This window comes from Psychrobacter sp. GW64-MNA-CIBAN-0177, from assembly GCF_040309585.1.
GTDB classification, from domain to species: domain Bacteria; phylum Pseudomonadota; class Gammaproteobacteria; order Pseudomonadales; family Moraxellaceae; genus Psychrobacter; species Psychrobacter okhotskensis.
Genome location: NZ_JBEOOY010000001.1, coordinates 57,672 through 115,342, shown reverse-complemented (window position 1 = coordinate 115,342; position 57,671 = coordinate 57,672). Strand labels below are relative to the sequence as shown.

45 protein-coding genes (2 of these 45 cut by a window edge) are annotated in these 57,671 nt (G+C 43.7%); 23 read left to right on the top strand and 22 right to left on the bottom strand.

The genetic code is table 11. The features are described from left to right. A protein-coding gene (locus AAEY79_RS00450) for a 3'-5' exonuclease (protein ID WP_201565866.1) crosses the window boundary here: on the bottom strand, nucleotides 1–629 show its 5' portion. The gene continues 196 nt to the left of window position 1, outside the view; only the first 629 of its 825 coding nucleotides appear in the window; the start codon lies at nucleotides 627–629; the stop codon falls past the left edge of the window. A 24-nt stretch (nucleotides 630–653) separates the two neighbouring features. Beyond that, nucleotides 654–1,613, bottom strand: a complete 960-nt coding sequence (cysM, locus tag AAEY79_RS00445; protein ID WP_407074162.1) for a cysteine synthase CysM — start codon at nucleotides 1,611–1,613, stop codon at nucleotides 654–656. A gap of 501 nt (nucleotides 1,614–2,114) precedes the next feature. Between cysM and AAEY79_RS00440 the strand changes: the two genes are divergently transcribed. The 10 genes from AAEY79_RS00440 to tsf all read left to right on the top strand — a co-directional run bounded on the left by AAEY79_RS00440 (nucleotide 2,115) and on the right by tsf (nucleotide 15,566). Further along, nucleotides 2,115–5,594 (top strand): ATP-binding protein, encoded by a 3,480-nt coding sequence (locus AAEY79_RS00440; RefSeq protein WP_201576665.1) that lies wholly within the window; start codon nucleotides 2,115–2,117, stop codon nucleotides 5,592–5,594. Between the two features lie 205 nt (nucleotides 5,595–5,799). Continuing rightward, nucleotides 5,800–6,612: a crotonase/enoyl-CoA hydratase family protein gene (locus AAEY79_RS00435; RefSeq protein WP_201631563.1), complete on the top strand. Its 813-nt coding sequence runs from the start codon at nucleotides 5,800–5,802 to the stop codon at nucleotides 6,610–6,612. 267 nt (nucleotides 6,613–6,879) lie between these two features. Continuing rightward, nucleotides 6,880–8,139: a multidrug effflux MFS transporter gene (locus AAEY79_RS00430; RefSeq protein ID WP_101211810.1), complete on the top strand. Its 1,260-nt coding sequence runs from the start codon at nucleotides 6,880–6,882 to the stop codon at nucleotides 8,137–8,139. A 423-nt stretch (nucleotides 8,140–8,562) separates the two neighbouring features. After that, a complete protein-coding gene (locus AAEY79_RS00425; protein WP_101211811.1) occupies nucleotides 8,563–9,438 on the top strand; it encodes an ABC transporter substrate-binding protein in 876 nt (291 codons plus the stop codon). Nucleotides 9,439–9,451: 13 nt separating this feature from the next. Next, entirely contained in the window at nucleotides 9,452–11,671 is a 2,220-nt protein-coding gene (locus tag AAEY79_RS00420; protein ID WP_352286766.1) for an ATP-binding protein, read from the top strand. A gap of 20 nt (nucleotides 11,672–11,691) precedes the next feature. Then, nucleotides 11,692–12,054, top strand: coding sequence for a response regulator (locus AAEY79_RS00415; protein WP_101211813.1), 363 nt, complete (start codon nucleotides 11,692–11,694; stop codon nucleotides 12,052–12,054). Nucleotides 12,055–12,084: 30 nt separating this feature from the next. Then, nucleotides 12,085–12,534 carry a chemotaxis protein CheX gene (locus tag AAEY79_RS00410; RefSeq protein WP_101211814.1) on the top strand — a complete coding sequence of 150 codons (450 nt, stop codon included), beginning with the start codon at nucleotides 12,085–12,087 and terminating at the stop codon, nucleotides 12,532–12,534. Nucleotides 12,535–12,582: 48 nt separating this feature from the next. Continuing rightward, the gene (locus tag AAEY79_RS00405; protein WP_101211815.1) at nucleotides 12,583–13,032 is read left to right on the top strand and encodes a chemotaxis protein CheX; all 450 of its coding nucleotides are present in this window, start codon (nucleotides 12,583–12,585) and stop codon (nucleotides 13,030–13,032) included. Nucleotides 13,033–13,479: 447 nt separating this feature from the next. Next, a complete protein-coding gene (rpsB, locus tag AAEY79_RS00400) occupies nucleotides 13,480–14,289 on the top strand; it encodes a 30S ribosomal protein S2 (RefSeq protein WP_025650922.1) in 810 nt (269 codons plus the stop codon). Nucleotides 14,290–14,681: 392 nt separating this feature from the next. Further along, nucleotides 14,682–15,566: a translation elongation factor Ts gene (gene tsf, locus AAEY79_RS00395; RefSeq protein WP_025650923.1), complete on the top strand. Its 885-nt coding sequence runs from the start codon at nucleotides 14,682–14,684 to the stop codon at nucleotides 15,564–15,566. Nucleotides 15,567–15,858: 292 nt separating this feature from the next. Here tsf and AAEY79_RS00390 read toward each other — a convergent pair whose 3' ends face one another. From AAEY79_RS00390 to hflX, 4 genes are all read right to left on the bottom strand, one after another. Beyond that, the gene (locus tag AAEY79_RS00390; protein WP_025650924.1) at nucleotides 15,859–16,680 is read right to left on the bottom strand and encodes a lytic transglycosylase domain-containing protein; all 822 of its coding nucleotides are present in this window, start codon (nucleotides 16,678–16,680) and stop codon (nucleotides 15,859–15,861) included. A gap of 407 nt (nucleotides 16,681–17,087) precedes the next feature. Further along, nucleotides 17,088–17,777 carry an LrgB family protein gene (locus tag AAEY79_RS00385; protein ID WP_025650925.1) on the bottom strand — a complete coding sequence of 230 codons (690 nt, stop codon included), beginning with the start codon at nucleotides 17,775–17,777 and terminating at the stop codon, nucleotides 17,088–17,090. A 22-nt stretch (nucleotides 17,778–17,799) separates the two neighbouring features. Further along, nucleotides 17,800–18,228 (bottom strand): CidA/LrgA family protein, encoded by a 429-nt coding sequence (locus tag AAEY79_RS00380; protein ID WP_101211818.1) that lies wholly within the window; start codon nucleotides 18,226–18,228, stop codon nucleotides 17,800–17,802. A gap of 433 nt (nucleotides 18,229–18,661) precedes the next feature. Beyond that, nucleotides 18,662–20,128, bottom strand: a complete 1,467-nt coding sequence (hflX, locus tag AAEY79_RS00375) for a ribosome rescue GTPase HflX (protein WP_352286762.1) — start codon at nucleotides 20,126–20,128, stop codon at nucleotides 18,662–18,664. Between the two features lie 317 nt (nucleotides 20,129–20,445). Between hflX and AAEY79_RS00370 the strand changes: the two genes are divergently transcribed. Beyond that, nucleotides 20,446–21,246 (top strand): lysophospholipid acyltransferase family protein, encoded by an 801-nt coding sequence (locus tag AAEY79_RS00370; protein ID WP_352286759.1) that lies wholly within the window; start codon nucleotides 20,446–20,448, stop codon nucleotides 21,244–21,246. A 226-nt stretch (nucleotides 21,247–21,472) separates the two neighbouring features. Here AAEY79_RS00370 and AAEY79_RS00365 read toward each other — a convergent pair whose 3' ends face one another. Both AAEY79_RS00365 and AAEY79_RS00360 read right to left on the bottom strand, forming a co-directional pair. Further along, nucleotides 21,473–22,513 carry an aldo/keto reductase gene (locus AAEY79_RS00365; RefSeq protein WP_352286757.1) on the bottom strand — a complete coding sequence of 347 codons (1,041 nt, stop codon included), beginning with the start codon at nucleotides 22,511–22,513 and terminating at the stop codon, nucleotides 21,473–21,475. 56 nt (nucleotides 22,514–22,569) lie between these two features. Next, nucleotides 22,570–23,067, bottom strand: coding sequence for a peptidylprolyl isomerase (locus AAEY79_RS00360; protein ID WP_101211820.1), 498 nt, complete (start codon nucleotides 23,065–23,067; stop codon nucleotides 22,570–22,572). A 166-nt stretch (nucleotides 23,068–23,233) separates the two neighbouring features. Here AAEY79_RS00360 and AAEY79_RS00355 point away from each other — a divergent pair, with 166 nt between their 5' ends. Genes AAEY79_RS00355 through AAEY79_RS00345 form a run of 3 tightly spaced genes read left to right on the top strand, consistent with a single transcriptional unit; the run spans nucleotide 23,234 to nucleotide 25,530 of the window. Further along, nucleotides 23,234–23,905, top strand: coding sequence for a DUF1294 domain-containing protein (locus tag AAEY79_RS00355; protein ID WP_352286753.1), 672 nt, complete (start codon nucleotides 23,234–23,236; stop codon nucleotides 23,903–23,905). Nucleotides 23,906–23,925: 20 nt separating this feature from the next. Further along, entirely contained in the window at nucleotides 23,926–24,720 is a 795-nt protein-coding gene (locus AAEY79_RS00350; RefSeq protein ID WP_352286750.1) for a hypothetical protein, read from the top strand. A gap of 12 nt (nucleotides 24,721–24,732) precedes the next feature. Further along, complete coding sequence (locus AAEY79_RS00345; RefSeq protein WP_352286747.1) at nucleotides 24,733–25,530, top strand: hypothetical protein; 798 nt, start codon at nucleotides 24,733–24,735, stop codon at nucleotides 25,528–25,530. Nucleotides 25,531–25,834: 304 nt separating this feature from the next. On the opposite strand, the gene lspA is transcribed toward AAEY79_RS00345, so the two are convergent. The 4 genes from lspA to AAEY79_RS00325 all read right to left on the bottom strand — a co-directional run bounded on the left by lspA (nucleotide 25,835) and on the right by AAEY79_RS00325 (nucleotide 32,227). After that, a complete protein-coding gene (gene lspA / locus AAEY79_RS00340; RefSeq protein WP_025650932.1) occupies nucleotides 25,835–26,452 on the bottom strand; it encodes a signal peptidase II in 618 nt (205 codons plus the stop codon). Next, nucleotides 26,445–29,306 (bottom strand): isoleucine--tRNA ligase, encoded by a 2,862-nt coding sequence (ileS, locus tag AAEY79_RS00335; RefSeq protein WP_352286744.1) that lies wholly within the window; start codon nucleotides 29,304–29,306, stop codon nucleotides 26,445–26,447. The genes lspA and ileS overlap by 8 nt, the downstream gene beginning before the upstream one ends. A 421-nt stretch (nucleotides 29,307–29,727) precedes the next feature. Next, nucleotides 29,728–30,279 carry a protein disulfide oxidoreductase gene (locus AAEY79_RS00330; protein WP_025650934.1) on the bottom strand — a complete coding sequence of 184 codons (552 nt, stop codon included), beginning with the start codon at nucleotides 30,277–30,279 and terminating at the stop codon, nucleotides 29,728–29,730. A 310-nt stretch (nucleotides 30,280–30,589) separates the two neighbouring features. After that, the gene (locus AAEY79_RS00325; RefSeq protein WP_025650935.1) at nucleotides 30,590–32,227 is read right to left on the bottom strand and encodes a carbon-nitrogen hydrolase family protein; all 1,638 of its coding nucleotides are present in this window, start codon (nucleotides 32,225–32,227) and stop codon (nucleotides 30,590–30,592) included. A gap of 548 nt (nucleotides 32,228–32,775) precedes the next feature. Here AAEY79_RS00325 and AAEY79_RS00320 point away from each other — a divergent pair. Beyond that, a complete protein-coding gene (locus AAEY79_RS00320) occupies nucleotides 32,776–33,405 on the top strand; it encodes a BLUF domain-containing protein (protein WP_201565906.1) in 630 nt (209 codons plus the stop codon). A gap of 160 nt (nucleotides 33,406–33,565) precedes the next feature. Here AAEY79_RS00320 and AAEY79_RS00315 read toward each other — a convergent pair whose 3' ends face one another. Next, complete coding sequence (locus tag AAEY79_RS00315; RefSeq protein WP_352286741.1) at nucleotides 33,566–35,014, bottom strand: FAD-binding oxidoreductase; 1,449 nt, start codon at nucleotides 35,012–35,014, stop codon at nucleotides 33,566–33,568. Between the two features lie 490 nt (nucleotides 35,015–35,504). Between AAEY79_RS00315 and serA the strand changes: the two genes are divergently transcribed. Continuing rightward, nucleotides 35,505–36,731, top strand: a complete 1,227-nt coding sequence (serA, locus tag AAEY79_RS00310) for a phosphoglycerate dehydrogenase (protein WP_025650938.1) — start codon at nucleotides 35,505–35,507, stop codon at nucleotides 36,729–36,731. Nucleotides 36,732–37,102: 371 nt separating this feature from the next. Next, nucleotides 37,103–37,636: a DUF488 family protein gene (locus AAEY79_RS00305; RefSeq protein WP_025650939.1), complete on the top strand. Its 534-nt coding sequence runs from the start codon at nucleotides 37,103–37,105 to the stop codon at nucleotides 37,634–37,636. Between the two features lie 106 nt (nucleotides 37,637–37,742). On the opposite strand, the gene AAEY79_RS00300 is transcribed toward AAEY79_RS00305, so the two are convergent. Then, nucleotides 37,743–38,807 carry a rhodanese-related sulfurtransferase gene (locus tag AAEY79_RS00300; RefSeq protein ID WP_025650940.1) on the bottom strand — a complete coding sequence of 355 codons (1,065 nt, stop codon included), beginning with the start codon at nucleotides 38,805–38,807 and terminating at the stop codon, nucleotides 37,743–37,745. A gap of 401 nt (nucleotides 38,808–39,208) precedes the next feature. On the opposite strand from AAEY79_RS00300, the gene AAEY79_RS00295 reads away from it, so the two are divergent. After that, nucleotides 39,209–42,397, top strand: coding sequence for an Eco57I restriction-modification methylase domain-containing protein (locus tag AAEY79_RS00295; RefSeq protein WP_025650941.1), 3,189 nt, complete (start codon nucleotides 39,209–39,211; stop codon nucleotides 42,395–42,397). An 87-nt stretch (nucleotides 42,398–42,484) separates the two neighbouring features. Here the strand turns inward: AAEY79_RS00295 and AAEY79_RS00290 are convergent, their stop codons facing one another. From AAEY79_RS00290 to AAEY79_RS00280, 3 genes are all read right to left on the bottom strand, one after another. Next, nucleotides 42,485–43,066, bottom strand: coding sequence for a tetratricopeptide repeat protein (locus AAEY79_RS00290; protein ID WP_101210612.1), 582 nt, complete (start codon nucleotides 43,064–43,066; stop codon nucleotides 42,485–42,487). Nucleotides 43,067–43,477: 411 nt separating this feature from the next. Next, nucleotides 43,478–44,098 carry a methionine biosynthesis protein MetW gene (gene metW / locus AAEY79_RS00285; protein ID WP_025650943.1) on the bottom strand — a complete coding sequence of 207 codons (621 nt, stop codon included), beginning with the start codon at nucleotides 44,096–44,098 and terminating at the stop codon, nucleotides 43,478–43,480. Continuing rightward, complete coding sequence (locus AAEY79_RS00280) at nucleotides 44,095–45,567, bottom strand: homoserine O-acetyltransferase (protein WP_201565955.1); 1,473 nt, start codon at nucleotides 45,565–45,567, stop codon at nucleotides 44,095–44,097. The genes metW and AAEY79_RS00280 overlap by 4 nt, the downstream gene beginning before the upstream one ends. 330 nt (nucleotides 45,568–45,897) lie before the next feature. Here AAEY79_RS00280 and hemH point away from each other — a divergent pair, with 330 nt between their 5' ends. Then, nucleotides 45,898–46,917, top strand: coding sequence for a ferrochelatase (gene hemH / locus AAEY79_RS00275; RefSeq protein WP_025650945.1), 1,020 nt, complete (start codon nucleotides 45,898–45,900; stop codon nucleotides 46,915–46,917). 72 nt (nucleotides 46,918–46,989) lie between these two features. Here hemH and AAEY79_RS00270 read toward each other — a convergent pair whose 3' ends face one another. Further along, nucleotides 46,990–47,322 carry a hypothetical protein gene (locus tag AAEY79_RS00270; protein ID WP_173239191.1) on the bottom strand — a complete coding sequence of 111 codons (333 nt, stop codon included), beginning with the start codon at nucleotides 47,320–47,322 and terminating at the stop codon, nucleotides 46,990–46,992. Nucleotides 47,323–47,485: 163 nt separating this feature from the next. Between AAEY79_RS00270 and AAEY79_RS00265 the strand changes: the two genes are divergently transcribed. After that, nucleotides 47,486–48,790 (top strand): right-handed parallel beta-helix repeat-containing protein, encoded by a 1,305-nt coding sequence (locus AAEY79_RS00265; RefSeq protein ID WP_201616441.1) that lies wholly within the window; start codon nucleotides 47,486–47,488, stop codon nucleotides 48,788–48,790. Nucleotides 48,791–48,857: 67 nt separating this feature from the next. Here the strand turns inward: AAEY79_RS00265 and AAEY79_RS00260 are convergent, their stop codons facing one another. From AAEY79_RS00260 to AAEY79_RS00245, 4 genes are all read right to left on the bottom strand, one after another. Then, complete coding sequence (locus AAEY79_RS00260) at nucleotides 48,858–49,646, bottom strand: SDR family NAD(P)-dependent oxidoreductase (RefSeq protein ID WP_101210607.1); 789 nt, start codon at nucleotides 49,644–49,646, stop codon at nucleotides 48,858–48,860. Nucleotides 49,647–49,899: 253 nt separating this feature from the next. Continuing rightward, nucleotides 49,900–50,436 carry a hypothetical protein gene (locus AAEY79_RS00255; protein ID WP_025650950.1) on the bottom strand — a complete coding sequence of 179 codons (537 nt, stop codon included), beginning with the start codon at nucleotides 50,434–50,436 and terminating at the stop codon, nucleotides 49,900–49,902. Nucleotides 50,437–50,614: 178 nt separating this feature from the next. Beyond that, nucleotides 50,615–53,569 (bottom strand): DNA polymerase I, encoded by a 2,955-nt coding sequence (gene polA / locus AAEY79_RS00250; RefSeq protein ID WP_350587804.1) that lies wholly within the window; start codon nucleotides 53,567–53,569, stop codon nucleotides 50,615–50,617. A gap of 351 nt (nucleotides 53,570–53,920) precedes the next feature. Then, the gene (locus AAEY79_RS00245) at nucleotides 53,921–54,334 is read right to left on the bottom strand and encodes an organic hydroperoxide resistance protein (RefSeq protein ID WP_101210606.1); all 414 of its coding nucleotides are present in this window, start codon (nucleotides 54,332–54,334) and stop codon (nucleotides 53,921–53,923) included. 294 nt (nucleotides 54,335–54,628) lie between these two features. On the opposite strand from AAEY79_RS00245, the gene AAEY79_RS00240 reads away from it, so the two are divergent. The 3 genes from AAEY79_RS00240 to AAEY79_RS00230 form a co-directional block, all read left to right on the top strand. Beyond that, nucleotides 54,629–55,534: a hypothetical protein gene (locus AAEY79_RS00240; RefSeq protein ID WP_101210605.1), complete on the top strand. Its 906-nt coding sequence runs from the start codon at nucleotides 54,629–54,631 to the stop codon at nucleotides 55,532–55,534. 218 nt (nucleotides 55,535–55,752) lie between these two features. After that, on the top strand, nucleotides 55,753–57,348 hold the full coding sequence (locus AAEY79_RS00235) for a peptide chain release factor 3 (RefSeq protein WP_025650955.1): 1,596 nt from the start codon (nucleotides 55,753–55,755) through the stop codon (nucleotides 57,346–57,348). A gap of 275 nt (nucleotides 57,349–57,623) precedes the next feature. Further along, a protein-coding gene (locus tag AAEY79_RS00230; RefSeq protein WP_227523162.1) for an RsiV family protein crosses the window boundary here: on the top strand, nucleotides 57,624–57,671 show its start. 798 nt of this gene lie beyond the right edge of the window; 48 of the gene's 846 nt are visible here — the first part of the coding sequence; the start codon lies at nucleotides 57,624–57,626; the stop codon falls past the right edge of the window.

The window sequence follows — 57,671 nt, the reverse complement described above, 5'->3', positions numbered from 1 at the left end:
ATAGACAGTGTCTGCCAGTCCTCATTGCTCACGAGATCACCAACCATGCTGCCATCGACGCTGGTTTTGCCCGGCAGTCCGTAGAGGCTGGCGACGATATCCATCGCTTCACGGCGACTGGCACCATATTGGCTAAATCTGTCCATCAAATCAAGGTGACGAGTATGAAAACGATTGACATAATTATCAAAGCGCATGTTTTTGATGCGTTCGCCCTCTTCAAACAGCCAAGGCGCTGACAGATCATATTGCATGGCGCGGTAAATCAATACCGGAAGATCAAAACCTGAGCCATTCCAACTGATGAGCTGTGGTAATTTTTCAATGTTACTAAAGGCTCGAAAGAATTTAACGAGAATGTCTTTTTCGCTAAACTTATCTGCGGTCAACGAAAATAACGATAACTTGCCGTCCTTGATATATAACGCCGAAATACAAACAATACGTTGCAACGGCAAGCGCATAAAGTCATGCCCAGCTTCTTGTATACGTAACGCTGTCAATGCGCTCAGGGCATCCGCATCATTGAGATTCGCCAATTGTGGATAAATACGGCGAGCCGCCGCTGTATCCGCAACGGTTTCAATATCAAAGACCAATATAGGGTCAGAGGGTAGGGCATGTGACATAGATAAACCTAATTAATTTTGAAATTATGGTGCTGCATGGTCTATGCTGTCATCAACGTTATATAAGCCTGTCGATAGATAGCGATCACCACGATCGCAGACAATAAAGGCGATAACGGCATCAGGGTTTTCTTTAGCCACTTGTACGGCAGCCCATGCAGCGGCACCTGAAGATACGCCCGCGAAGATACCTTCGGTTTTGGCCAGTTTGCGCATATATACTTCAGCGATATGTTGGTCAATATCCATCACTTCATCAACCAAATCTGCATCAAAAATACCCGGCATATAAGCGGTAGGCCAACGGCGGATACCCGCAATAGAAGCTTCCTCGTCAGGCTGCAATCCGATAATTTTAATCGCTGGGTTTTGCTCTTTTAAGTATTGTGAGACACCGGTAATAGTACCAGTCGTACCCATCGAGCTAATAAAGTGGGTAATTTTACCGTCAGTTTGCGCCCATAGCTCAGGCCCAGTCGTTAGATAATGCGCTTGTCTGTTATCAGGATTATTAAACTGATCTAAGACGATACCTTTGCCATCGGCTTGCATCTGCAATGCCAAATCACGTGCCGCTTCCATACCTTCGTCCACTTCGATCAACGTCGCGCCATAAGCCATCATGGCGTCTTTGCGCTCTTGGGTCGAGTTGGTTGGCATCAATAGCGTCATTGGATAACCACGCATCGCTGCGACCATAGCCAAGGCAATGCCAGTATTGCCGCTGGTTGCTTCAATCAGCATATCACCAGGCTTGATATCACCGCGCTGTTCTGCCTGATAAATCATATTAAAGGCCGGACGGTCTTTGACAGAACCAGCAGGGTTATTGCCCTCAAGTTTGGCGAGCAGTACGGCACCGTTAGTAATATGTTCTTGCTCAGGCAGACGATGCAATTTGACTAAAGGCGTCTGACCTACGCAGTCGGCAAGATCCGTTACTTGAGTGATAAAGTTGGCGTTTGCCATGGCCGTAGTGGACATAAGGTATCCTTATTGGTTTTTTAGAGGACAATTTATTTAATAATGTGTGCTTTTTAGCCCATTTAGATGACTATCGAGTTAATTGAAGACAGGCCCTAATTAATACACTATTTTTATCGTTTAATAAAAGCTTGAGACCATCAGCGTAAATTCTGAAACCGTCATGATAAATCTTGTCCTATGACAAGGTATTGATGGTGACAGATAAAAAGTTGCGTCATTATATCATTTTGTTTTCAGCCGCGCTGATGACATCAGATATTATTGGTAAATGTCTTGCTAACAAAATGAATCGTTTAAACCTTGCAGACGTCAGTGTTATCAATGAGCGATGTTTCTCTTATAAGCGTTATGAAGGTTAAGATAAGCGCTATGAATGTTTAACAGCCATTCATAAAATCCTGTTAAGATAATCTCGAGCGTCAGTGATAGGCTGCGGCGTAATAAGTGAAAACAGCATACGTATTTATTGTAAAAATATCAGTGGAGAGTCAACCCAGCATGGCATACAAAAAACGTTTTGATACCAGTAGCGCCTATGGCCAGCTGATTATATTGGTGTTTTTACCGATCTGTTTATTAGCAGCGGTTGGCGGTACTCTGGTATTTTATGAGACGATGCGTGCCAGCAACTCAGAGCAAGAAGCATTGGCAGAGGCGGTGCTCATCCGCTATACACCCACGATTGCTGAGCGTATTCCTGAATTATTGGAGCAGCGCCAACAAGCAGCCAGTAAGGTCAATGCTGGCAATGCAGATCAAGCATCGCAAAGAGCTGCCACTACGCTCGGTGGTATCCAAGAGAGGCTTGGGCGTATACAGTCTGAGCAGCATGTCCAGCGTATTGCTATTATTAATCAGGACAATCAAGTACTCGCAACGGTAGGTTATGGCGTTGAAGAAGCGTGGCCTATGATCGAAACGACCGGCAAGTTTTTATCGCAAAAGCCAACACCTATCGGTAACGCCTATGGCAGTATGCTTGGGGATTTTGACGGTCAGCAACTCTGGCTAATGATTGATATGGACAATGAGCCGCTTTATATTGCTCGGTATCGTATTGCCATGGCGCTAGTCATCACGGGCTTGTTCACTATTTTGATATTACTGCTGAGTTTGAATATTTACTCAAAACGTTGGATTGCACCGATTTATGAGTTGCGCTTGCAGTTACAACGTACCCATGTTGACAATCTCTACCAACCTATTCCGGTTGAGTCAAATGGCGAGCTGAATTTGTTGCAACAGGATTTAGTCAGGACGTTGCGCCGCTTACATGGTAGCTTTCAAGAGCTTAAAGACCACGCCGAGCAGACCGAAGATGACTTGCGTTTGGCGTTTGATGAGATGGAAATGCAAAACATCTCTATAAGAAACGCACGTGATGCCGCTATTTCAACCAGCCAAGCCAAATCTGCGTTTTTGGCCAATATCAGCCATGAGTTACGCACGCCGCTCAACAGTATTGACGGCTTTATTAATTTGCTGGCGCGTCATGGTGAGCTCAATCCTGAACAAGACTTATATGTGCAAACCATACGCAAATCGTCGGCACACTTGCTCGCTTTAGTGAACGATGTGTTAGATTTTTCTAAAATCGAAGCGGGCAAATTGGTGCTCGATCGCCATGAGTTTGACTTGTATGACACCATCTATGATGTGGTCGACATGCTGTCACCGGTATCCTCAGAAAAGGGGCTACGCATGGCGGTGCTGTTTTATAATGATGTGCCGATGCGCGTCAATGGCGATGCCTTGCGGCTCAAACAAGTATTGACCAATATCGTCGGCAATGCCATTAAGTTTACGGACAGTGGTGATGTGGTGGTGCGCGTCAGCTTGGATGACCATCGCGACAATTACTTGATGATTAGCGTGCAAGATAGCGGCAAAGGTATTTCTTTAGCTGATCAAAAAATGCTGTTCCAAAGCTTTAGTCAAGGCGATCCGTCAATCACTCGCCAGTATGGTGGTACAGGGCTGGGTTTGGTTATCTCCAAGCAATTAACCCGTTTGATGGGCGGCGATATTGGTTTTTATGATAATGCACAAGAAAACATCGCCAATCAAGGCGCGACGTTCTGGTTTCGGATGCCAGCTCATGTCGATGTGCTAGAAGCTGCTACTGGTCAGACGATTGCGCTACCCGTGTTAGCGCCGCTGGCAAGTGCCACAGATGAGTTTAATGTGTTGGTATGGATCAATCATACGGCGTCCATCCAAGTGCTCAAAGCCAGCTTGCAATACCTACCAATTAAGCTGACCCAAGCCAACTCATTACCCGGTGTACTTGAGTCGTTAAAAGAGCGCGGTAACTATTGGGATTGGGTCATCGTCGATGATGACACCCAAGACGATATGATGGCATTACTCAAACAGATCCGCCTCCATTACCAAGGTAAGCTGGCGGTATTTGGCTATCAAGTTGCCGCTGATCAAGCGCTACTCAACCGCTATCATGCCAATATATTGTATGAGCCATTAGACAAGCGCCAGCTCTATGCCATGCTCGATACGCAAAAACGCAGGGCACCTAAAGACATGCAAGAGCCGCGCTGGAAGGGCGTGACCGTGCTGGCAGTCGATGATCATTTGCCCAACCTGCTGGTGCTCGATGCCTTGCTCAGCGAGCTTGGCATTCAGGTGATTACGGCCAATAGTGGTTTTGAAGCCATAGAGCTCATCAGCAAACAACAAACCAAAAATATCAAAACAGCCAAAGCTGATAAGCAAAGTTTATCCAAAAAGACCCAAATCTCAAAAGCCGAAACCCGTGACGAAGTGGGTAAAGCCACGAGCAGTTCTGGGTATTCTGAAGAGGCTAATGAAGACAAAGGCAGCAATCAGGATAAAACCAATAATCAGGATAAAAACAGTATTGACTTGATATTTATGGACATACAAATGCCACGGATGTCAGGGCATGAAGCGGCTCGACAAATTCGTAATATCGAAAATGCTGATAATCGTATTCCTATTATTGCCTTGACCGCCCATGGCTTGGCTGACGAGCGTGACAAGCTGATGGCGAGCGGTATCAATGATTATGTGGGTAAGCCTATTAGCCAACCACAGTTGCTACAAGTGCTGCAAAAGTGGCTAGGACGCACGACGACCGTGCCGCAATTAACCGCTATGCCAGAAGCCCATGCACAACAAGGTACTGATGCTCAAGATTTTAATTCGCAAGATTTTGATGCGCGAAATCATCCTTTAGGCTTGCTGCCAGATGATATATCGCCTGCTTATCCGCTAGTTAAGGGTAATGACGATAATCGTGATCAGGCGTCCGAGGGTATCAATCAGCAAAAAATTACTCGCCCTTTATCATTGAAAAAAATCCGTGATGACTACTTACGAGACAGCCAGCCTCGTGATGACTATAGACGAGAAACGCTGCGCGAAACTCAGCCACGTTATGCAAGTTTGCGCTATCAACAACAACGCCAAGCGTCGTTATTGTATCCTCCTTACCAAGTGTCAAGCGACACAGATGAAGAGATGTCGGCAAGCACGCAGGCCAAATTGGACGACGACATAAACCTCGACCTGAGCGTTAATGATACGAGCAGCTCCCATATCTTAGACTGGCAAGATGCGCTGACTCGTTCAGCCAATAAACCAGATCTCGCAGCCAAGCTTATTATTATGATGATTGATACGATCAATGAGGAAAAACGCGCCCTCACTCAAGCGTGGGATGCCCGTGACCGTAGTGCCCTTGCGCAAATTGCCCATCGTATCTTAGGTGGTAGCCGCTATACTGGTGTGCCGCAGTTGCGTCAGGCCAGCCAAGATTTGGAAGACAAGTGCTTATTGAATGTCCAACATACCACGCCCGCCCAGTTTGCAATGCTTGAACCCTATTATGACGCATTGCTAAGCGCGTTAAGTAATTTACAAGCGCTAGATTTATCGGCTTATCCGCAGCTGAATTATCATCGTTTGAGTGAAAATGATATGACATGGAAAATGATTTAAGACAGCCACCGACAGTGCTACATTTGAATGTTTAAAAGACCCTAATATATCAGCTAGATTTATCTGCCAAATTGACCATCATTTATTGATTAATAGGAGGGATGATATCCTGACAGTCAGTTATTCATAGGGTATGGTAGATATAACCCTGTTAATATTGGCCTCATTAGCAGGATATTTATTTTATTTATTAATAAGGATTGTTATGAACGCGATTGCCACTTATCAGTATAAGACCTTACAAGTGAGCGTGACTGACCACATTCTCACCGTTACCTTAAACCGCCCTGAGAGAAAAAACGCCATGAGCTTTCAGGTGGTCGATGAGTTGATCAAAGTAGCGGGTCGCATCAGTAAAGATAAGACGATACGTGCGGTGATTTTAAATGGTGCCGAAGGGACGTTTTGTGCCGGTATCGATTTGGGTGATTTAAACCATCCAAAAAACCAAGCATTTGCCCTTTGGGAGTTGGTAAAACCTTGGCAGAGCCTTTTTCAGCGCGTCTGTTTGGTTTGGCGTGATGTGCCTGTCCCTGTTATTGCGGTACTAGAAGGCTACTGTATCGGTGCAGGACTACAACTGGCGCTGGCTTGCGATGTTCGTATCAGTCATCCTGATTGCAAGTTGTCTATTATGGAAGCCAAGTGGGGACTCGTGCCAGATATGGGATTGACTCAATCGGCGTTGGGTGTGGTTCGCGCTGATGTCCTAAAAGAGCTGGCGATGAGTGCGCGTACGATTGATGCAACCGAAGGTAAAGAGTTAGGTCTCGTCAGTCATTGTAGCGAGACACCTTTAGAGCAAGCACAACAGCTCGCTGCTGAATTTGCAGAGCGTTCACCAGATGCGGTATTGGCCAGTAAGCGGGTCATTAATGCGATGTATGAACAATCAGCGTTGACGTTATATCAAGAAAAAGTCTGGCAGTTAAAGATGATGTTCGGTCGTAACCGTAAGCTTGCGCTCAGAAAAGCCAAGCAAGCCAGTACCGTATTCGCTAAGCGCCAATTCCGTTAAAAAGTATTAGTCCTCTCTTGATAGAGTGTTTTTGTTGTTAGCGTTTGTTTTATTAACGTCACATGGCTATTGAAATACATGCAGATAGTAAGATATAACACTGTCTGCTTGTGTAGCTGCGCATAACTTGTTTACCTGTGCATAAATAGGCATTATTATTTTTGCTACCAGTTGTTTTTATTCTTAGTGTTGTTGTCTCAAATAAAAGCTGGTACCAAGCAAAGCGTGAATAATAAAATAATAACCATCATACAAAACGGTCTAACTATGTCTGCTCCAAAGTCTTCCTTGCCCAATAAACCGCTTGTCTCTGAACGCGTGCGCTCTGCTGATTTGCCTGTTGCTTGGATTATGATGCTCGGGCTCATTGTGGCGATAGGGCCGCTGTCCATTGATATGTATCTGCCAGCATTACCCGAGATGGGTAAGAGCTTCGGCGTATCGACCGCGTTTATGGCCAACTCGGTGCCAGCGTATTTCTTAGGTTTGGTCTTTGGGCAACTGGTCTATGGCCCTCTAAGTGATCGTATTGGTCGCGTCAAACCGCTATATTTTGGTATGACCCTCTATGTTATCGCCTCGATTGTCTGTGCGACGACGGATAATGAATATGTGCTGTTTGCAGGACGTACCTTTCAAGCCCTCGGAGGTTGTGTGGGGGCAGTGGTTACTCGTGCGGCGATTCGTGATCGCCTGACTGCCAAGCAAACGGCCAAAGCTTTTTCTATCATGATATTGGTGATGGGCTTAGCGCCGATATTAGCACCATCACTGGGTGCGCTATTTTTGCGCTTCTTTAGCTGGCACTCTATTTTTTGGTTTTTAGCGGCTTTTGGTACGCTTAACTTATTGCTTACCAAATTTTTCTTTTTTGAAACGCTGACTGAAGAAAACCGCAATGTACGCCCTGCCAAAGAAGTCTTGAGTCAGTATTGGGATTTATTAAAAGACCCTACCTTTAATTATCCCGCGATTGGCGGCGGTCTCTTGATGGGAGCGATGTTTGTTTATATTAGCTCGGCCTCTGAGCTAATCATGGATACTTATGGAGTGTCAGCAACCCATTTCGGCTGGTTATTTGGTATGAATGCAGCCGGTTTTGTCGCTTTAACCCAGCTAAACCAATGGCTGACCAATCGCTTTCGTATCCTAAGTATTTTGCGTTTTGGGGCGATGATGCAGGTTATCTCTGCAGGTATTTTGTTTGTGGTAGGGATTATCTTTGGGGTAGAGGCGTGGCTGCCTTTGGTATTGGCCTGTATTTTCTTTTGTATTGCTGGTCTTGGTTTGACTCAGCCAAATGCCTCCGCAATTGCATTAGCCTTTCAAAAACGCCGCGCAGGTATGGCAAGTGCGCTACAAGGCTCGCTCATGTTTTCAGTAGGTATTTTTGGCGGTTTGTTATTAAATCTATTTCCAGTCAATCCGGTACTTAAGATTGGTATCGCCCTGTTTTCTCTAATGAGTCTTGGTTGCTTTTTAATCTGGCAGATAGACCGCAATCTAAATCTTGATGATGCCGAATGATCGATTGACTGAGTAACTAAATCGTCAGTTGAATCAGTTCTTACTTACTTGTTAAGGAGCACTCAAACGTTTTAGGCGTTATGGGTGCTTTTTTATGCGCCTTATATTACCGAATCCTATATACATTTTTGACTGCGGTTTTATAAACAAGAATCTTTTATTAGGCTGGATTTTTCTATATTTATAGGAAAATATTCTAAATGCATCCCTTATGGCAAACAAATGTAATTCAAAATTATATGCGCTATTTGCTATATATAACCATTTGTATATAAGCCTTAAACATAATTATTGCAATCATAGAGTTGCTCGATTATTATCCTACGTAACTTTATGTAAGCAAATATTATCTAACTATTATGCGACCTTGCTAGATTGTTATTCACTAGAATTTAGAAAAACCTTAAACTTTAAGGATAGGATATGAAGCAAATATATCGGATGTTACCGATTGTGTTAAGTGTTGGCTTATTCGGATGTGGTAATTCTTCTACTCAAGAGAGCGTAAGCTCGACTGGCAAGGCGATAGCGACAGAAAGTAAAGATGATTTTGTCAGTAAACTACCTGATACTGCGCCAACATTAAAGGTTGCTACTACGGGGACGATGCCACCATTCTCGTTCCAAGATGATTACGGCAATATGCAAGGCATCGACATTGATTCTATCCGTGCAATTGGTGAAGAGCAGGGTTTTAAGGTCGAGTTTTATAAAGAGACTTGGCAGAATATGTTCGACAGTGTGGCGTCAGGTGGTCGTGATTTAGCGATATCTGGTATCTCTTATAAGGACGACCGTGCAGAAAAATACGGCTTATCTGATCCTTACTTTTTTAATCCCTCTTCAATCATGTATGCTAAAAGCGAGGTAAAAATCGGTGGTATACAGGATTTAGCTGGCATGCATGTAGCGGCGATGGAAGGCTCCAAGCAAGAAGATCAGCTCAAGGCAATGGGCCAATATAGCGAGATGACTACCAGAAGCACCGCTTTTTTGCTCTTTGAAGACTTAATGCAAGGCAAGGTTGATGTGATTTTGCATGATTTGCCTATCTTGCAATATACGGCAAAAAACCATCCAGAGTATGACGTCACTATCGTCCCTTATGAAGGCGCGGATAATCCATCAGCGCAGCAAGTCATATTGATGGCGAAGGGTAACAGCAAGCTTATCAATACCGTCAATGAAGGGATTGCCAAGCTTGAGAAGAAAGGCACATTTAAGCAAATCGATGAGCAGTGGTTGGGTGGGTCTGAGCCGGCTACTAAAAGCACTACTACCAATCAGCAATCGAACTAAGGGGCTATAAAAGATGGCAACCACACATAATGTTGACAACAAACGCTATCGCAGTCTGATTGTTTCAATTGCACTGTTTTTATCATTGATTGGCGCTTTGCTGGCCTTTACTTTTTATACCTCTAGCTTGCTCGAAAGAAACACAGTCTTAATCGACCAAACCAACCAAGTCGCCAATAGTGCGCAAGCGGTAATCAAAGATCTATTCGACTTAGATAGTAGTTATGGCGAGGACACCAGCTCTCCGCATATTCAGCGAGTGTTGGAGCGTTTGGAACAAAACACCGCGCTTATCACCAACTCGATTACGGCGATTGGGCAGGGCGGAGAGATTACAGATATTGAGGGTAACAATTATAAATTACCAAAGATTAATGAGAATTCTCAAACCAAAATTGGCGCTGCTAATGAGCAGTGGCAACTTTTGGAGCCAAAGATTCAAAGCTACCTAAAAGATGCTGATAACATCATGGTTGACTCCTCTGATGAATTGATTCAAGCAGTTGAGCAGGCCAAAACCTCCAGTTTGTTTATCAACGAATCGTTAGATCAGCTTACTGATGAAGTGTTTATTAACGCTGAGCGCCAAGCGGATACCATTCGTTTGATTCAGGTGCTGGGTGTTGCGGCTATCTTTGCCTATTTCTTGATTTTCGTTTTCTTCTTCGTTCGTCGTCTGCGCGATACCGATGCAGAAGCTTTGGCTGCTCGTCGTGAAACCCAAGAAATCATGGAGACGGTGAATACAGGGCTTTTCTTGCTAGACAAAGACTTGAATATCGGTCAGCAGCATTCTCGCGCATTGACCAACATTATAGGTGCTGACAGCTTAGCTGGAGAGAACTTTACCAATGTCTTACGAGGCCGTATTTCTGATAAAGATCTGAATACCACCCGTCAATTCATTGAGCAGCTATACAATCCACGTGTCAAAGAAAAACTGGTCGATTCTTTAAACCCATTAAACAAAGTCATGCTGCACAATGCTCACGGAGCAGAGGGTGCTGACAGTCGTTATTTAGACTTTAAGTTTTCGCGAGTTTATGAAAATAAAGACATCGCTCGTATTTTGGTCAACGTCAATGACGTGTCCGACGCGGTATATTTAGAACAGCGTCTAGAAAAAGAACGCTCACAAAATGACATGCAAATCGAGATGCTAACGACCATCTTGAATGTGAATCCAAAAATTATTAACGAATTTATTAGCAATACCAAAGCGCACATCGACAAGATGAATAACATTTTGAAAAACCCAGGTAGCTCGCAATTTGAGCTAGAAGGCAAGCTCAATGCTATCTATCGTGAAATGCACAGCCTAAAAGGCGAAGCTTCTGCGTTAAAACTGCACAGCTTTACCAAAATTGCCTCCGATGCAGAAGACAAGCTGGATGCGTTGCAAAATCAGGGCAAGCTATCAGGTAATAACTTCTTGCCGTTAGCTGTACATTTAGATGACTTGCTCAGCCTATCGAATACCATTGAAACACTGGGCGAACGTATCAATCAAGCGACACCAAAAAGCGCGGCTGCGACCAAGTCAGTAGCACCATTAGCCACGCCTGCATCAGATATTGAAAAATCAAACGTTGCTGTTAGCGAAAGTGCACCGATTCATAATTCAACCATCAGCATGCCTATTGCCGGCGGTAATGACATTGATTTGAGTGACGAGTCGGATGACGATCAGCTGTCTTATTATCAACATTTTGCGCAAGACATCGCGGCAAGACAAGGCAAGCAAGTGCAACTAAAGAGTCAGACGTTAGCGCAGGCGACGATACCAGCACACCTCAAAAATGTCGTCAAAGAAATCAGTATTCAGCTGTTACGTAATGCTGTTGTACATGGTATCGAAACGCCTGCAGCGCGTCAGTTAGCTGACAAGCGGGCCGTGGGTACTATTGATCTAGAGATACAGAGCGACAGCCGTGATCTCATGATTACTTTGCAAGATGACGGACAAGGTATCGATTATGACAGCATTCGCCAAAAACTTATCACTAAAGGTCGCATTAGTGCAGACGCTGCTGCGCAGCTGAATCAGGGTGAGCTATTAAAACAACTGTTTACCTCAGGGTTCTCGACCAAAGAGCAAGTGGACGAAGATGGTGGTCGCGGTGTGGGCTTGGATATTATCAAAGCGCAGGTAAAAGAGTATGACGGTAAGCTCAACGTCAATAGTGAGCTTGGTCAAATGACTCGCTTTACCATTACCTTGCCTAAAGCTTAACTGAGGATAAGAAAGACGTTATGTATAAATTAATGATTGTTGATGATTCTAATATCATCCGAAACCGCATCCAGCGCGCGTACGATTCAGGAGAGTTTATGTTGGTGGCCACGGCGACCAGCGGTGTGCAAGCCATTGAAAAATTCAATGTGCATCGTCCTGACGTCGTCACCATGGATTTGACCATGCCACAAATGGACGGTCTGGAATGTATCGAAAAAATAATTGCCATTGACCCAGAAGTCCGAATTTTAGTGGTGTCAGCCTTATCTGATAAATCGACTGGCATTGAGGCATTATCGTTGGGTGCGAGTGGGTTTTTATGTAAGCCTTTTTCAGAAGAAGAGCTTGTCGAGTCTTTACATGAGCTGATGCAAGACTAATTCTAGCCAACGATTTAAGCAGATGTCATTATGAAAGAACAACATTTACATATTTTTTTGAATATCATCACCAACTATTTTAATCAGTTCGGTAGTGAAGCACTGATCGTCGATACGCCTTATTTACTAGAAAATAAACAGCCAAAAGTCTACGACTATACTGGTGTAATCGGTATATCGGGCGTGCAAAAAGGCGTGGTATATTTTTCTGCTACTCATGAGCTATTGGCAGGTATTTTGGACAGTATGGGTGAAACGGATAAAAGCGAAGACAATTTTGTCGATCTTGCTGGCGAAGTGGCCAACACCATTGCTGGCAACGCTCGCCAAGAGTTCGGTGCAAAATTTCATATCTCTGTACCCTTGGTGTTTAAGGGCGCACCGCAAAGTATTATTTTGCCCAAAGATGAGCGTTCTTTTATCATTCCCGTTACTTGGCGCGGTCAAGTCGGTGAAATTGTGGTTTGTTTGCAAGACTAAGCGCAGCACTCACACCTCATCGATGTTAGCTATGGACAATACACTATTATGGTTAAAGTAGAAAAATTAGGCGTCTTTTTAAGCTCAATCAGCGCATTCTTTGCGCAGATTGATGAAGCGCCAGTGGCGATTGATACACCGTATTTGAACAGCAATAAAAGTGCCGTTGGTTATGATTATAGCGGCATTATTAAGATATCTGGGCCTATTGAAGGCTGCGTTTATGTGAGCGCGCCAAGCGTGATGTTGCGAGAAGTCATAAAAGTGATGGGCGAGCCCGATTCGTCGATTACGATGATGAAAGACTTGCTGGGTGAGATGACCAATACCATCTCAGGCAATGCGCGTACGGAGTTTGGCTCAGATTTTATTATCTCGCCGCCCAAGATTATTGAGGGCGCGCCAAGCATCTCTTATTTACCAAAAGATCGCCAAAGCTATGTCACGCCATTTACTTGGCGTGGTTATGAAGCGGTGATTGGTATTTGTATCGCTTAGGGCGTGTTTGATCGTCTGAGCATGGCACTGAACGTAGCTGTTCGTGGATCTAATGATAGTAATCAGCGAAAAAACGACGTTAAAGCGTCGTTTTTTTATGGTTTTTATCCAAAAAATTGTTTCATACCTTGTTCATTTATTTGATATTTAACTTGCGCGTCTCATAATAATAGCGCTAGCAGTGAGCTATGCTTTTATGATAAAATACAGCCCAGTTATTTTTAATCATATAGTATTCTATACGTTCAAATTATAGCTCATTTTTTAAACCAACCCATCAACCAATGACACACACATCATGGCAAAAAATTGCTGGGTGTTTGGCGACTTGATTAATTTGCAAAAAGTTAGTGCGATATTTATCAGCACTAATCATTAGCAAATGCGTGTCGCTAGATAGGCAGTTTTTGTGATGTGGAGGCATAACCCAACCAATAGGAATTTCACATGGCTACAAAGAATCCAACCAAAATCGAAATGCGCGACCTACTACAAGCCGGCGCTCACTTTGGTCACCAAACACGTTTTTGGAATCCAAAAATGGGACCATATATCTTTGGTGCCCGTAACAAGATTCACATCATCAACTTAGAGCACACGGTAAAAGCGTTTAACGAAGCATTGACTTACGTAAACGGCTTAGCTGCTAAGAAAAATAAAGTATTGTTCGTTGGTACTAAACGCGCTGCTAGCGGTATCATCCGTGAACAAGCTGCCCGCGCTGGTATGCCATACGTTGACCATCGCTGGTTAGGTGGTATGCTTACCAACTGGAAAACCCTTCGCCAGTCAATCAACCGTCTAAAAGAGCTAGAAAAACAAGCAGAAGACGGTACTTTCGCTAAGCTTACTAAGCGTGAAGCATTAGAGCGTACTCGCGATATGGAGAAACTTGAGCGTTCATTAGGCGGTATCAAAGACATGGGCGGCCTACCTGACGCAATCTTCGTTGTAGACGTGGATCATGAAGCGATCGCTATCAAAGAAGCCAAGAATCTAGGTATCCCAGTTATCGGTATCGTTGATACCAACTCTAACCCTGATAACGTTGATTACATCATTCCAGCAAACGATGATGCTATCCGTGCCGTGACTTTGTATGTAACTTCTATGGCTGATGCGATTATTGCTGGTAAAGAATACGCACAGACTCAAGCAGGCGGCAAAGCTGATCAAGAGCAACCTGTAGAGCAAGCAGCTACTGAAGCAGCACCAGCTGAAGCGGCTACCGAAGAAGCAGCCACTCCAGCAGAATAAATAGCTGACCCAAAAGGTTTACCTTTGTAAGGATATCTTGATAGTGACTCTGTCAGCATCCATATAAAGATATTAACAGCGTATAAGCTCACAATAGGCATGATGTAGTTCTACTCGTCATGCCTTGTTGTTGATGAATTGCTCGTTATTAGGTGAGTATTATCGCTTATAGTTGGACTCGTGATACTCAGTGTCTGCTATCACAATGACTTCAGTTGTCACGATCAACGATGTGCACTTTCATCACCACAAGAGCAATATAGTATTGATAAACAGTACTTATAAAATACAGTATCTGTAAACAATATTTATAAACAGTATAAAAATATTGAATAGAAGTTAAGCACTCACATACATAACAATACTCACATACATAATAAAAGGTAACTCTTATGTCAGAAGTAAAAGTATCTGCCAAAATGGTAAAAGAATTGCGCGACCGTACTGGTCTTGGCATGATGGAATGTAAAAAAGCGTTGGAAGAATCAAACGGTGATGTCGAAACTGCCATTGATAACCTACGTAAGTCTGGTCAAGCCAAAGCCGCTAAAAAAGCGGGTAACATTGCAGCTGACGGCGCTATCATCATCGCTCAAGGCGAAAACAAAGCATTCTTGTTAGAAGTTAACTGCCAGACTGATTTCGTTGCAAAAGATGACAGCTTCAATGCATTTGCAGAAAAAGTGGCTAGCATTGCTCTAGAGAACAACGTGACTGACGTTGCTGCTATCGCTGAATTACCATATGGCGATGGTCAAACCGTTGAAGAAGCACGTGTATCATTGGTACAAAAAATCGGTGAAAATATCCAGATTCGCCGTGTTGAAGTACTTGAAGGCGCTAACATCGCTGCATACCGTCATGGCCTGCGTATCGGTGTAGTGGTATCTTATGAAGGCGGCAGCGCAGACACTGGCAAAAACCTTGCCATGCATATCGCTGCGTTTAACCCAGTTGCCGTCGATGACGAAAACGTCGCTGCTGATGTACTAGCGCGCGAAAAAGACATCATCGAAGCCAAAGCCAAAGAATCTGGCAAACCTGACAACATCGTTGAAAAAATGATCGAAGGTGGCCTACGTAAGTACCTAGACGAAGTAACGTTATTGCGTCAGCCATACGTCATGGACAACGAGAAAAAAGTTGGTGACGTATTGAAAGCTGAAGGCGTAAAAGTACTTGGCTTTAAACGTCTAGAAGTTGGTGAAGGCATTGAGAAGAAGCAAGAAGATTTCGCTGCTGAAGTTGCTGCAACTCAAGCACTAGCTAATAAGTAAGTTTTAAAATGCAGTAAGTGCTGAGTTTGTTTTTGCTCAGTACTTATAGATTGTTTGACATAAGAAGCAATCAAGCACAAAAAAGCCCGTTATTTAATAACGGGCTTTTTTGTGTCTGCTGATTTAGTTATATCATTAACAGTTATAGTCAAAACATCCTAAAAACGCGACAGTATTGCTGATATCAATTTTTTGCAGCCTCTGTCTGCGCAGGCACAGCAAGCAAGAAAAATTGATATCAGCAGTGCGTGATGTATTGATATTACTTTTCGCTGATCATTATGTCACTATATTAACGTAAGGCCGCATACGCTGAATTGGCATAACTGGCGCTATTGGTATTGCTGCTAGTGCCATAACTGACTTTTTGCATGCCATTACTAGCAGTGGTATTGCTGTTGCTGGCGCTCATGCTACTACCAGACAAACCTGAGTCATTTTTATATAAGCTGTGATAGCGGCTCATGACGCTTTTGACATAGTTGCGAGTTTCTTTAAACGGCGGGATGCCACCATATTTATCGACGTTACCTTCACCCGCATTATAACCGGCCACCGCATGTTCGACGTTATTATTAAAGCGGCGCATCAACCAAGCGATATATTTAGCAGACCCTTCGATATTGTCGGCAGGATTCCAAGGATTGCTCACTTTGAAGCGGCGGGCAGTGGCTGGCATTAGCTGCATTAGGCCTTGAGCACCCACAGGCGAGCGCGCGTTGGGATTGAATGCGGATTCGGTATGCATCATGGCTTTCATGAGGGCAGGATCTACACCATTACGCTCGGCAGAGGCGCGAATATAACTGTCATAAGCGTTGCGGCTACCGCTACTACTTGCTGTGCTGTTACCATAATCACTACCGCTGCTATTACTGCCATCATACATCTTAGAGTCTTTGTAGTAAGTCACTTTCACTTTTTTGGTAAATTTATCAAAGTTGCCACTAGGATTGACATTGGTGAGCAGTACTTGTCCGCCTTTGTCTTTATAGATATACATATTGCCTGCGTGAGCAGTCATCGAAAGCGTGGAGAAGGTAAGTGTACTAGCAATGGTGCTGAGTAAAAGCGGAGACAAACAGCGGGTAATCAAAGGGGAGATATTTATCATAGAGATATCACTTTTTATCGAATAATAGCAAATTGTTTTGCCTATAGGCGCGTCATGTTGCGCGTTAAAGCGGTTACCGTGTTTGCAGGATTTTATAGCTATAAAGAAGATAGCCACCTAGCAATAACCACGCTTAACAAGAAACCACTTGCGATAGATACAAAAAATAATAGTTGCTTACTATAACATATAATAACTTTTTAGCGCATAGGATTAGCAGAACAAAGCACAAAAGCCGCCTTTAATTTGTAAAAAAATCAACACACTAAGGGTTTTAAGCGCATCGATTGCATACTTGCTTCAGTGTTTTTAAGTTGATACAAACGCCTCAATAGACGGACTGCGACGGTAAATGATCAGTAAAGACGAAAAATTGGCCACAATAGTGATGGGTTTTCTAAACGCTCTTAAACGGAAAAGGCACTGATAAAAATAGGTACCCACACGGCAGTGACCAAACCATTAACTGCCAAACCAAAGGCTGCATAACGACCGGCAGTGTGGCTAATTTGCCAAGCTTCTACCGTGCCGAAAGCATGAGCAGCCAAGCCAAGTGCCAAACCTTTAGCACGATCATCATCGATACTGCGAAACAAAAAGCGCGCTAGAGTACCACCGATTAGACCTGAGACAATAATAATCAAGTTAGCCATGGCCAGTGGCGCTTTAATCAAATCGGCGACGCTCAAACCAATGGGTGTAGTGACTGAACGGGTGGCAAACGCCAATATAGTGTCATGACTTAAGGAAAACAGGTACGCCAATGACATGGGTAGTAACGCACCAATAACGCTGGCCATGGCTACGATTAAGGTCAGCTTCTTGACTGGTAAGCCTTTAAAATTCATCGCCGCTAATGGCACGGCTAACAGTACCGTTACATACCCTAATAGATGGTCAAATACGGGCTTGGCAACGCTATAATAATTATTGTAATCCCATTGCAGGATGAATAAGAATAAAAGGACAAGCCCCAAAGCGGTAATCACCATCGGTAGCCACGATAGCTTACGTGCCAGTACGCGGGCAATGACGTGCGCTGCCAAGGTTAATAATATTGCTGCAAGGGTCGCCATCAATACACTATCAAAAGTCATTACATCTCCTTGGTCACACAGCTCAAGGCTGCTGTTCTTGCTTATGAGTAGTATTGGTATTTGCGCTATTGCTTAGCCAGTGATTGGCAAGGATAGCAAGTCCCCATAGCGGAATGAGCGTACTGATCAACATAGTCAGCATCACACCCCAAAACTCATCCCCTAAGGCAAATAGTAGCAAGCCTGCTCCAGCTGATACGGGCAAAAAAGCAAAGCCACTATCGACCAATAAAGTGTTGCTGGCTTGGGTGAGCCAACTGGGCAGACCTTTGAGTAATCGCCATACCATCAAAATAAGGAACATGGCGACTAGGCCAACGATATTGGCCGCTTTTTCGATACCTGCCCACTGACAGATAATAACGGCAGATTCGCGGACAAAGATGACCATGATCAATGTTAGGATGACGGACATCCATAGGGGCATACGCGAGGAATGAGTGGACTTCATAAGCAGTTTTGGCCAATTCAGAGAGAGTGTATTTATAAGCGCGAGTCGGCATAGAGCCACGAGCATGGCAGAAAAGAATATTTTTGCTAACATTGATAGTAGTCTTGAGCACTCAGCATTTTGTGTCGCGAGTTTTAGGCTGCAAGATTGGTTGATTATACAAAGCTCGATTATATAGAGAGTGGTCCAACTAATAAAGCCTATGGGCTGCTAGGGCGTGTTATTGATCTGCTAGATTTTATTAAAAAACCACTGACATAAAAAAGTCAAAAAAATGGACGATATCGTTGATAGCGTCCATTTATCATTTATCATTTAATAATTTATGATGGGCAATCGATTATACTAAACCATCCATCATAATATACCATCCATCATAATATACCAATCAACTAATTGTATTAATAAGCCCATCATTGTATTAGGCAGCTATTTAAGTCTGTGAATCTGGAATTTTCGCTTCTAGCGCTTTAGACTGCTCTGAATCTAATGTCTCAGCGTTGAGGGCATTAAATTCGTCAAACGCTTGTTCTTCGGCTGCTGTCATAGACGGTTCATCCTCTTCATCAGGCTGCTCGAACTCTTCCAGTATGGGCATCAGTAGCGTGGCTTGCGCTAATGGCAATACCTCTAAAGGATTCAAGTCGGCCTGACCCAGCAGCTGTTTTAGGCGTTCGCTAGGCAGACGAATCGTTAGGCACTCATGACCATTATCATCGTAGCTTTCTTCTAAGATAACGCCCAGCTCATACAAGGTGTTTTTAAATTGACCAGCCGTATAAGGCAGCGTCAAATCAAAGGTCGTCAAGGTACCGGTAAGCAGCTGCTGAACCGCAAGTGACAGCTCCTCCATTCCTAGATTTTGTCTAGATGACACATAGACGCGATTGGGCTGACCTTCGCTAGCGTAACCGATATGGGCAGGCTCATCTGTCAGGTCAATCTTGTTGTAGACGTTGAGCACGGGCACATCATTATCAATCTCTGCCAATACGTCTTTCACCGCTTGGATTTGCTCATGCATATCTTCACTTGATGAGTCGATGACATGTAGCAGTAAATCGGCTTCTAGCGTCTCTTCCAATGTGGCATGAAAAGATTCAACCAACTCATGCGGTAGGTGACGGACAAAACCTACGGTATCCACCAAAACCACACGACCAACACCCTGCCAGTCTAAGCGGCGTAGAGTAGGATCAAGCGTGGCAAACAGTTTATCCGCCGCATAGATGTTTTCATCGACCAAGCGGTTAAATAAGGTAGATTTTCCCGCGTTGGTATAACCGACGAGTGAGATAGTCGGTACGTCAGATTTCTGCCGACGGGCTCGGCCTTGGGCACGGGTTTGGCGAACTTTTTCCAGTTTGGTTTTGAGCTGGTTTACCCGTGTTTGCAATAAGCGACGATCCGTTTCAAGCTGAGTTTCGCCCGGTCCACGCAAGCCGATACCCCCTTTTTGGCGTTCCAAATGCGTCCAACCACGGACCAAACGTGTCGACAAATGGTTCAACTGCGCCAGCTCTACTTGTAGCTTACCTTCATAAGTACGCGCACGCTGGGCAAAGATATCTAAAATCAAACCGGTACGATCGAGTACACGGCATTGCACCACCGATTCAAGGTTACGCTCTTGTGATGGCGATAAACTGTGATTGAACAAAACGATATCAGCGTCATGCTCACGAACCAGTTCAGCGATTTCTTCCGCTTTACCACTACCAACGAAGAATTTGGCATCGGGTCTTTGGCGTGAGCCAGTAACCAACGCCAAGCGATCAGCCCCTGCTGAATCTGCCAGTAGCTCAAACTCGTTAAGATCGTCAGGATCTTGAATTTGGCGGATGTCTAAATGTACGATAATGGCGCGTTCGCCACCTTTATGTTTGTCAAAATAATCCAAAGAGTATCACCTATTAATAAAGTAAATAAATCGCTATTATCCATTCAGCTAGCTTTGATATAACGTTCATATGACCCTCTATATGTGGTCTTATCACTTGATATTAAAGGGTATTCGCATAATTTGCGATGACTTTATGTTACAGCCATTATCGTTGCAAATTTTCAAAGTTCTTAATACCCAGTATATAAACGAACATATGGAGTAGCAGCTCACAACACTGAGTGAACAAACTATCACTGAGCATCAGAATTTTGTTATACTTAGCTCGTTTTTTCACTATCCAAAAACTAGACATTCAATTATGAGGGACGAAGATGAGCCAAGCTAAGTCAGGCTTTTCACTCAGAAAACAATTGGGTCGCGGCAAACAGATTGCCGGTATGACCACGACGATCGCTGGAGGGCTACGCGCCGCTCAGCGGATTGGTGCCTTTAAACAGCCACCACGCGAAAAGCTGCCACGCTATATTCAAGCGTTTTGTCGCAAGATGGCCGGCTCATTTGGGGTAAAGGTCGTCGAAGTCGAGCCAGTACAACAGCATCATGGTCTATGGGTATCCAATCATGTGTCATGGATGGATATTCCGGTTGTGGGCACGGTGAGTCCGGCTTTTTTCTTATCTAAAGCAGAAATCGGTGAGTGGCCAGTATTTGGCAAGTTGGCTCATGCGGCAGGCACGGTGTTTATTCAGCGCGGTTCCGGCGATGCAGGCTCGGTGGCAGCGCAGATAGCCAGCTTTTTGGCGAAAGGGTTTTCGGTGGTATTCTTCCCAGAAGCGACCACCACAGATGGCAAGAAAATCAAGCGCATTCATGGTACCTTGTTACAAGCAGCGATAGATGCAGATGTACCGGTCCGCCCCATTGTTATCGCTTATGTCAATAAGGACGGTACGCTCAGCGAAGCACTGCCGTATTATGGCAAGCTGACGATGATAGAGAGCCTAAAAAAAGTGCTTGATACTAAGGATGTGACCGCTTATGTATTGCCGCTAGAACCAATAGATCCGAAGGGTCTAAATAAGAGCTCAGTAACTGACTTGCTACAAAAACGTATGCAAGAAGGCTTGGCTGAGCTACACACACGGGTGTTAACCACCGACCCTAAGGCATAATTTTCTAAAGTATAAGCATCTAAAGCATCGCTTGTTAAATTAGAAAATCAGCCAAAAAAAGGCGCAAATCGCAGTGATAATGCTAGCGATTTGCGCCTTTTGCTTTTGATGTAAATACGCTAACTTATAAATACCTTAGTCGCAATTTATGACAGTATGATTTGTATCAGACCAACGTTCGCATTGAATTAACTTAACTATCAAATTAATAGGTCAAGATAATAAACTAAGGTGACGGATTGGGTTGCTGGGTATGTACCGCTTCAATCGCGTCTAGTACGTCTGAGCTTAAGGTCAAATCGATGCTGTCAATATTCGATTTTAATTGCTCAGTACTGGTCGCCCCAATAATATTACTGGTCACAAATGGGCGTGAATTGACAAAAGCTAGCGACATTTGCGCCATATCCAAACCAGCATCAGAGGCAATCTTGGCATACTGTACGGTGGCTGATTTTGCTTGCTCGTTCACATAGCGGGCAAACCGATCATACATAGTGAGACGTGCACCTTCAGGGCGTTTACCATCGAGATATTTGCCAGATAGTACACCAAAGCCAAGCGGTGAATAAGCAAGCAGACCAACATTCTCACGATGCGCAATCTCTGCCATATTGACTTCATATAAGCGGTTCAGCAGGCTATAAGGGTTTTGCACGGTGATAGGCGCGATTAAACCGTTTTTATCCGCTTCCCACAGATAACGCATCAGACCCCAAGCCGTATCATTCGATAGCCCATAAGCACGAATACGACCTTTTTTGATCTCGTCATTTAACGCTTGGATGGTCTCCAAAAATGGTGTTAGGTCGTCCAAATTTTGCGCTGCCATCTCTGCAGTATAACCGCGCTGACCAAAGAAATTCGCTTGGCGTTCAGGCCAATGTAATTGATAAATATCAATATAGTCGGTTTGGAGGCGTTCAAGGTTGCCATCGATGGCGCTACTGATGTGTTCAGCCGTAAAACGTGTTTGCCCGTCGCGTAAAAAATCCATTGGTGATATTTTACTAGCTAGCACGACTTTATTACGCTGCTTGGTTTTGTTAAACCAAGTACCCATAAAGCGCTCAGTATCGCCTTGCTTGTCTTTGTCTGGCGGTGAGGGATACATCTCCGCCGTATCCCAAAAGTTGACTCCTTCGCTTAGCGCCATGTCCATTTGCTCATGCGCTTGGGTCTCGTCATTCTGCTGTCCCCACGTCATAGTGCCTAAGCAGATTTTGGAAACGTCTTCATTAATTTGTGGCAGTTTTTGATATTGCATCTGTTTATCCTTGTTTTTATTCTAAATAAGGTTTTTACTCTAAAGCAATTTTTATACTACATTAGCTTGATACCAGTGACGCCCGGCGGTGTTACTTTGAATACTTTTACTTTAAACAATACAGATTGACCAGCTAAAGGATGATTGAAATCTACTTCTATCTCGTCGTCACTGATGGCACTAATAGTGCCGGGTAAGGTGTTTTTACCTTTGTCCTCAAACTCTATCATCATGCCGATTTCAGGGTTGTCAGCGACCAGCGCAAACTGAGTACGGCTAAAATGTTGAATATTGTCAGGGTTCCAATCACCAAACGCTTGCTCTGGATCAAGGTGGGCAGAGCGCGTATCACCTGCGCGCAGGTTCATTAACACTTGCTCAAACCCCGGTAGTAAACTCTCATCGCCAATGGTCAGTGTCACTGGCGCATCGCGGCTAAAGGTTGAGTCAATCACCGTGCCATTCTCTAGGGAAACTTCAAAATGCAGCTTTACAAGGCTGCCAAAGGTGATGCGTGTGTCTTCATTGGGATTGATAAATTGCGAGTCGGTCATAGTCAAAAGCCATCTGTTGCGAGATTGGGAAGTCAGGTCAAAAAATTCATATAATAAATGATAATTATGAGAAATGATAAGCCATCTGAGAAAGGTTGTAAGCGTAAATAGTGTAACGCAAATAGTGTACTATATTTGGCATGTCTAAATGAGGGTGAGAGCAAGCATGGCAAATAAGCAACAAGGCCACATCAAGAAGTGGCAAGATGACAAGGGCTTTGGCTTTATTGACACTGAGCAAGGCGACTCAGTATTCTTTCATATCAATGAGTTCAAAGCGCGCCGTCGCCCTGAAGTGGGTGAGCAAGTCGTCTTTACGCTTGGGCAAGACAATCAAGGGCGGATGCAGGCAAAAGACGTACAAGAGCTGAGCTTTGTACAGCAGAAAATGGCACAAAAAAACAGCCAAATCCGTCAGCGTAATGCAAAACGTAGTCATCAAGCGGAGTTTGAAGCTGGACAAAAGAAACGGCTGTTCCTCGGCGTTGGATTTTATGGGGTTTTAATTTTATTGGTGGTCATGAATAAGCTAAGCTGGTTAGTACTTGCTTGGTATGTAGTATTAGGCGTCATTACTTATGCGATGTACGCCAAGGACAAAGCAGCTGCGCAAAGTGGCGCTTGGCGTACGCCTGAATCAACCTTGCATCTGTTAAGTGCGCTAGGTGGTTGGGTTGGGGCGATGGTCGCGCAGACGTATCTGCGCCACAAGTCACAAAAGCCTGAGTTTCGAGTGGCGTATTATTTGACCGTCGTGATTAATATGGCAGGGTTGTTGTTTATATTGGCGGGCGGTGGTTTAGAGACTCTGACCAATTTATTATCAGGGCTGCTATAAATAAAAACTAAGATGCGAATATGGATAAAATAATCATGAATAAATCAGGTTTCACTGCTGGCACGTTAGTACATACTAATAAAGGACTAGTGCCGATAGAGCAATTAAAAATTGGAGATAAAGTATTATCCAAACCTGCTGATGGCTTAGGTGATCTGGTTTATAACCCCGTACTTCGTACTATAGTCACCGAAAATACACCTGTGTTTTTTGCTACTTTTACACCTGAATCTGTAGACGATTTACCATTTGAGCAACTAACTAATCATGACCTTTATTTGGATTTAATATGCAGCGCAAACCATCCGTTTTGGGTGAGAGGTATAGGATGGAAAACTGCTGCAGAGTTGGGTAGGGGTAACACTACAGTTTTAGAAAATAATGAATCTGCATTCTTTGAAGGAGGTAGTGAAGAAGGGGGAATTGAAGTTGTATTTAAAACTGATAGAAATGCGGTTGGTTTTATTCCTAATTTTTATGATCAATCAAACAATGGACGATTTATTGACTTAGAAACAGGGCGTACTTTATATTTTGGAAGTTATGCCCCAGTATTTGAAAAGCTTTTCGTGAAAGATTCGGACTGGAAACAACGCTTATTAGAGCAAACCCCAGTAGAGTTGAGAGATAGTGCTGAGTTTTATAATTTCCGTACTGGCTTTTGGCAAGACGATGCAGGTATCGACTGGGCAGAAGGTGAAGGACCGGTGACTACTACTGTATATAATATTGAGGTAGCAGATACTCATACTTACTTTGTTTGCGACCAAGGTCTATGGGTATATGACAGCATGCCTAATATCAAATCATCTTAGCGAGTTAATATTATGGATAAATCAGGTTTCACCACTGGCACACTGGTACATACAGAAACAGGACTAGTGACCATAGAACAACTAAAGGTCGGTGATAAAGTATTATCTAAACCTGCCGATGGATTGGGTGATCTGGTTTACAAGAGGATAGCTCGGACGACAAATAACGATGCATCAATCTTCATAATGTATTTTAATACTTATGTAAATCCACAATTAAATTTGGCAGATAGAGTTAATCTAAGACGTAAGTTAAAGAAACAACAGATATTGCCTGAGCCTCTATTAATGACAGCAGATCATCCCTTTTGGACACAAAATAGAGGTTGGGTGAGAGCAGATAAATTGAACACTCAAGATATCTTGGTGACTAAGGATAATACTTATTTTACAACTGATAGTGGAGGTGGGTATGACTATAGATCTGAAGGCATAACACCTATGTATCATGCAAATAAAGAAGGATATGCTTATCAGGTAAGCTTTGGTGATGAAACAGGCGAACTCAAAGGATCATACGTTAATTTATTAACAGGAAGGTATGAACTTTACACAGATCCAGCACCATCATGGATAAATAAATTGTGGCAAGCTGACTCAGAATGGGAGCAACGCCTATTAGAACAAACGCCTGAAGGCGAACGTGAGCATGCTGAGTTCTTTGGCTTTCGTCAAGGTGAGTGGAGAGATCCAGATACTATTGATTGGAATGAGGGCGAAGGTCCATTGACCATGACTGTTTACAACATTGAAGTCGAAGACACGCATACTTACTTTGTGGGTGAGGCTGGTATTTGGGTGCATCATTAAATTTTTATATATAATAAAACTTAATCACGACGTCTATCCGCAAGCACATAATCTTACCGCTAGCCCTGATAGTAGTGGTTATCCTTATCTAAGAGAGGCTGATGAGACTCAGCTGCTGGAAGTGTCGCCGGTCAGAAATTCCAGCAGCGCTTTAGTCGAATAGCCTTTCTTAGGTAAGATAATAGCGTATAGCAGGATCAGCTCCGACACCTTAACTTATCAAAAATAACAGGCAAAAGAAAAGGTAGGTTACGTATTCGTAAACCCACCTTTTAAATCTAAAAACTAGCTACGATTATAATCGTTAAACCTCACGCTTTTTTTCCAAAAAGAGCATGTCAATCACAATCAGCACCACGCCGATACAAATACCCATATCGGCAACATTAAAGATAGGATAGTTCCAAACGTTGGCATAATGCACATGGATAAAGTCAATCACGTGACCATGTAGCAAGCGATCGATTAAATTGCCCAGCGCACCGCCCAATACTAAGGCCAGTCCGACAGAAAGCAGCTTGGCTTTTCGTGGCGCTTTGACCAAATAGCCAATTAAGAATAGCGACATTAATAATGCCAATCCGGAAAAAAACCACTTTTGCCAACCGCCAGCATCCGCCAAAAAGCTAAAAGCCGCACCGTAGTTATAAGCCAACGTCCAATTGAGGAATGGCTCAATCACGGGTACTGGCTCATGGAAAGTCAGGTTGGTTTCAGCTAGCCACTTCGTGCCTTGATCGATGATAAGTACGACCAGCGACAGCAAATACCATACAAAAGCACGACTGCCATTAGCAATCATTTTTGGCGTTTTGGTCAAGCGACTTCTCGGCGTCGTTGAGTTCCCTATTGTTGCATGCGCAGGTTTAGGCGAATTATCGACGTCAGTAGGTGGCAGATTGTTTTTTGATGAATTAGGCATAGTGGCGCACCTCGCCATTGCCTGCGACATTAGTGACGCAGCGGGCACATAGTTCAGGGTGTGCGCTATCGGTACCGATGTCATTACGGATATGCCAGCAGCGTACACATTTAGTGCCAGTCGCAGCACTAATATTGACCACTAAGTCTGCCGCTTCTTTGGTGTTGCTTTCGGCTTGCTCTGCTGCGTCATTCTGACTAGCAGCAGGTGCATCACTCATTGGCTTCAAAGTCGCATTGCTGGTAATCAAGACAAAACGCAGCTCTTCACTGAGCTTAGCTAAGCTTTCATACATCGCCCCATCGGCGTATAAGTCAACGTCAGCAGATAAGTTAGCGTTGATGATTTTTTCGCCGCGCGCCGTTTCGATATGTTTATTAACGATATCTTTTGCTTGCATAATACGTTGCCAGTCATCGTTACTGATAGCGCTTAGCTCAAACTTTGGAAAGGTATACCATTCTTCAGTAAACACATAGCCTGCTTCGTTGCCGTTTTTACCTTGCAATACTTCCCACGCTTCTTGGGCGGTAAATGACAAAATCGGCGTAATCCAGCGAATCAATGCTTGGGCAATATGATAAATAGCCGTTTGCGCAGAACGACGTGGCTGTCCATCAGTTTGGGTCGTGTACTGACGGTCTTTGATGATATCTAAGTAGAAGCTGCCCAAGTCTTGTGAACAAAACGCGGCAATATGTTGCGTAACTTGGTGGAAGTCCATCGCATCATAGGCGTCGATGATTTGTGCTTGCACGATTTGCGTACGCTCAATGATGAATTTATCAAGGCTGACCAGCTCATTGATATCAATGCTGTTGGTTGCTGGATCGAAGTCATCGGTATTGGCCAGCAAAAAACGCAAGGTATTCCGGATACGGCGATACATATCGATTGCGCCTTTAAAGACCGTTTTGCCCGCGCTCATCTCATAACGATAATCGCTCGACGCAATCCACAAACGCAGCATGTCTGCGCCTGTTTTATTGATCTCTTCTTGCGGCGTGATGATATTGCCCAGTGATTTACTCATTTTGCGACCGTTTTCATCGACGACAAAACCATGGGTTAAGACTTGCTTAAACGGCGGGCGCTCGTACATCGCTTCAGAGGTAAGCAGTGACGTCTGGAACCAACCACGATGCTGGTCAGAGCCTTCTAAGTATAGATCAGCGGGATTGGTCAATTCATCGCGTTGCTCAAGGACGGCAAAATGCGTCGTGCCCGAGTCAAACCAAACGTCTAAGGTGTCGGTAGATTTATCATAATCAGCCGCTTCTGTACCTAAGTAATCTTCACAGCTGGCATCAAACCAAGCTTCAACGCCGCCAGCATCGATATTTTTTGCGGCGACTTCCATCAGCTCAAGCGTATTTGGATGCAGCTCGCCCGTTTCTTTATGAGTGAAAAAGGCAATCGGCACGCCCCAAGTACGCTGGCGTGAGATACACCAATCTGGGCGACCTGTCATCATCGATTCAATACGGTTTTGACCCCATGCTGGCGTCCAGTTGACGGCTGGGATATCTGCAAGTGCACGCTCACGTAAGCCTTCTTTCTCCATATTGATAAACCACTGCGGCGTGGCACGGAAGATAATTGGCGATTTATGACGCCAGCAATGCGGATAGCTGTGCTCAATCTTGGTATGGCTAACGAGATGACCGTTTTCATGTAGGGCGGCGATGATTTTTGGATTGGCTTTGTAGATATGCTCGCCCGCAAATACCGCTGCACTGTCTAAATAGACGCCCGTACCGCTCACTGGGTTTTCAACTGGCAAGTCATATTTGAGACCAACGATATAATCGTCAAGACCGTGACCCGGTGCGGTATGCACGAGGCCCGTACCGCTATCTGTAGTCACGTGATCGCCTAAAATTAATGGCACTTGACGATCTTCAATCAATGGATGCTGGGCGCGTAGACCTTCCAGCTCGCGTCCGGATACAGTCGCTAATACGCCTTCATTGCTGAGCTTAAACGCAGTCAGTGCGCTTTCAACCAAATCAGTCGCTAGTAGGAAGTTGCCTTTTTCGGTCGCCACCACACTATAGTCATGCTCGGGATGTACGGCGATGGCTTGGTTGGCAGGTAGCGTCCAAGGCGTCGTCGTCCAAATAACGGCTGCGATATTACCATCGATTTCGCTCAATGCGGCAACTTTTTCGGTATCGAGCACATCAAAGCTAACGTAGATAGCATCTGAGACTTTGTCCTGATATTCAACTTCGGCTTCAGCTAGGGCGGAGCTACAGTCTAAGCACCAATTGACCGGCTTCATACCGCGAGTCACATGACCGTTGTCATAAATTTTGGCAAGAGCGCGTACGATGTTGGCTTCTTGATGGAAGTTCATCGTGAGATAAGGATTGTCCCAATCACCAAACACACCCAGACGTTTAAAGTCTGCCTTCTGTAGCTCAATCTGCGTGCTTGCATATTCGCGGCACAGACCACGGAATTCAGTCGCAGAGACTTTTTGACCGACTTTGCCGACCTTGGCTTCGACCTTTTGCTCGATAGGCAGACCATGACAGTCCCAACCTGGCACATAAGGCGCGTCAAAGCCCGATAAGGTTTTTGACTTTACGATAATGTCTTTGAGCACTTTATTGACCGCATGACCTAAGTGAATCTGACCGTTGGCGTATGGAGGGCCATCATGCAAAATGTATTTGGTCGCACCTGTACGCGCCTGACGAATTTTGCCGTACACATCATCCGCTTCCCATGCAGCCAGCCAATCTGGCTCGCGTTTGGCAAGGTTTGCACGCATCGCAAAAGGCGTGTCGGCAAGGTTTAGCGTGTCTTTATAATCTTGGCTTGGTGTATCAGTGCTTTTATCAGTCATAGAAGGCGTCTTTTAAAATGAGGGTTAGAGGTTGCGTTTGAAATTCAGGCTTAAGGTTAAATATAATATGGGGTCAAATATTTGATAATCGATGCTAGCCTTTTGCTTAGAAAACGTTGCTTATAACGTGTTGCTTAAAAGATATAGCTTATAACGTGTTGCTTATAAATAGTTACGTCCATCATAAATGCTAATGAGACGATTGCAACAAAAAATATTTTTAACAGAATAATTAGAAAAGTGAATATGATAACGGCAGCTATTATATGACAAAATGGGTAGGGTAAAAAGAGCTGACCAGTATCGTCCTGTTTTTAACTAAAACCAATCATTGATGTCAGCATAAATACTTTGTCCATTAAAGCATAGGTCTGGCAAGTTTGATTGTCTATTTATTAGATTATACCTAACTGGCTAAGCGCTAAAAAACTTCTGACAACCACAAGCGCAATCTAAGCGACCAGAGTGGTTGAATACCGGTCAGCCCTTGCGTCATCTCGCCATCTTTTAGAACCACATAAGAAGGCGTGACTTGTCCTTGCCAATCGGCAAATATCTCACCTGCTTGATCGTTGACCGTGGTAAAGCGGTAACTATTTTCATTAAGGTAGCGGTGCAGCTCTTGATCTGAGCCAGACTTAATCGCAATGGTAACCACTGGATAATTATTTGCCGCTGCAAGCTTGTCTATCGTCGGTGAGGTCACACGACAAATCGGGCACCAAGTCCCCCAAAAGTATATCAGGGCCGGTTTATCCTCACTCAGCGCTGCTAAGTCAATGCTTTGACCTTGATAGTCGGTCAATTGCAGTTGCGGATTGGCTGGCATGACCGGTTGTCGCCACCAATTGACTGCGCTATAAATCACCGCAAATATCAAGCCATATAACAGTATGGTCTTAACTATCGACAACGTTCTTTGCTTCGACGTCTTTTTAGGTGTCTCAATTATCTTTTGGCTATCAGTCGTCATAGTGTCTGCTTTTTTTGCTTTGGCATAGTCAATCCCCTATAAATTAGATACGCTGTCAGGCTCGCTCAGTCTACTATATATAGTCAGAGCACTTTTAAACCGCTACGGTGTTACCCGCCCTAGAGGTACTCAATGTACTATCTGCGGTCGGTCGCCTTGTAGCGATTCTAAAATTCCTTGACTATATAGTACTTTCATTCGCCTTCCTTACATCTAAATTATCTTGAACCAGCGATAGATAAAAATAAACGGCTGAATAGTCAGCCGTTTATTAAAGTATTTTGTTAGAGGGTTTTTTTATACGAATCGCCTAAGGCTTTTGCGCGCGATTTTGTAATGGATCACCGATGAGGACGCTACCTGAATTTTCACGACGCTCTTCGTCGGTTAATTTACTCGCTGGAATTTTGGCTTTTTTCTTCCATTTTAAGCTAAATAAGTCATCACGGCGATCAAGCAAGTTATGCACCGAGCCTTCGTTACGGACATGAGTGAGCTTATCCAAATTCACATCTGAGAAGAATACCATTTCGGTATTGGCTGTCGTTTCTGCCATAATCGCATCATGCGGAAAAGCAAAATCAGAGGGTGAAAAAATAGAGGACTGTGCGTATTGAATGTCTAAGCTTTCAACTTGCGGTAAATTACCCACTGAGCCGCATATCATCACATAACACTCGTTTTCAATGGCTCGTGCTTGGGCACAGTGACGCACCCGCAAATAGCCGTTTTTGGTATCTGTCCAAAAAGGCACGAACAAAATATCCATATCGTCAAGCGCCAACAAGCGTGCAAGCTCAGGGAACTCAATGTCATAGCAGACTAAAATCCCAATACGACCCGCATCGGTATCGAATACTTTGACCTCGTCGCCACCTTCGATGACCCATGCGCTACGTTCATGCGGGGTAATATGAATCTTACGCTGCTCTTCAACCGTCCCATCGCGGCGGCAGAGATAACTGACATTGTATAGTGTATCGTCTTCGTCCAATAATGGCATAGAGCCGGTGATTACATTGACGTTATAGCTGACTGCCAGATGCGAGACTTCGTTTTTGAACCATTCGGTATAACCGGCTAAAAAGCGAATGGCCACGTTTTGATCCGTGGATTCACACAGACCCATCAATGGCGCGTTAAAAAACTCTGGTAAGCAAGCAAAGTCTGAGTTGTAATCCGCCATAATATCAACGAAGAACTCCACTTGTTGTAGCAGCTCCTCAGGCGATTCAACCTCACGCATTTGCCACTGAATACCACCGATACGCACCTCTGATTTACGGGTGTTTGGCTTATAGTCTTGCGGCTCATAATAAATGTTGGCCCATTCAAGTAGCGTCGCAAAACCTTTAGACTGAGCATCATCTGGCAAATAGGCCGTCAAAATACGTTTAACAATAAAACCGTTGGATAATTGGAAAGATAGGGCAGAGTCGTGGATTTCACGTGACTCGACCGCATCGATATATTCGCCAGGGGTCAGGTCTTTGTGGTTATGATAATTAGGAATGCGACCACCGGCCAAGATGGCTCGGAAGTTTAACTGGCGGCACAGCTCTTTACGCGCATCATAAAGACGACGACCCAAACGGTAGCCACGATATTCAGGGTCAATTAGAGCATCCAAGCCATAAATAGCATCGCCTTTTGGATTGTCTCTAATGATTTCTTTGTGCCCAATCAGGTCATCATAGGTATGCGGGTTAGAGAACTTGGCATAATCAACGCGCATCGATAGCACGATACCAATCAATTGATCGTGGTCAAATAGGGCAATCTGTCCCTCTGGAAACGCATCAATCAAAGTATGAATAGTAGTCTTCGACCATGCACCGCCCAAGTTCACATATACGCGATCCATCAAGGCTTTTAACTGCGGATAATCTTTTTTCTTAATCTCAGCAATCGTGAGGTGAAAGTCGTCTATTTTTTCGATTTTACTCATAAGGTTCCTGTCTTCGCTGTCAATAAATGTCGTAAAGTTAACGCTGTATGCGCGGTAATAGCCATAGTTATCAGTAGAACTAAAAACTTTTGTGTAACAAAGGCGATAAAAATATTCCAATCGACTTATATAATCGTTACAATAATTTATCTTTTTATTTACAATGAGTTATAAAGACCACATCTCATATCAAAGATTTTGATAAGGGTTTTTCGTAGGTTTGCAAGCGTCTCTATTCAAGAATACTGACCTCATTAGTAGCTGTATCAATCGTACTTGAATAAACTACCTCTGTTCTACTAGTGCCCAAGTTCTGTCACATCTCTTATTATTTCTGGCTAGTCCCAGTTTGGCTTATTACTGCTGATTTCGATAATCATCATACCAAGGTAGCGGATCAATGACAGTCCCACGTAGTAAATATTTGCTACGTTTTTGTGAGTCGCTATCTCTGCTTAGCTTAGAATGAGTCTGGAATGAGCTTGGACGTAGTCTTTGTTTTTCTTGTTTTGTTTTGCGGCCTATGGGCGGCTTTTTAGGATTATTTTATGACGCCCTTAACGCGCACGGTCGACACATTAGAAACCGTAGAAGATTCCGCACTGATACAATTGGTGTATGTCAGCAGTATTACCCTCAGTGCACGGCTAAAAGCCTCAATATTCGATGAAGTAGAAGGTCATGCTCGCGATCATAATGAGCAGCATGGTATCACTGGTACTTTATGTTATGGCAATGGTCATTTTTTACAATGTATCGAAGGCAAGAAATCTGAGGTATTCGACCTGCAAAAACGCATTTTTGCGGATAGCCGTCACAAGAATATTGAAGTATTGCTATTGCGAGTCATCAATCAGCGCAGCTTTGTCGATTGGCGCATGCGCTTGTTGTTTTTGGAGCGTTGGTTATGGTCACCAGCGACCAAGAAACAAGCCGCGCAGTTGTCTCCTTTTTTACCGTTTACCCCGCATGGCTGGACTTCTGAGCGCACCGAGCAGTTTTTACAAATTATCAAAACCTTTGATACGCCGCCACATATAAAAGCCGCCGGTATTACTTACAATGCCTTGGGCAATATGTTTCGCCATATCGCGGCGCCGCACCAAGCGTTTTTAATCGTCCAAGGTTGTTTGAGTCTATTGTTGATGGTCGCATTGGTACTGCTTTATTTATCATAAACATCTTATAGATTAACTACTTTTACGCTTTTAATCTTTTATACAAGTGATGCATTGCCAGCTTAAGAGCAAAAAAGACGCTAAACTTTTCAGTCTAGCGTCTTTTTTATACCATAAAAATGGTTTACTTCCTGCTAAACCATCAATCAACAGACCCTAATCACATATCAAAAATCTTCCCACGGTTCATGATGTTGTTTGGATCAAATACTTTTTTGACTTCGCGTAAGTAATTAATCTCAGTTTCGCTGCGGCTATAGTGCAGATAAGGCTTTTTGGTCATGCCAACGCCATGTTCAGCAGAGACTGAACCGCCATATTTTTGTACCGTCTCAAATACGTGTTTATTAACGATTTGACATTCTGCAAAGAAGTCATCTTTGCTCATATTTTCTGGCTTTAAGATATTCAGATGCAAGTTACCGTCACCGATATGACCGAACCAACACACTTCAAAGTCAGGGTAGTTGCTGCTGACGATGTGATCAATCTCAGCGATAAACTCAGGTACGTAGCTTATCAGTACCGAGACATCGTTTTTATAAGGGGTAAATACTGAGATGGTCTCCGAGATATATTCGCGCAGCTTCCACAGCTCTTCCGCTTGCGCCAGACTCTGACTCATCACCCCATCGACGACCCAACCTTGTTCCATACAATGCTCAAATATTGCCATGGCTTTGTCCATGATAGGCTCATACGGCGCTTCAAACTCGAGTAGCGTATAAAACTTGGTGCGTGATTCAAACGGCTCTTGTACTTGGCCGTGCGCCATCAGCTTATCAATGGCCACATCATCAAAGAACTCAAACGCGGTCAAATCGATCTTTGCTTGAAAGGCTGATAGCACATTCATGACGTCGTTAAAGCTGTCCATGCCAAGTACCATGACGTTTAAGTCTTGCGGCTGACGCTCAAGCTTGATTTGCGCATGAGTCACTAAACCAAGCGTGCCTTCGCTACCGATAAACAACTGGCGCAAGTCATAACCGGTGGCATTTTTCACCATGCCGCGATTGAGCTGCAAGATATCACCTTTACCAGTGACGACAGTCAGGCCCATAATCCATTGACGAGTCATGCCATAACGAATTACCTTGATACCGCCCGCATTGGTGCCGATATTACCGCCCATTTGGCTAGAGCCAGCCGAAGCAAAGTCGACAGGGTAGTAGAGGTCGTTAGATTCGGCGAATTGTTGCAATTGCTCAGTCACCACGCCCGCTTCAATCTCGACTAAGCGATCAGCAGGATAGAATTTGCCGATTTGGTTCATCTTATCCATACTGACCACAATCTCACCATTGGCCGCGACCGCGCCAGCAGACAGACCAGTACGACCGCCACTTGGCGTCAAGACAACATTGTGCTCATTGGCAAGCAAGACGATGGCTTGCACTTGCTCAGTGGTTTTTGGAAAGACAATGGCAGAGGCGGCAGGCGCGAAATGCTTGGTCCAGTCTTTGCCCCAATGTTCTAGGCTTTCGCTATCGGTCTTGATTTGGCTGGCGTCAAATTGATGGCTATCAAGCAGTGTGCGTAAAATAGTCTGCACGGCGTTGGTATTGTCATTGGTATCAGGTTTAGGCTGGCTAGATAAAGAGGTCATGGTCAAATCTCGGTATGAACGTAGGCGCTATGCATAAAGGGGATTATTATATCGCTAAATGGATATAACGAAGCGGCTATAACTGTGTTTATATAATAAGAAGGTCGCGAATGTGGTTTTTAGTATTCATGAATATGCTTATTATATAATGAAATATTTGCGCGCGCATACATGGCATAAATAGTTAAAAAGACAGTTTAATAAACATTGAACATAATAGTTCACTATAGCATAAAAAGTTTTCAGGCTTGATATCCAATAATTCATCTAATCTGCTAACATCGACGTCGAATTTTGTGTAAGATATCCGGACTGTTTTCGTTTCATCCATCGTATAGTCAAAGCACTTGTAAATGGTTACGGCGTTAACCTCTCTAAATGTACTAAGTTGTACTATTTGCGCTCGGTTGCCTTGTACCCACTTTAAACTGCTTCGACTATAGATTATCCTTCAGATAATTTTATAAGACAATTATAGGACAGTTCTCATATGGCGTTATCACTACAAAAAGACAAAATCCGCTTTTTATTGCTTGAAGGTCTACACGACAATGCCTTAAAAATATTGACAGATGCTGGTTATCAAAACATCGAGAATATCAGTCATGCGTTAGATAAAGAAGAGCTGATCGAAAAGATCAAAGACGCTCACTTCATCGGTATTCGCTCACGCACCCAACTGACGCGTGAAGTACTGGAGCATGCGCACAAGCTGATTGGTATTGGTTGCTTCTGTATCGGTACCAACCAAGTAGACTTGGAAGCGGCTCGTGAACTGGGTATTCCCGTCTTTAACGCGCCGTATTCGAATACTCGTTCGGTGGCTGAGTTGGTATTGGCCGAAACCATCATGCTGTATCGCGGCATTCCTGAAAAAAATGCCACCGTACATCGCGGCGGCTGGGGCAAGTCTGCGACCAACTCGCATGAAGTACGTGGCAAGACCATGGGTATCGTCGGCTATGGCTCTATCGGCTCACAGTTGTCTGTGTTAGCAGAAAGTTTCGGTATGAAGGTCATTTATCATGACGTGGTGACCAAATTGCCATTGGGTAACGCCGTACAAGTCGGCAGCTTAGAAGAATTACTGTCGACCGCTGATATCGTGACCTTGCATGTTCCTGATGTGCCAAGCACCCGCTATATGATGAAAGCTGAGCAATTTGCGCATATGAAAGACGGTAGCTACTTTATCAATGCCGCACGGGGTACTTGTGTCGAGATTGATGATCTAGCAGCGGTATTAGAATCTGGCAAAATCTTGGGCGCGGCGATTGACGTATTCCCAAAAGAGCCAAAATCTGCTGACCAAGAGTTTGAATCACCGCTACGTAAATTCGATAACGTGATTTTGACGCCACATATCGGCGGCTCAACGCAAGAAGCACAAGCCAACATCGGTCTAGAAGTCGCAGAAAAATTCGTTCGATATTCAGATCAAGGTGATACCCTCACGGCAGTGAACTTCCCAGAAGTCTCTATTCCGTTTAAAGAAGGCTCACATCGTCTGTTACATATTCACAAAAACGTACCTGGCGTCCTCTCACAGATTAACCGTCTGTTCGCTGAGGCGCACATCAATATCTTGGCACAGAGCTTAATGACCGAAGGCGATGTTGGTTATTTGGTCATGGACGTAGATTACAACGACTCAAGCGCGGCGCTGGATCAGCTAAAAGACGTTGAAGAAACCATTCGCGTCCGTATTTTGTTCTAATAGATTACTCATAACGTTTCAGACTGACGGTATACTGATGGTATAAAAACACGTCTTAAAGTAAGTTAAGCGAAATAGCAGATGACCTTGGTGGTTGTCTGCTATTTTTTTATGTTGGGTATCGTTATAAGTATAGGGTCTAGATTGCTTTGTTTGATTTTACTGCGTTAGCGACCTTCGACCACGATTGTCCTACAAAAGTCCTAATGAGTGAGCAGGTTGAGACTGGTTAATATTGAATGAGCAAAACCATTGAACCATTTAAGACAAAACCATTTAAGACAAGAGCATGCAAAATAAAGCCATGCAAAATAGGACGACAACCATAAAACTTAAAACCACAATGTGACAATACGATAACGGCTTAACTTATGACCACCACATTTTATACGATTGGACATTCGACCCGTAGTCTTGATGAGCTGATTGAGATGCTTCAAGCGGCTGATATCGAATTACTCATCGATGTGCGCAGCTTTCCTCGTTCTCGTACCAATCCTGTTTTTAATATCGATACTTTTCCACAAGCGCTCAGTCAAGTTGGTATCAGTTATCAGCACTGCACCGACCTTGGCGGGCGACGTCCAAAACAAAGGCAGGTCGATGAGCAGATAAATGATTTATGGCGCGTGCAAGCTTTTCATAACTATGCAGATTATGCGTTGAGTGATACTTTTCAAGCCGCTCTCGACCAACTCATGCAACTGGGAAAAAAACAGCGTCTGACCCTGATGTGTTCTGAAGCAGTATGGTGGCGTTGCCATCGGCGTATTATTACCGATTATTTACTTCTGAGAGGCCATAGGGTGGATCATATCATGGGCGTTGGTCGCTTAGATCTTGCCAAACCAACACCAGGAGCTGAGCTAAATAGTCAAGACCAATTGGTTTATCCAGCGGTATAAAAAAAGGGTTAAAAGAAGATACGCTGTTGGTCCCTTCTTTTAACCCTCATTTTCAATAAACCCGCATTTCTAATAGACGCTAGTGTCGTTAAGTGTTTGCTGATTTCTATTGTTTAGATTTAGCGTTTTCTTGCTGCTTTCGCGCTTCAATCTTTGCCGCTTTACGCTTTTCTATAACGTCCATCACATCGCTACCAATATGCGCTTCGCCGCGCTTTTTCGCCAGCTGCATTTGATGCTCGCGCTCACGGAATCGTGCTTTTTGCTCGTCAGTGGCTTTATCGATACAATGCGGGCAAGATTCGCCTTTGATATAAGCCGCACTTTGCATGTCATCTTGAGTAATGGGCATACGACAAGCAAAGCATTGCTCATAGCTGCCTTTTTCTAAGTTATGATTGACCGAAACCCGATTGTCAAAGACGAAGCAGTCGCCTTGCCACATAGAGTCGCTGGCAGGCACTTCTTCGAGATATTTTAGGATGCCGCCTTCTAGATGATAGACCTCTTCAAAGCCTTGCTCGCGCAAATAGGCTGTAGACTTCTCACAGCGGATACCACCGGTACAGAACATCGCAACTTTTTTATGCTTAGCGGGGTCAAGCTCTTTTGCGACGTACTCTGGGAACTCGCGGAAGGTTTCGGTATTTGGGTTGACGGCATTTTGAAAGGTACCGATTTGCACTTCGTAATCGTTACGCGTATCAATCAAAATAACCTCAGGGTCTGAGATAAGCGCATTCCACTCGCTTGGTTTTACATAACGACCGACCGATTGCAAAGGATCGATATTTTCTACGCCCATTGTCACAATTTCTTTTTTCAGCTTCACCTTAGTACGATAAAAAGGCTGAGCATCAGTATAAGATTCTTTGAAGGTAAAACTGCCAATCGCTTCGATACTACGCAGGTAGTCAAGGACGGTGTCAATACTTTGGCGCGTACCAGAAATCGTCCCGTTAATGCCTTCAGCGGCAATCAACAAAGTGCCTTTGACCTCATTCTCAAGCATGGTATTTAAAATTGGCTCGCGATATTGCTCAAAATCTGCAAAGCGCGTGAACTTATAAAGAGCGGCAACGACGATGTTATTGGTGACGCTATCGTAGGCTGGGGCTGACTTACTATCGGTCAGATTGGTATCCGCATTGCTATTTTGAATGGTACTCATATTTTTCTCCTGCTGGCTAGGTCGCAAACCTAGTGCGTTGGGTTAGCAGTCTGGTTCAAATAAACACGCTATTGTGTCATCCTCGCTTGATGTACTTTGGGTACAATCTGTGCTCGGCTTCCTTATATCGCATTCATTTGAAATAGACTTGGTTGGTTTAGAATGAGATATAACACTAGCGTAATTGTGGAATTGGCTAATGCGCGCGTAGTGTAGCAAATTTGGCAAGGTTTTTGAATCATTTAATGGCTGATGACATCGTTCAAGATATCAACGACTCATGACAGAGATTCTATATGAGTGATAATAGTCTTTAGGCATTTATCCGATGAGTAGAGCTTGCTATAGTAGACGTTTGCTCATCATCTTGACCATATTTATTTCATTGTAAAGGCGCTCATATGTCTCTGTTCCAATCTATCGTCATCGAAAAGTATGTCCGTGAACTTGATAACACTCAGCTAGAGACAGCATGGCAGACTTTTAGCCATTGTTTTTTAAACTTATCAAAGCAAGACAACATCCGCCTAAGTAAAGAAGAGCAGTATCAAGAAGGCTTTTTGCGTGACTTATTCGTCGATGTCTTTGGTTACACGCTAAATCCCAATCCTGACTATGATATAACGACAGAATTCAAAAACCAAACGGGCAGTAAAAAGGCTGATGGCGCGATACTCAAAGACGGTCATGCTATTGGCGTGATTGAGCTAAAAGGTATGAATACCACTGACCTTAGCAAAATTGAGCAGCAAGCTTTTGGCTATAAAAACAATCAACCTAAGTGCCGCTATGTCATCACCTCTAACTTTCAAAAGCTACGTTTGTATATCGATAATGCGGTTGAGTTTATAGAGTTCAATCTATTCACTTTGGCTCAAGAGGACTTTGCATTACTGTATTTATTGCTCAATCGCGACAGCATCATGAACGATTTGCCTGCCAAGCTCAAGTCGGCATCATTGTCTCAAGAAGAAGCGATAACTAAGCAGCTTTATAAAGATTACTCGGTGTTTAAACGTGAATTATTCAATGATTTGACCACCAATAACCCAAGCGTAGACAATTTAGTATTATTTCAAAAGTCACAAAAATTACTCGATCGGCTACTGTTTATTTTCTTCGCTGAGGACAGTCATCTGTTGCCTGCCAACTTTGCAAAGGGAATCATCAGCGAATGGGAGAAGTGGAAATCGCTAAAAATGACTGTGCCTTTGTACGATAGGGTCAAAGCGTACTTTGGTTATTTGGATAAAGGTCATAAAGATGAGTATAGCGAGATATTCGCCTATAACGGTGGACTGTTCAGCACTGACGAGCTGCTGGACAGCGTCATCATCAGCGATGATATTCTACAGACCCATATCAAGATACTCTCCGAATACGACTTTGACAGTGAGGTAGACGTCAATATCTTAGGTCATATCTTTGAAAACTCATTATCAGAGCTTGATGAGGTAAAGGCGCAGCTGACAGGTGAGGTGGTAGATAAATCGCAAACCAAGCGCAAAAAAGATGGCGTGTTTTACACGCCAAAGTACATCACCAAATATATCGTCGAAAACACAGTCGGCAAGCTTTGTGAAGACAAAAAGTTAGCGTTAGCATTGAATGACGAAGATTATGAGCAAGATATTACTATTAATAAAAGCGGTAAAAAACGAAAAAAAACAGATAAGAGAATCGAAGAAGAAAAGGTAGCTCTAGATAGATTAAATGCGTATCGAGACTGGCTATTACAAATCACGATTTGTGACCCTGCGGTAGGGAGTGGGGCGTTCTTGAATGAGGCGCTAAACTTCTTAATCGCTGAGCATGAGTATATCGTTGAGCTAGAGACTAAGCTATTTGGTAGCGGTCTGGCTTACCCTGATATCGAAAACAGTATTTTAGAAAACAACTTGTTCGGGGTCGATATCAATGAAGAAAGCGTCGATATTGCCAAGCTGTCACTATGGTTACGCACAGCGCAGCCGCGACGTAAGTTGAATAACCTCAATAATAATATCAAATGTGGTAATTCACTGATTGATGATCCCGCAGTCGCAGGTGATAAAGCCTTTAATTGGCAAGCAGCGTTTCCACAAGTCTTTGCAAAGGGTGGTTTCGATGTGGTGATTGGTAACCCACCTTATGTAAGGGTGCAGAATATTGAAAATAATTTAGTAGATTATTATTTCCAAAAATATCAAAGTCCAAAGGGTAAGTTAGATTTGTCGATATTATTTTTTGAAAAGGTTTTTAAATTAATTAACAATAAGGGAGTTGCAGGTTATATATCATCATCTCAATGGATGCAAACAGACTATGGTGAAAATATTCGAAAAATTTTATCTGAAAATAAGTTTTCCGAAATAATAGATTTTGGCTCTCTTCCTGTTTTTGAAGATGTAGAAACGTATCCAGCTATATTCTTTCTTAATAACAAAGAAAATGATTTTTTTCAATATAAGAAGGTGATACATAAAAAAGATTTGAACTTCTTTGGAGTTAAAAATAGTCCGTCCACAGACTATACATTTGATAAGCTATCATCAAAAGCATGGCAGTTTTCTGCATTTGATTTAATAGAAAGTCTAGAAGACAAAAACATACATTATGAACTTCTTGAAAGATTTGCTCCTGCCTATATCGGCTGTCTAACAGGAATGGATGCAGCTTTTGTGGTAAATCAGGAAATTATCGAGAGATATAAGTTGGAAACTGAGATTATCTATCCATATGCTTATCGTGGTCAGGAAGTCTCTAAATATTCTAATACAGAACCTACAGCATCAATTATATATCCCTATTATAATGAAAATGGAGATTCTAAATTAATTGAAATGAATGATTTTATCCAGCTTTTCCCTAATTGCTACAATTATTTGCTTGAGTTCAAAGATGATCTGATGGAAAGAAAGGATAGTCGTAAGAAATATGCTTTTGAAGAAAATTTTTACAGACATCTTCGTGCTGGAAATTTCAATTATATTACACCCGAGAAACTCATACTAAAAGGTGTAGATACTAATTTTACAGTTGGCTTGTTGGGTGCAAATACAGCATTTAATGGTGCTAACACGCCTGCTTTAATTCCAACTGATTCCTCTAATATTTCAATAATGACTCTATTATCAATACTAAATTCAAAGTTAATTTCATTTTACCTCAACCAAATTTGCCCAAAAAAACTGGGTGGTTATTATAGATATAATGCGAAAAATATATCAGCTATTCCAATTATTAGTCCAAAAGATGATGAAGTAATGAATAAAGGGTTATTGGTATCTAAGTTAACACTACAAATGGAAGACTTAACAGGTAAATTTATTCGCACCTTGCAACGAAAATTTGATATCGACAAGCTGAGTAAAAAGCTAGAAAACTGGCATGAACTAACGTATTCAGAGTTCGTCAAAGAGCTGGCAAAAAAGAAAATTAAAATGAGCTTGGGTGATGAAGCGGAATGGGAAGAGTATTTTTTAGCCGAACAGACTAAAGCAAAGCAATTGATAGCAGAAATTGAACGTACCGACCGTGAGATAGATCAAATGGTCTATAAGCTATATGACTTAACCGATGCTGAGATTGCCATTATCGAAGCCAGTTAATGTCAGCATTTATCATTCTCTAAACACAAAAAATCCAGCTCAAAGGCTGGATTTTTATTTTCAAACTAAAGCTGTATGTTGCTAGATTTACTTGCTCTGAAACCAAGTATCGGCTTTACTACGAGCGCTAGCGATGTCTGAGCTTGATAAGTTCAATGCCAACTGACCGATTTTACCGCGTGCTTTGTTACGTACTTTTTCATCAAGCATGCCGTCACGGGCAGCCAAATCGTACCATTTATAAGCATCAACTAGGTTCTTTTGCTTTTCATCTAGCAAGGCAAGCGTATAGCTGGCACGGTTATCGCCGCGCATTGCCGCTTTTTCTAGCCAAACACGAGCTTGTTGTAGGTTTGGTTGGACACCTTCACCGCGCAAGTACATGATGGCAAGATTCAACTGAGCAGGGGCAACACCTTGTTGAGCCGCTTTGGTATACCACTGGATCGCTTGCTGAGTGTTTTGGGCAATCCCTTCACCTTTTTGCAAACGTTTGGCTAAGTAAAACTGAGCGTGATCGTTGCCTTGGGCAGCACGATTAGACAATTCACTGACAGGCATTAGCTCAAAACGTGAGGTATCAAGTGGCACGTTTGATATTAACTCAGCGTTGGCAAGGCCGGCACAAGAAAACAAGGCAGTGAACAACGCAGCTTTTAATAATTTCATAGCAGCTCCAAAATTAGGCAGTTAATAAGCAAAAAGAGTTGTACCGCTAAACATTATCTCGCTAAAGACAGTTAGACGGTGATAACAATTAGGTGAAATCTTGCGATATGAACTTACCTAATTATTAGCAATTTAAATAGTTGTTGAGTATAGCCGTTACCTTTAGTCGGACCGATAAACGGTTAAAATAGAGGTGTGACTGACACTATTTCGCTAGCTTAACACCCAAACTTACGAAACTCAAATACTAATTACACGATTTAATCCTCATCACTACCTTAGTGTCCTTAATAAAATCATAGAGTTACTAAGAGATAATAAAGAGTTAACAATGTATTAAGGTCTAAAAACGTGCGTAATGGCTATTTTTAGATAATTTCAAAGGGGCGTAAACCCTTATTGTTGTAGGTATTATTGTGCTGGTTTTTGTTTGGTCACACGGTAAATAGCGACGTCTGCCAGCAGATTTGGCGCTTGGCGTATCAAGGCTTTCATGAGCGGTGTGTGACCTTTTTCCGAATCACTAACGGCAAAGCGGTTGATGATATGAATGTCATACTTGGCACAAAGCTGCTCAAAGTCTTTAAAGGTACATAGATGAATATTTGGCGTGTTATACCATTCATAAGGCAGCGCTTCTGAAACGGGCATCATGCCTTTAAGCCCTAGATGAAGTCGGTTTTGCCAATGGGCAAAGTTAGGGAAGGTGATGACTGCTTCGCGGGCAACTCGCAGCATATCGAGCAAGAGCACATCAGGCGCTTTCACCGCTTGCAGGGCACGTGCCATGACCACGGTATCGAAGCTATTATCAGCGAAGCGCGCAAGGCCGTCATTCAGGTCTTGTTCAATGATAGACAAACCTTTGGCGATACCATCATTGATTTTTTCTTCGTCAATCTCAAGCCCATAGCCAGTGACGCCGCGATGTTGCTGCAAGTGTGCAAGCAGCTCACCATTGCCACAGCCTAAGTCCAGCACATGTGACTGCGGGGCAATCCAGCGCTCGGCCAGTTGATGATCCATTCTCATGAGCGCACTCCTGTTTGCTGACGACTGTTTTTCGTCTGGCGGTTTTTAGCATGGTTGTCCGTGATAAATGGCGCGGTCAAAAATCCTCTAACGGCGCCCATATAACGGGGAATATCAAATAAGAAAGAGTCATGACCATGTGGCGCATCGACATTGATATAGTTGACAGGTTTGCCAGTCGCCATCAACGCATCGACAATCTCTTGTGAGCGCTCAGGAGCAAAGCGCCAGTCGGTGGTAAACGACACCACTAAGTACTGACACTGAGTGTGGGCAAAGGCCGCTTTGAGCGCCGCTAATTCTTGCTGACGATCGTTTTCAGTGTCAGTTTGAGTTTCGCTGTCAGTTTCATCGCCAGTTGCTAAATTATCAGTTGCTAAGGTAGCTTCAAGCGCATGCTGTGCCGCTTGTTTGGTCGCATTTTTAGTCGTTTCGACAGACGCCGCGATTGAGTCGTCAAGTAGCGATCCAGACTCCGACGGATTTGTAGAGTCTACTGATGGTGCTGTTGACTGGGTTGATGACTGCCCTGACAGATAGCCACGCGTTGGATCAAAATAATCCAAGGCTTTGGTCATCAGCAAATAAGTATTGGCATCGAAATTTTCGCTAAAGCGTTCGCCTTGATAGCGAAGATAGCTTTCAACCTGAAACTCGACATCATAGCCATACATAAATTTGCCAGATTTTAAATCACGACCAAATTTAGCCTTCATCGCATCATCGGTCAAATAGGTGATATGACCAACCATACGTGCGAGGATCAGTCCGCGACGAGGGTAGGTGCCAGCTTGTAAATAGCGTCCATCCTTAAAGTCGGGGTCAGACAATATGGACTGACGTGCGACTTCATTAAAGGCAATATTCTGGGCAGAGAGTTTGGGCGTACTGGCAATGACCACGCAGCGTTTTAAACGATTTGGATAGTCGACCGACCATTGTAGTGCTTGCATACCGCCCATTGAGCCACCGATGATGGCATGCCAGACGTCAATGCCCAAGCGATCTGAGAGCATGGCTTGGGTTTTTACCCAGTCTTTGATGGTAACCAACGGAAAGTCAGGGCCATAGACCTCTGCTTCGCTAGTGTTATCTGCTTGTTTTGCATTGACACTGTCAGGATTAATCGTCGTTGGACCAGTAGAGCCAAAACAGCTGCCAATATTATTGAGACATACCACATAAAAGCGGTTGGTATCGATGGCTTTATTGGGGCCAATCATATTGTCCCACCAGCCGGCCTTTTTATCATCGGCACTGTGCAAACCTGCTGCGTGATGGCTGCCGGACAAGGCATGACAGATTAATATGGCATTTGATTTGTCGCTATTAAGCGTGCCATAAGTCTCTACCATTAAGTCAAATGAGGGCAGGGTGCGGTTGCACTCCAAGGTCAAGGGTTCGGCAAAATGGAAGTTCTGTGGTGTGACGATTCCAACTGAGCCAACGGTATCGACTGAGCTATCCACATAAGCGTGATCTTTTGGGGAGTGGTCACTGGTACTATCAGGACGTGCGTTCAAAGCTACCTCGCAAGACGACAATTATCAATTATCAATAAAAAAATAGGATGGCAATATGCTTGCCTATTGTATGGCGATGCGCGGATGAGCACAACCTTCGAGTTGAGTCTTTCGAGCGCAGTGACCATCCAGTGCGTATCAAATTGTATTAGTGTGCTTTTACCACGCGCTATCGATCTATAAAATGCTACACTCATAACGCAGTCATTCAATAATGACTTAATAATCTTTTACCTCATATTCTTCTTTAATTAACCTAATAATAAATAATACTCTATGAAACCTAAATTGCCCCCACGTATTGCCGTTTTATTGGTCAACCTTGGTACGCCTGATGAGCCGACAGCGCCTGCGGTACGTCGCTACCTCAAACAATTCTTATCAGACCCGCGTGTGATTGAAATCCCAAAATTCCTGTGGGCGATTATCCTAAATCTGTTTGTGTTGCCAAGCCGTCCTAAACGGGTGGCAGAAGCTTATGCCAGTATTTGGGATGGTGACTCGCCAATGCGCAATATCCTGAACCAACAAGTGGCGATGTTAGATACGCGTTTGGCTGAGCAGGCTGCACCATTTCGTGTTTCTGTCCATTCTGCAATGAGCTATGGCAATCCAGGTTTGCCCGATGTGATGGACAAACTGCGTAGCGAAGGCGTTGACCACTTTGTGATGTTACCCGTATTTCCACAGTATTCAGCGACTTCAACGGGTGCAGTGTACGATGCCATTACTAAATGGTCGCTAAAGCAGCGTAACTTGCCTAATATTACGATCGTTAAAGACTACTTTGCGCATCCTTTATATATAAAAGCATTAGCGGATAGTATTCGCCGCTTTCAAGCGGTACATGGCAAACCTGACAAGCTGATGTTTAGCTTCCACGGTATTCCGCAGCCGTATATGGATAAAGGCGACCCTTATCCTAGACGTTGTAAATGTACCGCAGCGCAAGTCGCGCACGAGCTTGGTCTAAAAGATGACGAATGGATTATTAGTTTTCAGTCACGCTTTGGTAAGCAAGAGTGGGTTAAGCCTTATACCGACGTCATACTCGATGAATGGGCTAAATCAGGTGTAAAGTCAGTACAAATTCTCAGTCCAGCGTTCTCAGCGGATTGTCTAGAAACGTTGGAAGAATTGGCGATTGAGAACCGTGAGAACTTTCTTCATGCTGGCGGGCAAGAGTATCACTATATTCCAGCGCTGAATGCCGATGAGGCGCACATAGATTTGTTAGAAGCTATTAGTGCGCCATTGGTCAAAGGTTGGGCAGGCACTTTGGATGGTTGGGCTTAAACGATTGTATTTATTAAACCATAAAAAAATACCGAACATCGTGTTCGGTATTTTTTTGTCTAAACAGTTATCCTAAAAATCATCATCGTTACTACGTTCAGCGGCTTCTCTATCAGCGATATCCATCGCATCTGGATAATCACTGTCATCTAAATTGTCTTGAACCAATACTTCATCGACGCGCGATTCATCGATATTTTGACGATGCATGGGCGTCAATCCTTGCGTTGCATCTGTGCCGACTTCCGAATTGTCAAAGCCCGCGCTATTATCAATGACATCATCATTATCGATGGTATGTAGCATGGGATTGTCTAAATCAACTTCTTGGCTGTTATCATTGATGTCGGTATCACCTTGGATATGATCCATCTCTTCTGGTAACGGCGTTTTTGAATGGTCCATAAGGGTTTCCTTGTTATTAATGGTTATTATTGATGGTTATAAATGGTTATGGTTGATTTTGTTTATAACAATGAGTGTGACGCGTTATGATGACGACTGATAGTAGTAAGGTGTGACAGGATGTTCAAAAAATGTAAGATGAATCATAAATAAGAGGTGCTTAATGGTCGCCAGTAAGAAGGGTTTAATCACATTCTCGTTAATAACAGCCTCGTTGCTCAGTACCACGGTAGGTCTGACGGCTTGCGAACGACTGCCTTTCGTTAATGCTGATAGCACTAGAGAAAAGGTTAAGGTACAACAGCCGCTGGTGATTGATAGCAAACTCCCGACCGCTACGACGGTGATTGATTGCACACAATTAACACCCAAGCAGACGGTGGTGATAAAAGGTCATAGCGCACTCAGTAACAGCTGTGATTTGACAGGCAAGTCGCTACGCTTTGAGCTCAATGAGTCAAACAGTTCACTCGACTGTCGGGGCGCACGGCTTAGTACTATGGCTGATGATTCATCAAAGGCCAGCGCCATTACTATTAAGCCGAAAACAGATAGAGCTATCGATAATATAGCTGTGGCCAATTGTCATGTGGATGGCTATGGTCATGCGCTGCACATTCGCCAATATAGCAACCCCAATCAGCGTTACGCGCGCGGCTTTACCAACCCTGCTGACAACCGCACCCTTGCGCCAAGCAATATCCGCGTCATTAATGTCAGTAGTCGCAATAGTATTAATAGCGGCATGTTCGTCGGAGATCATGCGCATGACATTACTTTTGATACAGTGCATATCCACAACGCAGGCACCGTTGGGCTCTATTTAGAGTTTGGTAGTCGTGATAACGTGATTAAAAACTCTGTCTTCGTCGGTAATGGCTTTCGTACCTTTAAACCCAATCGTGAGGCGATTGCCATTGATTCGTCGAGCAACAATCGTATCGAAAACAATCAATTTATTCATAATGGCGCAGGCAGTATATTGCTCTATCGCAATTGTTTTGAGCATGCCGACGATCCGGCGCGGAGCAATCACTTTAAGCGTACTGAGTCGAGCCGTGACAATATTATCGTTAACAATACCTTTGAAGATGAGCCAGTCGGTGTTTGGGTAGCGTCAAGGCAGTCGCGCAATCTAAAAGGTTTTGAATGCGGCGCTTATTTAGTGAAGCAAACGCCATTTGCCAGCTATCATTTGGACAGTGCTAAAGACAATCAGATTATCAATAACCGTTTTGAGCAGGTAGAGCAAGGCATTATCGTAGAGGATGACGGCACGCTGATTAAGGGCAATAAGTTTGCAGCAAACGTCCGCTTACCTATTATTGTTGGTTCTGAGATTCGGGAAGACAGCGCAGCAGGCGCAGTCAAAGATACGCGGATTGACAATAATACCTTTATCGATAAATCTATCGAGCAGGCTATTGATATTAGACCAGCAAGCAAAACGGCTACTCATATTGAGTAGCCGTCATTGTGATTCACATTAGATAAGCATCATCGCTCATAGATACGATAGCGGATAGGCGCTGCTGTTATTGGGCGCCCACTTTTGTATTGATCCAGCGAATAAGTGGATCAGGAGTGACCTGCGAGAGAGTCTGAAAAACTTTGGCCGGTATACCAACAGAGTAGTGCGTACTTTTTAGCTTACGGTTGGGGCTGGTGCTCAATTTGCATAAAGTCTTGGCCACATCATGGACGGTCAAGTTAATACCTAAACGGTCAATACTGGTGACTTCGATGTCTTTGGTCATGTCGGACTTGACCCAGAGTGGCATCACATCAATGACTTTGATGCCGAGTTTCTCATATTCAATATTGAGACCTTCGGTGAGACCACGTACAAAAAACTTACTGGCCGCATAAGTGGCAACCTCAGGCTGACCATAGATAGCCGATGCCGAGGACACATTGACGATTTTGCCATCTTTGCTCTCCGCCAAATAAGGCGCTAGCTTATGACAACCAATCAGCACGCCCTTACAGTTGACGTCGATGAGCGACAATTGCTCCTCTAATGCTGTCTTTGGCAATGCTCCGCTAACCAGCACACCCGCATTATTAATCAGCGTATCGATGCCGCCAAAGTTATTAATCATTTGCTCGATAGCGCCATCCCATGAATCAGGCTGAGTGACATCTAACTGACCAATAATGATGCGTTTCTTTTTTACGGCCTTTTTAAAGGCTTTGTCTTCGATAGCCTGCTCAAGCGTCGTTGTATTGGTTGCAAATAATCCAACGTTGTGACCTTTGGTGGCCAATCTTTTGGCAGCGGCCAGACCGATACCGCGTGATGCACCTGTAATTAATATATTCATAATGGCTCGCTTTATAGTTATCAATGAGTTAAATCGAGGTGCATTACCAGCTGACTATATGTAGATAAACAGTTACACACAGCTACGGTTTTAATGTAAGGATCAAGACCATCCATTACAATCGTTATCGTCCCTCGTGCTTAGACTCAGTATAACAAACTAATAGACAAGGATTGTGCTTAAGATAATTACTAGTGGCAACCTAACGCTACGTCTATATTTACTTAACAGTTATTGAGTCACCACTATGGGGCTATTGGTTAATATGACTCAATTCAAAGTTTAATTTACGCAATAGGCATGATTCAAAATCGCTTAATTTAAATCGCCATAAATAAACCAACGCGATCACATAAATAATCGTTTCCGCGAACTCTTCGACTATGCCACCCAAAGTGTGGGGGAACATAATAGCGTTCTCTCCCATATATTGTAGTATGGCCAAAGTGGCGACACCAAGATAGAGCGATACGTCTACATCTTTTAGTATTGCCCAAAGGTAGCGCCATGAGTAAATCAATAAGCCAACGCTCATCAGGTAGATTACTAAAAGCACAGCGTCCTCCCACCAGTCATAAGAATGGCTGAGAAGCGAAAAATTACTTGGGATAAATAATTCTGGTAAATAGTTTAACTCACGACGAATGACCGCGACGAATACGAGAACTGAGGCCAACCAAAAGGCTTTAATTTGTTTGACATGACTCTGTGCTACGTACTGCGCGCAGCGTAGCAAGCAAGCTATTAATAGGATAATACTGGGAATTTCAATGAAGCCATCTGTCGCCAAAATAAGGCACTCCTGCTTTTTTTTGAAATAAAAAAGTGAGCCCTTGGGCCCACTTCAAACCGTAAATTGTCTCATAAGACCAGATAATTTAATGTACTGCTATTATACAGCGAAATGCCTTATCATGCCATTATGTAATTTAACTAATCAGTCATATCTCATTGTTAATACTACACAATCAATGCGCCTCATCCCAGTTTTGACCACTATCGGTCTCCACCAATAACGGTACCGCGAAGTCTACATGCCAACCTTTTTCCACGGCTGTCGTCCTTAAGACGTCTTGCATGGCATCGGTAATCAACTGGCTAATTTCATCAACCTTGTCGCTATCCACTTCGAACACCAGCTCATCGTGGACTTGTAGCAGCATTTTGGCTTGCTCTTTTGGCAGTACTTTATCGACGGCAATCATGGCAAGCTTAATTAGGTCGGCGGCAGAGCCTTGTAGCGGCGCGTTAATCGCTGCGCGTTCTGCCCCTTGCTTAACCATACGGTTGCTATGATTGATATCTGGCGTATAAAGCTTACGACCTAATATCGTCTCGACATAGCCTTTTTCATAAGCGCTGGCACGCGTATTGATCATGTAGTCTTTGACGCTTGGATAGCGCTCAAAATACATATCGATATAATCTTGCGCCTCATTGCGGCTCATTTGCAACTGCTTGGCAAGTCCAAAGGCACTCATGCCGTACAACAGACCGAAGTTAATGGCTTTAGCATTGCGGCGCTCAGTGGCGCTGACCTCTTCAACAGCTTTACCTAATACTTCAGCAGCCGTTGCAGTATGAATATCCAATCCTTCATTAAAGGCACGGGTCAAGTTTTCATCGCCTGAGAAATGCGCCATCAGACGCAGCTCAATTTGTGAATAATCCGCAGCCAAAATAACGCGACCTTCTGGTGCGATAAATGCTTGGCGAATCAGGCGACCAGTGGCGGTACGAATCGGAATATTCTGCAAGTTAGGATCAGTGGATGATAAACGACCGGTGCTGGTCAATGCTTGATGGTAGCTGGTATGCACGCGATCCGTCTCCGCATCTGCGACATTATCGAGCGCATCGGTATAGGTGCTTTTGAGCTTGGACAGTCCGCGATATTCCAATGTGATATCGACCAATGGGTGGTCAATCTTTGATAATACCGCTTCGCCAGTCGAGTATTGACCAGATTTGGTTTTCTTGCCACCCGGCACGCCCAGTTTTTCAAACAGCATCTCACCCAGTTGCTTTGGTGAGCCTAAGTTAAATTCTTCACCGGCGACTTCATACGCGCGTTTTTCTAGCGTGATGATTTCTTCATCGAAGCGTTTTGATAGCTCGTTTAAAAATGAGCGCTTGATTAAAATGCCATTTGCTTCCATTTGGCAGAGTATCTCGGCAGTTGGAATCTCTAGCTCATGTAAGAGCTTGGCATTATTTTTATCATCAGCAAGCTTTTCACTAAACAAATCAAACAACTGATAAGTGATGTCGGCATCTTCGCAAGCATAGTCACTGGCGATATCGATGGCGACTTGATCAAAGGTGACTTGCTTGGCGCCTTTGCCTGCGACGTCCTCAAAGCTGATGGTCTGGGTGTGCAAATAATGGCGCGCCAAATCATCCATGCCGTGACGAGTAGCTGCCGCATTGATGACATAGCTGGCAAGCATGGTATCCATTGCCCAGTTATTAGGGCTGGCATGGATAGCGCCTACTAAATCAATACCATAATGACTGAGAATATGCGCGTCATATTTTAGATGTTGACCGATTTTGCCTATTTTTGAATTTTCCAAAACAGGTTTAAGTTTCGCTAATACCGTATCACGATCAAGTTGCTTTGCAGTCAGCTCATCACCTTCCAGACGATGAGTCAGCGGAATATAATAGGCTTCATGCGCTCGCAGGGCAAAAGACAGCCCGACGATTTCGGCTTGACGCCAATAGACGCTGGTCGTTTCGGTATCAATAACGAAGTGCGGTGCAGCCTCTAACAATTTAACCAAGCTGTCAAAGGCAGGCTCGTCTAAAATCGTATGCCATGCTCTATCAGGATTTTTGCTGTCAGTGATATTCTCAATAGTGCTTGATTGTAGCGACTTAGCTATTTGCGCTTGTGACTCGGCATCGGCTTGACTGTTAGCGACACTTTGCGAGCCGTTGGCTGGATGGTTTGGGTGGTCAAGAGACGCTAGCTCGTTTCTAAACTCAAGCTCATTATACAATTCGCGTAATTCATCTATATGGGCACATGGATCGGTATTGATTTTTAGATCGTTCCAGTCTTGACCGATAGCTAAGTCTGTCACGATGGTGGCAAGCTTCCTATTAAACGGAATATCATCAGCATGTTCAATCAAACCTTTGGCACCTCGACCTTTGATAAAACCAATATGCTTTAACATATTGTCGATGTCGCCATACTCAACGAGTAGGTCTTTTGCCGTTTTTTTACCGATACCAGGCACGCCTTTTATACCGTCTGAGGCATCGCCCATCAAGGTCAAAAAATCAATCATTTGATTTGGCATAATACCAAGCTTGTCTACGACCGCTTGAGTGTCCGTGACTTTGCCAGTAAAGCTGTCTTCCAATATTACGCAGTCATTAACCAGCTGCATCATGTCTTTATCGCCGGTGGATATGACGACGTGATGGCCTTGTTCAACCGCACGATGCGCCAGTGTCCCGATGATATCATCGGCTTCTGCACCCTCGATGCGTAACAGTGGAATACCTAACGCGGTCACCAAGCGATGAATATAAGGAATCTGCTCTACCAGCTCTATGTCGATGGGCGGACGAGCGGCCTTGTAATCAGCAGACATATGGTGGCGAAAAGTCGGTGACTTGGTATCAAAGCAAACCGCCATATGAGTAGGGTGATAACGACGCATCAGCTTGAGTAACGCATTGAGCGTGCCACGGATGGCATTGGTGATCAGGCCTTGCGAGTTTTGCATGGTCTTCGGTAAGGCATGATAAGTGCGAAACAGATAGTAAGAGCCATCAACCAAAATAAAAGGCGGCTGATTGCTGTCCACATGACTGGTGTCCATGGTCGCCACATTGGGCATAGTCTCAAAGTTTGGCAAGACGGCAGGATCAATCGCTTGATGGGAGTTGTGGTCACTGTCGGTCATGGAGTCGGTCATAGGATCAGTCATAAAGGTCACTTATCAGCTATTAGATAGAAATATGTGCTTATTATAACGATAAAAATGACGTGTGCCGAACTGCTTAAAAGTTATGATATGTTCTATAGTCAAAATATTCTAAAAACGCGATGGTATCGCTGATATCTATTTTTCGTCACCTCTGTCTGCGCAGGTACGGCAAGCAAGAAAAATTGATATCAGCAATGGGTGATGGTTCGATACTACTTTTCACTCACTATAGCGTCATTATTTTTTGGCCAAAATTTAAGGAAAAAAAGAACCCAGCGTTAACTGAGCTCTTTTATATCTATTACTGATACTGTCATTGTTCAGGCATTATTTTACTTCTGAGGTCACTTCGCTATCGATATTACCGCGTGTGGCTTTCGAGTATGGGCAAACTTTATTGGCTTTCTCGACCAGCTTTTGAAATTCATCGGCTGAAAGTTCTGTATTTTCGCCAGTAACATGAATTTTCACCGCCAGTTGAAAGTCTAGACCTTCACCTTTACGTAAATCTACCGATACTTGAGTGGTCGAGTCAAATTTTGCTTTTTCTTCGCCTTTGACTGCCGCAAGTGCGCCATCGAAGCAAGCCGCATAACCCATAGCAAATAATTGCTCTGGATTATTACCATCTTTACTTGAACCCGGTGCGACCATGTTAATCGTCAAATCACTATCTTGTAGACTAGCTTTACCAGAACGACCGCCAGTGACGGTTGCTTGAGTAGAATATAACGTGTTCATAACATATCCTTTGTTGTTGGTTTATTTATATAATTATTTAATCCAATTAGCCATCAAGCATAACAAACTGGACGCTACGCTCTATAGCTCAGTAGTAACCATATACAATGACTTTGTAAGTGAGCATTTATGTGAATAACGATAATGTGCTTCACATTCACCAATAAGCATTGCTAAACAATTAATGGCTTTAAATATATAAGTCATGGCGACATTGATGTAAACTAGTCACATGGTTTTTCACACACTATCAGCATAGCCCTATAAAAAATCCTAACCGTAAGGACGCCTTTTATGAAAGCAACAGTATTTTTGCCTATGACCCTATCCTTACTCGCGATGGCACTCGTAGGATGTGGCGGAGAAGATGATGGTGTCTACGGTTCAGGCGACAATAAAATCACGCTGACGAGCTTTGGCAATAGCTATGACAACCGAGCCAACGCGAGTGCTATTGCGCGAATTGATCAGACATACCGCACTGGCGGGCGCGAAATTAAGATAAAAAATCTGGTGAACAGTTATAATAACCAAAGTCTTAATAGCTTAGACAGAACCGTGCTGGCAGCTGATTTTGAAGGAAGGCTGGAAAATAAGGATATTGAAGTAAATGGCCGCACCGTCAAACGTCCTATTTATGAGACAAACAGCAACAAGCAATTGAACTATGAGATTACCTATAAAACCCTGAATCTCGCAGGTTTGAACGCTGGTAGTTATAGTCCGGGCACTACCATAGGCAATAGCCGTGGTATCATTACCGATTTAAATAACTATCCTGATATCCCAACCAATGTGACGTTCCCAGCGGGCTCGGTTTGTTATATTCCAGTGGTCACTAGCGAGCGCTCGTTTTTAGCCTTTAATGAAAAAAATAAAACCGGCTATAGTACGCTGGACAGATGGATTGAGGCGGCCGAAGAACGTTTTAACGACGATAGAGATTTTAGCACCTCACGCTTTGGTGTGGGTTTGGGCAATGACCAAAAAGCTGCGCAAGTGACGTTTTTTGAGTTTAGAAACCAGCCTGCTTATCAATACAATGGCGTTGAATATGATAATGATATTTATGAAGCCGACTCTGTGGTGCAAGGCAGCACTGACCCGAATACCAACAGTGTGCGCGGTGTCGTTGACTGCACGATAGTCAATGAGGTGGCAGGGGACTTCTTAGCAGCGCAAATCACACGCTATTATTAAATTCAAAAAATATTAAGCACTTTCTAGTTAAGTGTTTTCTAATTAAACACGCTCTATTTGACCAGTAGAGCGTGTTTTTTTATGCGCTAATTCTGCAACCTGACGCTAAATCCGCTACAATACGCCCATTATTTATACTATTTATTGAAATTAATGCCCAAAAGAAAGTTACTGTCTAAAAGACAGCCTTTTGGAAGTCAAGGTTGAAGCCAAAAATTATGAGCGTAGATCCAAAGAAATTAAACAAAGAAGTGGCCAAGCGCCGTACCTTTGCTATTATCTCGCATCCCGATGCGGGTAAGACCACCATGACTGAAAAGCTGCTGCTATGGGGGCAAGCGATTCAGGTGGTTGGTGAAGTTAAAGGCCGCAAAACCGACCGTCATGCGACATCGGATTGGATGAGCATGGAGCAGGAGCGTGGTATCTCTATCACTACTTCGGTTATGCAATTTCCTTATCAAGACCATATGGTCAATCTACTAGACACCCCGGGTCACGCCGACTTTAGTGAAGATACTTATCGTACGTTGACCGCTGTCGACAGCGCGCTGATGATGGTTGATGGCGCAAAAGGCGTCGAGGAACGTACCATCAAATTGATGGAAGTGTGTCGCATGCGTGATACTCCGATTATCTCGTTTGTGAACAAGTTGGATCGTCAGATTCGCGAGCCGCTTGAGCTGCTGAGTGAGATTGAGACGGTGCTTAAGATTAAATGTATTCCGTTGACGTGGCCCATTGGTATGGGGCAGGATTTCGTTGGCGTCTATCATTTGACCGAAAATAAGACTTACCTTTATGAAAAAGGTAATGGCGGCAAGATGACGGTCTCTGAGACCCGCGACGGCTATGATTATCCGGACATACGCGAGCGTCTTGGGAAGCTGATGTTTGATGCTTTTGAAGAGTCGCTTGAGCTGGTACAAATGGCGCTAGAAGACTTTAGCGAAGAGGCGTTTTTGGCGGGTGAGATGACGCCAGTATTGTTCGGTACAGCGTTGGGTAACTTCGGTGTCAACATGGTGCTCGATACCCTTGTGAAATATGCACCGCCACCAAAAGCCCATCCGACTACTGAGCGTCAAGTCTCTGCAACTGAGACGGACTTTACGGGTTTTGTCTTTAAGATTCAGGCCAATATGGATCCGCGTCACCGTGACCGCATTGCTTTCTTGCGCGTGTGCTCGGGTAAGTACGAAAAAGGCATGAAGATGAAGCACGTGCGTTTGGGTAAAGACGTGCGCATTGCCGATGCGCTGACCTTTCTCGCCGGAGACCGTGAAGCCTTAGAAGAAGCGTATCCGGGTGATATTATCGGTCTGCATAATCATGGGACCATTTCTATCGGTGATAGCTTTACTGAAGGCGAAGAGCTGAACTTTACCGGTATCCCACATTTTGCCCCTGAATTGTTTCGCCGCGTGGTGCTCAGAGACCCACTCAAGTCTAAAGCGCTACAAAAAGGCTTGCAGCAGCTCAGTGAAGAGGGCGCAACGCAGGTATTTATGCCGCAGATTAATAATGATTTAATCTTGGGCGCGGTGGGTGTACTACAGTTCGAAGTGGTCGCGCATCGCCTAAAAGAAGAGTACAAAGTACAGTGTACCTTTGAGCCAGTTTCAATTGCGACCGTGCGCTGGATTCACTGCGATGATGAAGTGGCCTTGGCTAAGTTTAAGAAAAAAGCCCATGACCAGTTGTCACTTGATGGTGGTGGCTATCTGACCTATCTTGCGCCATCACGAGTTAACTTGCAGCTGATGCAAGATCGTTATCCAGAAGTGACTTTCAGCAACACTCGCGAGCATTAATATCTGTTATTTAAGTATGAGTAAATGGTTGAAACCTATTTTCTGTTTTTTAAAAGACACGCTAGCCGTGTCTTTTTTATTGCCCGTCGTTTAGACCGTTATTAAACCGATTTTTCATAAACACTGACATCTCAAAAATACTGATGACTCAAAAGCACTGATACTTCAAAAATAGTAACCCCTCAAAAACACAAACAGTGTTTCAACAATACATCACAGTGGTTACGGTAGAATAATATTAACCATTATGTATTTATGGAAAAATTATGATAATAATGTCTCGATTTACGAGCGCCACACCACCTATTAATCCGCCGTTAATG

Bases quoted from the DNA above. Each gene is read 5' to 3' on its own strand.
- AAEY79_RS00235 (WP_025650955.1), top strand. From the start codon at position 55,753: ATGAGCGTAGATCCAAAGAAATTAAACAAAGAAGTGGCCAAGCGCCGT.
- cysM (WP_407074162.1), bottom strand. From the start codon at position 1,613: ATGTCCACTACGGCCATGGCAAACGCCAACTTTATCACTCAAGTAACG.
- AAEY79_RS00320 (WP_201565906.1), top strand. From the start codon at position 32,776: ATGACGCCCTTAACGCGCACGGTCGACACATTAGAAACCGTAGAAGAT.
- AAEY79_RS00240 (WP_101210605.1), top strand. From the start codon at position 54,629: ATGAAAGCAACAGTATTTTTGCCTATGACCCTATCCTTACTCGCGATG.
- AAEY79_RS00385 (WP_025650925.1), bottom strand. From the start codon at position 17,777: ATGACTTTTGATAGTGTATTGATGGCGACCCTTGCAGCAATATTATTA.
- AAEY79_RS00440 (WP_201576665.1), top strand. From the start codon at position 2,115: ATGGCATACAAAAAACGTTTTGATACCAGTAGCGCCTATGGCCAGCTG.
- AAEY79_RS00350 (WP_352286750.1), top strand. From the start codon at position 23,926: ATGGATAAAATAATCATGAATAAATCAGGTTTCACTGCTGGCACGTTA.
- AAEY79_RS00415 (WP_101211813.1), top strand. From the start codon at position 11,692: ATGTATAAATTAATGATTGTTGATGATTCTAATATCATCCGAAACCGC.
- serA (WP_025650938.1), top strand. From the start codon at position 35,505: ATGGCGTTATCACTACAAAAAGACAAAATCCGCTTTTTATTGCTTGAA.
- metW (WP_025650943.1), bottom strand. From the start codon at position 44,098: ATGAGAATGGATCATCAACTGGCCGAGCGCTGGATTGCCCCGCAGTCA.
- AAEY79_RS00420 (WP_352286766.1), top strand. From the start codon at position 9,452: ATGGCAACCACACATAATGTTGACAACAAACGCTATCGCAGTCTGATT.
- AAEY79_RS00355 (WP_352286753.1), top strand. From the start codon at position 23,234: ATGGCAAATAAGCAACAAGGCCACATCAAGAAGTGGCAAGATGACAAG.
- AAEY79_RS00345 (WP_352286747.1), top strand. From the start codon at position 24,733: ATGGATAAATCAGGTTTCACCACTGGCACACTGGTACATACAGAAACA.
- AAEY79_RS00245 (WP_101210606.1), bottom strand. From the start codon at position 54,334: ATGAACACGTTATATTCTACTCAAGCAACCGTCACTGGCGGTCGTTCT.
- polA (WP_350587804.1), bottom strand. From the start codon at position 53,569: ATGACCGACAGTGACCACAACTCCCATCAAGCGATTGATCCTGCCGTC.
- AAEY79_RS00330 (WP_025650934.1), bottom strand. From the start codon at position 30,279: ATGACGACTGATAGCCAAAAGATAATTGAGACACCTAAAAAGACGTCG.
- hemH (WP_025650945.1), top strand. From the start codon at position 45,898: ATGAAACCTAAATTGCCCCCACGTATTGCCGTTTTATTGGTCAACCTT.
- AAEY79_RS00325 (WP_025650935.1), bottom strand. From the start codon at position 32,227: ATGAGTAAAATCGAAAAAATAGACGACTTTCACCTCACGATTGCTGAG.
- AAEY79_RS00370 (WP_352286759.1), top strand. From the start codon at position 20,446: ATGAGCCAAGCTAAGTCAGGCTTTTCACTCAGAAAACAATTGGGTCGC.
- AAEY79_RS00410 (WP_101211814.1), top strand. From the start codon at position 12,085: ATGAAAGAACAACATTTACATATTTTTTTGAATATCATCACCAACTAT.
- AAEY79_RS00305 (WP_025650939.1), top strand. From the start codon at position 37,103: ATGACCACCACATTTTATACGATTGGACATTCGACCCGTAGTCTTGAT.
- AAEY79_RS00430 (WP_101211810.1), top strand. From the start codon at position 6,880: ATGTCTGCTCCAAAGTCTTCCTTGCCCAATAAACCGCTTGTCTCTGAA.
- AAEY79_RS00390 (WP_025650924.1), bottom strand. From the start codon at position 16,680: ATGATAAATATCTCCCCTTTGATTACCCGCTGTTTGTCTCCGCTTTTA.
- AAEY79_RS00425 (WP_101211811.1), top strand. From the start codon at position 8,563: ATGAAGCAAATATATCGGATGTTACCGATTGTGTTAAGTGTTGGCTTA.
- AAEY79_RS00405 (WP_101211815.1), top strand. From the start codon at position 12,583: ATGGTTAAAGTAGAAAAATTAGGCGTCTTTTTAAGCTCAATCAGCGCA.
- AAEY79_RS00315 (WP_352286741.1), bottom strand. From the start codon at position 35,014: ATGACCTCTTTATCTAGCCAGCCTAAACCTGATACCAATGACAATACC.
- rpsB (WP_025650922.1), top strand. From the start codon at position 13,480: ATGGCTACAAAGAATCCAACCAAAATCGAAATGCGCGACCTACTACAA.
- AAEY79_RS00380 (WP_101211818.1), bottom strand. From the start codon at position 18,228: ATGAAGTCCACTCATTCCTCGCGTATGCCCCTATGGATGTCCGTCATC.
- AAEY79_RS00290 (WP_101210612.1), bottom strand. From the start codon at position 43,066: ATGAAATTATTAAAAGCTGCGTTGTTCACTGCCTTGTTTTCTTGTGCC.
- AAEY79_RS00435 (WP_201631563.1), top strand. From the start codon at position 5,800: ATGAACGCGATTGCCACTTATCAGTATAAGACCTTACAAGTGAGCGTG.
- lspA (WP_025650932.1), bottom strand. From the start codon at position 26,452: ATGCCTAATTCATCAAAAAACAATCTGCCACCTACTGACGTCGATAAT.
- AAEY79_RS00295 (WP_025650941.1), top strand. From the start codon at position 39,209: ATGTCTCTGTTCCAATCTATCGTCATCGAAAAGTATGTCCGTGAACTT.
- AAEY79_RS00300 (WP_025650940.1), bottom strand. From the start codon at position 38,807: ATGAGTACCATTCAAAATAGCAATGCGGATACCAATCTGACCGATAGT.
- AAEY79_RS00260 (WP_101210607.1), bottom strand. From the start codon at position 49,646: ATGAATATATTAATTACAGGTGCATCACGCGGTATCGGTCTGGCCGCT.
- AAEY79_RS00360 (WP_101211820.1), bottom strand. From the start codon at position 23,067: ATGACCGACTCGCAATTTATCAATCCCAATGAAGACACACGCATCACC.
- ileS (WP_352286744.1), bottom strand. From the start codon at position 29,306: ATGACTGATAAAAGCACTGATACACCAAGCCAAGATTATAAAGACACG.
- AAEY79_RS00365 (WP_352286757.1), bottom strand. From the start codon at position 22,513: ATGCAATATCAAAAACTGCCACAAATTAATGAAGACGTTTCCAAAATC.
- AAEY79_RS00270 (WP_173239191.1), bottom strand. From the start codon at position 47,322: ATGGACCATTCAAAAACGCCGTTACCAGAAGAGATGGATCATATCCAA.
- AAEY79_RS00265 (WP_201616441.1), top strand. From the start codon at position 47,486: ATGGTCGCCAGTAAGAAGGGTTTAATCACATTCTCGTTAATAACAGCC.
- tsf (WP_025650923.1), top strand. From the start codon at position 14,682: ATGTCAGAAGTAAAAGTATCTGCCAAAATGGTAAAAGAATTGCGCGAC.